Source organism: Modestobacter sp. SYSU DS0904 (genome assembly GCF_054051115.1).
In genome coordinates this window covers 1-55627 of sequence record NZ_JBJHAQ010000022.1, presented here as the reverse complement: position 1 = coordinate 55627, position 55627 = coordinate 1, and the positions used below count along the sequence as shown (strand labels likewise).

General features: G+C 73.3%; 53 protein-coding genes, 1 tRNA gene and 1 pseudogene (1 of these 55 cut by a window edge). 28 read left to right on the top strand and 27 right to left on the bottom strand.

The features are described from left to right. The 3 genes in view from ACI79U_RS14595 to ACI79U_RS14585 are tightly spaced (each overlapping or abutting the next) and all read right to left on the bottom strand, a layout consistent with a single transcriptional unit that may run on beyond the window. Positions 1 to 775: the beginning of a glycoside hydrolase family 3 C-terminal domain-containing protein gene (locus tag ACI79U_RS14595; protein WP_457069587.1), read on the bottom strand. Its footprint begins 1499 nt before the window's first position; 775 of the gene's 2274 nt are visible here — the first part of the coding sequence; it begins with the start codon at positions 773 to 775; its stop codon lies beyond the left edge, outside the window. Then, complete coding sequence (locus tag ACI79U_RS14590) at positions 772 to 2571, bottom strand: glycoside hydrolase family 3 protein (RefSeq protein WP_457069585.1); 1800 nt, start codon at positions 2569 to 2571, stop codon at positions 772 to 774. Before ACI79U_RS14590 ends, ACI79U_RS14595 begins: the two co-directional genes overlap by 4 nt. Continuing rightward, entirely contained in the window at positions 2568 to 3872 is a 1305-nt protein-coding gene (locus ACI79U_RS14585) for an MFS transporter (RefSeq protein WP_457069583.1), read from the bottom strand. The genes ACI79U_RS14590 and ACI79U_RS14585 overlap by 4 nt, the downstream gene beginning before the upstream one ends. 136 nt (positions 3873 to 4008) lie before the next feature. On the opposite strand from ACI79U_RS14585, the gene ACI79U_RS14580 reads away from it, so the two are divergent. Together ACI79U_RS14580 and ACI79U_RS14575 are read left to right on the top strand one after the other, a co-directional pair. Continuing rightward, positions 4009 to 4608, top strand: a complete 600-nt coding sequence (locus ACI79U_RS14580; protein ID WP_457069581.1) for a TetR/AcrR family transcriptional regulator — start codon at positions 4009 to 4011, stop codon at positions 4606 to 4608. Positions 4609 to 4684: 76 nt separating this feature from the next. Beyond that, positions 4685 to 5023, top strand: coding sequence for a hypothetical protein (locus tag ACI79U_RS14575; protein ID WP_457069579.1), 339 nt, complete (start codon positions 4685 to 4687; stop codon positions 5021 to 5023). A 7-nt stretch (positions 5024 to 5030) separates the two neighbouring features. Here ACI79U_RS14575 and ACI79U_RS14570 read toward each other — a convergent pair whose 3' ends face one another. Continuing rightward, positions 5031 to 5411 (bottom strand): hypothetical protein, encoded by a 381-nt coding sequence (locus ACI79U_RS14570; protein WP_457069577.1) that lies wholly within the window; start codon positions 5409 to 5411, stop codon positions 5031 to 5033. A gap of 179 nt (positions 5412 to 5590) precedes the next feature. Between ACI79U_RS14570 and ACI79U_RS14565 the strand changes: the two genes are divergently transcribed. Further along, positions 5591 to 5725, top strand: coding sequence for a hypothetical protein (locus tag ACI79U_RS14565; RefSeq protein WP_457069575.1), 135 nt, complete (start codon positions 5591 to 5593; stop codon positions 5723 to 5725). An 87-nt stretch (positions 5726 to 5812) separates the two neighbouring features. On the opposite strand, the gene ACI79U_RS14560 is transcribed toward ACI79U_RS14565, so the two are convergent. From ACI79U_RS14560 to ACI79U_RS14545, 4 genes are read right to left on the bottom strand one after another with little or no spacing between them, the layout of a single operon-like run. Further along, positions 5813 to 6778, bottom strand: a complete 966-nt coding sequence (locus ACI79U_RS14560) for a sugar kinase (protein WP_457069573.1) — start codon at positions 6776 to 6778, stop codon at positions 5813 to 5815. After that, positions 6775 to 7386, bottom strand: a complete 612-nt coding sequence (locus ACI79U_RS14555; protein ID WP_457069571.1) for a bifunctional 4-hydroxy-2-oxoglutarate aldolase/2-dehydro-3-deoxy-phosphogluconate aldolase — start codon at positions 7384 to 7386, stop codon at positions 6775 to 6777. Before ACI79U_RS14555 ends, ACI79U_RS14560 begins: the two co-directional genes overlap by 4 nt. After that, a complete protein-coding gene (locus ACI79U_RS14550) occupies positions 7383 to 8138 on the bottom strand; it encodes an SDR family oxidoreductase (protein ID WP_457069569.1) in 756 nt (251 codons plus the stop codon). Before ACI79U_RS14550 ends, ACI79U_RS14555 begins: the two co-directional genes overlap by 4 nt. Positions 8139 to 8174: 36 nt before the next feature. Then, entirely contained in the window at positions 8175 to 9218 is a 1044-nt protein-coding gene (locus ACI79U_RS14545) for a zinc-dependent alcohol dehydrogenase (RefSeq protein WP_457069567.1), read from the bottom strand. A 175-nt stretch (positions 9219 to 9393) separates the two neighbouring features. Between ACI79U_RS14545 and ACI79U_RS14540 the strand changes: the two genes are divergently transcribed. From ACI79U_RS14540 to ACI79U_RS14510, 7 genes are all read left to right on the top strand, one after another. Further along, positions 9394 to 10413 carry a TRAP transporter substrate-binding protein gene (locus ACI79U_RS14540; protein WP_457069565.1) on the top strand — a complete coding sequence of 340 codons (1020 nt, stop codon included), beginning with the start codon at positions 9394 to 9396 and terminating at the stop codon, positions 10411 to 10413. Positions 10414 to 10445: 32 nt separating this feature from the next. Continuing rightward, positions 10446 to 10961 (top strand): TRAP transporter small permease, encoded by a 516-nt coding sequence (locus tag ACI79U_RS14535; RefSeq protein WP_457069563.1) that lies wholly within the window; start codon positions 10446 to 10448, stop codon positions 10959 to 10961. Further along, positions 10958 to 12268 (top strand): TRAP transporter large permease, encoded by a 1311-nt coding sequence (locus tag ACI79U_RS14530; protein WP_457069561.1) that lies wholly within the window; start codon positions 10958 to 10960, stop codon positions 12266 to 12268. Before ACI79U_RS14535 ends, ACI79U_RS14530 begins: the two co-directional genes overlap by 4 nt. A gap of 41 nt (positions 12269 to 12309) precedes the next feature. Beyond that, positions 12310 to 13146, top strand: a complete 837-nt coding sequence (gene kduI, locus ACI79U_RS14525; protein WP_457069559.1) for a 5-dehydro-4-deoxy-D-glucuronate isomerase — start codon at positions 12310 to 12312, stop codon at positions 13144 to 13146. A gap of 44 nt (positions 13147 to 13190) precedes the next feature. Next, positions 13191 to 13964 (top strand): IclR family transcriptional regulator, encoded by a 774-nt coding sequence (locus ACI79U_RS14520; protein WP_457069557.1) that lies wholly within the window; start codon positions 13191 to 13193, stop codon positions 13962 to 13964. A gap of 228 nt (positions 13965 to 14192) precedes the next feature. Further along, positions 14193 to 14969 carry an LGFP repeat-containing protein gene (locus tag ACI79U_RS14515; RefSeq protein ID WP_457069555.1) on the top strand — a complete coding sequence of 259 codons (777 nt, stop codon included), beginning with the start codon at positions 14193 to 14195 and terminating at the stop codon, positions 14967 to 14969. Positions 14970 to 15035: 66 nt separating this feature from the next. Further along, positions 15036 to 15464 (top strand): hypothetical protein, encoded by a 429-nt coding sequence (locus ACI79U_RS14510; protein WP_457069553.1) that lies wholly within the window; start codon positions 15036 to 15038, stop codon positions 15462 to 15464. Between the two features lie 96 nt (positions 15465 to 15560). Here the strand turns inward: ACI79U_RS14510 and ACI79U_RS14505 are convergent, their stop codons facing one another. The 8 genes from ACI79U_RS14505 to coxB all read right to left on the bottom strand — a co-directional run bounded on the left by ACI79U_RS14505 (position 15561) and on the right by coxB (position 22771). Next, the gene (locus ACI79U_RS14505; protein ID WP_457069551.1) at positions 15561 to 16835 is read right to left on the bottom strand and encodes a cytochrome b N-terminal domain-containing protein; all 1275 of its coding nucleotides are present in this window, start codon (positions 16833 to 16835) and stop codon (positions 15561 to 15563) included. Next, positions 16832 to 17662: a QcrA and Rieske domain-containing protein gene (locus tag ACI79U_RS14500; protein ID WP_457069549.1), complete on the bottom strand. Its 831-nt coding sequence runs from the start codon at positions 17660 to 17662 to the stop codon at positions 16832 to 16834. Before ACI79U_RS14500 ends, ACI79U_RS14505 begins: the two co-directional genes overlap by 4 nt. Further along, entirely contained in the window at positions 17659 to 18489 is an 831-nt protein-coding gene (locus ACI79U_RS14495; RefSeq protein ID WP_457069547.1) for a c-type cytochrome, read from the bottom strand. The genes ACI79U_RS14500 and ACI79U_RS14495 overlap by 4 nt, the downstream gene beginning before the upstream one ends. Next, entirely contained in the window at positions 18486 to 18866 is a 381-nt protein-coding gene (locus tag ACI79U_RS14490) for a c-type cytochrome (RefSeq protein ID WP_457069545.1), read from the bottom strand. Before ACI79U_RS14490 ends, ACI79U_RS14495 begins: the two co-directional genes overlap by 4 nt. Beyond that, on the bottom strand, positions 18863 to 19333 hold the full coding sequence (locus ACI79U_RS14485; protein ID WP_457069543.1) for a hypothetical protein: 471 nt from the start codon (positions 19331 to 19333) through the stop codon (positions 18863 to 18865). The genes ACI79U_RS14490 and ACI79U_RS14485 overlap by 4 nt, the downstream gene beginning before the upstream one ends. Continuing rightward, on the bottom strand, positions 19330 to 19854 hold the full coding sequence (locus ACI79U_RS14480) for a cytochrome c oxidase subunit 3 (RefSeq protein WP_457069541.1): 525 nt from the start codon (positions 19852 to 19854) through the stop codon (positions 19330 to 19332). The genes ACI79U_RS14485 and ACI79U_RS14480 overlap by 4 nt, the downstream gene beginning before the upstream one ends. An 80-nt stretch (positions 19855 to 19934) precedes the next feature. Next, positions 19935 to 21839: a cytochrome c oxidase subunit I gene (gene ctaD, locus ACI79U_RS14475; protein ID WP_457069539.1), complete on the bottom strand. Its 1905-nt coding sequence runs from the start codon at positions 21837 to 21839 to the stop codon at positions 19935 to 19937. Next, positions 21836 to 22771, bottom strand: coding sequence for a cytochrome c oxidase subunit II (coxB, locus tag ACI79U_RS14470; protein WP_457069537.1), 936 nt, complete (start codon positions 22769 to 22771; stop codon positions 21836 to 21838). Before coxB ends, ctaD begins: the two co-directional genes overlap by 4 nt. A gap of 162 nt (positions 22772 to 22933) precedes the next feature. On the opposite strand from coxB, the gene ACI79U_RS14465 reads away from it, so the two are divergent. The 9 genes from ACI79U_RS14465 (at position 22934) to ACI79U_RS14425 (ending at position 30693) form a co-directional block, all read left to right on the top strand. Then, positions 22934 to 23635: an ABC transporter ATP-binding protein gene (locus tag ACI79U_RS14465; protein ID WP_457069535.1), complete on the top strand. Its 702-nt coding sequence runs from the start codon at positions 22934 to 22936 to the stop codon at positions 23633 to 23635. Continuing rightward, on the top strand, positions 23632 to 24315 hold the full coding sequence (locus tag ACI79U_RS14460; RefSeq protein WP_457069533.1) for a heme exporter protein CcmB: 684 nt from the start codon (positions 23632 to 23634) through the stop codon (positions 24313 to 24315). The genes ACI79U_RS14465 and ACI79U_RS14460 overlap by 4 nt, the downstream gene beginning before the upstream one ends. 76 nt (positions 24316 to 24391) lie before the next feature. Next, positions 24392 to 25144 carry a cytochrome c biogenesis protein CcsA gene (gene ccsA, locus ACI79U_RS14455; RefSeq protein WP_457069531.1) on the top strand — a complete coding sequence of 251 codons (753 nt, stop codon included), beginning with the start codon at positions 24392 to 24394 and terminating at the stop codon, positions 25142 to 25144. Between the two features lie 91 nt (positions 25145 to 25235). Next, positions 25236 to 25649, top strand: a complete 414-nt coding sequence (locus ACI79U_RS14450; RefSeq protein ID WP_457069529.1) for a cytochrome c maturation protein CcmE — start codon at positions 25236 to 25238, stop codon at positions 25647 to 25649. Continuing rightward, complete coding sequence (locus tag ACI79U_RS14445; RefSeq protein WP_457069527.1) at positions 25646 to 27640, top strand: heme lyase CcmF/NrfE family subunit; 1995 nt, start codon at positions 25646 to 25648, stop codon at positions 27638 to 27640. Before ACI79U_RS14450 ends, ACI79U_RS14445 begins: the two co-directional genes overlap by 4 nt. Continuing rightward, entirely contained in the window at positions 27637 to 28179 is a 543-nt protein-coding gene (locus ACI79U_RS14440; protein WP_457069525.1) for a TlpA family protein disulfide reductase, read from the top strand. Before ACI79U_RS14445 ends, ACI79U_RS14440 begins: the two co-directional genes overlap by 4 nt. Continuing rightward, a complete protein-coding gene (locus ACI79U_RS14435; protein WP_457069523.1) occupies positions 28176 to 29387 on the top strand; it encodes a cytochrome c-type biogenesis protein CcmH in 1212 nt (403 codons plus the stop codon). Before ACI79U_RS14440 ends, ACI79U_RS14435 begins: the two co-directional genes overlap by 4 nt. Beyond that, a complete protein-coding gene (locus ACI79U_RS14430) occupies positions 29384 to 29791 on the top strand; it encodes a hypothetical protein (protein ID WP_457069521.1) in 408 nt (135 codons plus the stop codon). Before ACI79U_RS14435 ends, ACI79U_RS14430 begins: the two co-directional genes overlap by 4 nt. Beyond that, on the top strand, positions 29788 to 30693 hold the full coding sequence (locus ACI79U_RS14425; RefSeq protein ID WP_457069519.1) for a cytochrome c oxidase assembly protein: 906 nt from the start codon (positions 29788 to 29790) through the stop codon (positions 30691 to 30693). Before ACI79U_RS14430 ends, ACI79U_RS14425 begins: the two co-directional genes overlap by 4 nt. A 15-nt stretch (positions 30694 to 30708) precedes the next feature. Here ACI79U_RS14425 and ACI79U_RS14420 read toward each other — a convergent pair whose 3' ends face one another. Then, positions 30709 to 31107, bottom strand: coding sequence for a phage holin family protein (locus ACI79U_RS14420; protein WP_457069517.1), 399 nt, complete (start codon positions 31105 to 31107; stop codon positions 30709 to 30711). A gap of 71 nt (positions 31108 to 31178) precedes the next feature. Then, on the bottom strand, positions 31179 to 32678 hold the full coding sequence (locus ACI79U_RS14415) for a phytoene desaturase family protein (RefSeq protein ID WP_457069515.1): 1500 nt from the start codon (positions 32676 to 32678) through the stop codon (positions 31179 to 31181). A 194-nt stretch (positions 32679 to 32872) separates the two neighbouring features. Between ACI79U_RS14415 and fdh the strand changes: the two are divergent. The 4 genes and pseudogenes from fdh to ACI79U_RS14395 all read left to right on the top strand — a co-directional run bounded on the left by fdh (position 32873) and on the right by ACI79U_RS14395 (position 39237). Then, positions 32873 to 36148: pseudogene (fdh, locus tag ACI79U_RS14410) on the top strand (formate dehydrogenase). Continuing rightward, positions 36145 to 37182 (top strand): 4Fe-4S dicluster domain-containing protein, encoded by a 1038-nt coding sequence (locus ACI79U_RS14405; RefSeq protein WP_457069513.1) that lies wholly within the window; start codon positions 36145 to 36147, stop codon positions 37180 to 37182. The pseudogene fdh and the gene ACI79U_RS14405 overlap by 4 nt, the downstream one beginning before the upstream one ends. Before the next feature lie 122 nt (positions 37183 to 37304). Beyond that, the gene (gene nrfD / locus ACI79U_RS14400; RefSeq protein WP_457069511.1) at positions 37305 to 38228 is read left to right on the top strand and encodes an NrfD/PsrC family molybdoenzyme membrane anchor subunit; all 924 of its coding nucleotides are present in this window, start codon (positions 37305 to 37307) and stop codon (positions 38226 to 38228) included. 820 nt (positions 38229 to 39048) lie between these two features. Beyond that, on the top strand, positions 39049 to 39237 hold the full coding sequence (locus ACI79U_RS14395) for a hypothetical protein (RefSeq protein WP_457069509.1): 189 nt from the start codon (positions 39049 to 39051) through the stop codon (positions 39235 to 39237). 445 nt (positions 39238 to 39682) lie between these two features. Here the strand turns inward: ACI79U_RS14395 and ACI79U_RS14390 are convergent. Further along, positions 39683 to 39756, bottom strand: a tRNA-Ile gene (locus tag ACI79U_RS14390). A 25-nt stretch (positions 39757 to 39781) separates the two neighbouring features. After that, positions 39782 to 41242 (bottom strand): arylsulfotransferase family protein, encoded by a 1461-nt coding sequence (locus ACI79U_RS14385; protein WP_457069507.1) that lies wholly within the window; start codon positions 41240 to 41242, stop codon positions 39782 to 39784. 174 nt (positions 41243 to 41416) lie between these two features. Between ACI79U_RS14385 and ACI79U_RS14380 the strand changes: the two genes are divergently transcribed. Together ACI79U_RS14380 and ACI79U_RS14375 are read left to right on the top strand one after the other, a co-directional pair. Continuing rightward, entirely contained in the window at positions 41417 to 42277 is an 861-nt protein-coding gene (locus ACI79U_RS14380; protein ID WP_457069505.1) for a DUF368 domain-containing protein, read from the top strand. A 299-nt stretch (positions 42278 to 42576) separates the two neighbouring features. Beyond that, the gene (locus ACI79U_RS14375) at positions 42577 to 43077 is read left to right on the top strand and encodes a DUF3145 domain-containing protein (protein WP_457069503.1); all 501 of its coding nucleotides are present in this window, start codon (positions 42577 to 42579) and stop codon (positions 43075 to 43077) included. Positions 43078 to 43191: 114 nt separating this feature from the next. On the opposite strand, the gene ACI79U_RS14370 is transcribed toward ACI79U_RS14375, so the two are convergent. The 6 genes from ACI79U_RS14370 to ACI79U_RS14345 all read right to left on the bottom strand — a co-directional run bounded on the left by ACI79U_RS14370 (position 43192) and on the right by ACI79U_RS14345 (position 49895). Next, complete coding sequence (locus ACI79U_RS14370) at positions 43192 to 44604, bottom strand: acyl-CoA carboxylase subunit beta (RefSeq protein ID WP_457069501.1); 1413 nt, start codon at positions 44602 to 44604, stop codon at positions 43192 to 43194. An 88-nt stretch (positions 44605 to 44692) separates the two neighbouring features. After that, positions 44693 to 45934 (bottom strand): beta-ketoacyl-[acyl-carrier-protein] synthase family protein, encoded by a 1242-nt coding sequence (locus ACI79U_RS14365; protein ID WP_457069499.1) that lies wholly within the window; start codon positions 45932 to 45934, stop codon positions 44693 to 44695. A 111-nt stretch (positions 45935 to 46045) separates the two neighbouring features. Further along, positions 46046 to 46288, bottom strand: coding sequence for an acyl carrier protein (locus ACI79U_RS14360; RefSeq protein WP_457069497.1), 243 nt, complete (start codon positions 46286 to 46288; stop codon positions 46046 to 46048). Positions 46289 to 46375: 87 nt separating this feature from the next. Further along, positions 46376 to 47344, bottom strand: a complete 969-nt coding sequence (locus ACI79U_RS14355; protein ID WP_457069495.1) for a beta-ketoacyl-ACP synthase III — start codon at positions 47342 to 47344, stop codon at positions 46376 to 46378. After that, positions 47341 to 48543 carry an acyltransferase domain-containing protein gene (locus ACI79U_RS14350; protein WP_457069493.1) on the bottom strand — a complete coding sequence of 401 codons (1203 nt, stop codon included), beginning with the start codon at positions 48541 to 48543 and terminating at the stop codon, positions 47341 to 47343. The genes ACI79U_RS14355 and ACI79U_RS14350 overlap by 4 nt, the downstream gene beginning before the upstream one ends. Before the next feature lie 149 nt (positions 48544 to 48692). Further along, positions 48693 to 49895 carry a PucR family transcriptional regulator gene (locus ACI79U_RS14345; RefSeq protein WP_457069491.1) on the bottom strand — a complete coding sequence of 401 codons (1203 nt, stop codon included), beginning with the start codon at positions 49893 to 49895 and terminating at the stop codon, positions 48693 to 48695. A gap of 78 nt (positions 49896 to 49973) precedes the next feature. Here ACI79U_RS14345 and ACI79U_RS14340 point away from each other — a divergent pair, with 78 nt between their 5' ends. Then, positions 49974 to 50504 carry a pirin family protein gene (locus tag ACI79U_RS14340; RefSeq protein WP_457069489.1) on the top strand — a complete coding sequence of 177 codons (531 nt, stop codon included), beginning with the start codon at positions 49974 to 49976 and terminating at the stop codon, positions 50502 to 50504. Positions 50505 to 50543: 39 nt separating this feature from the next. Next, positions 50544 to 51755, top strand: a complete 1212-nt coding sequence (locus ACI79U_RS14335) for a M20 metallopeptidase family protein (RefSeq protein ID WP_457069487.1) — start codon at positions 50544 to 50546, stop codon at positions 51753 to 51755. A gap of 142 nt (positions 51756 to 51897) precedes the next feature. Here the strand turns inward: ACI79U_RS14335 and aceE are convergent, their stop codons facing one another. After that, complete coding sequence (gene aceE / locus ACI79U_RS14330; protein ID WP_457069485.1) at positions 51898 to 54705, bottom strand: pyruvate dehydrogenase (acetyl-transferring), homodimeric type; 2808 nt, start codon at positions 54703 to 54705, stop codon at positions 51898 to 51900. A 266-nt stretch (positions 54706 to 54971) separates the two neighbouring features. Between aceE and ACI79U_RS14325 the strand changes: the two genes are divergently transcribed. Then, positions 54972 to 55400, top strand: a complete 429-nt coding sequence (locus ACI79U_RS14325; RefSeq protein WP_457069483.1) for a DUF3052 domain-containing protein — start codon at positions 54972 to 54974, stop codon at positions 55398 to 55400. Positions 55401 to 55627: the final 227 nt, after the last annotated feature.

Genomic DNA, 55627 nt, shown 5'->3' with positions numbered 1-55627 from the left:
CCGGCATCTCCAGCTCCAGGCCCGCGGCCAGGCCGGCGACCCGGTCGTTGACCGCGCCCCAGTCGGAGACGACGACGCCGTCGAAGCCCCACTCGTCGCGCAGCACCTCGGTGAGCAGCCACGGGTGCTCGGCGGCGTACGTGCCGTTGACCCGGTTGTAGGAGCACATCACCGTCCACGGCTGCGCCTCGGTGACCACCCGCTCGAACCCGGCCAGGTAGATCTCGCGCAGCGTGCGCTCGTCCACCTCCGCGGAGACCCGCAGCCGGTCGGTCTCCTGGTTGTTGGCCGCGTAGTGCTTCAGCGAGGTGCCCACGCCCTGGCTCTGGATGCCGCGGACCAGGGCGGCGCCGAGCACCCCGCTGATCAGCGGGTCCTCCGACAGGTACTCGAAGTTGCGGCCGCACAGCGGGGAGCGCTTGATGTTGATCCCCGGCCCGAGCAGGACGGCGACCTGCTCGGCGCGGGTCTCCGTCCCGAGGGCAGCCCCGACCCGCTGGAGCAGCTGCGGGTCCCAGGAGGAGCCGAGCGCGGCGGCTGTCGGGAAGCAGGTGGCCGGCACCGAGGCGTTCAGGCCCACATGATCGGCGGACCCGGCCTGCTTGCGCAGCCCGTGCGGGCCGTCGGTGACCATCACCGCTGGGATGCCCAGCCGCTCGACGGGCTGGGTGTGCCAGAAGTCCGACCCGGAGCAGAGCGACGCCTTTTCCTCCAAGGTCAGCTGGGCGAGCAGGGCGGGGACGTCGAGGCGGGTGGAGGGTGCTGCCAGGGTCATGCGGATGCGCCTCCAGAGGGCAGGTCGTAGGTGAGGCCGTGCCCGAAGCGGAACAGCGGGGCCTCGGTGTCGAAGGGGACGTCGGTGCGGCTGGCGAGCACCGCATCGGTCGAGGACGGCAGGTCGAAGGGGAGCCGGCCGCGGGGCGAGGCGGTCCCGGTGAGGACGTCGAGCAGGGCGGCGTCGCTGGAGCCGAAGCTGGCCAGCAGCGCGGCGGCGGCCGCGGCGATCTCGGGGATGACCGCGGGACGGTCCAGGTGCACGTCCACCACCGTCGGCACGGTCGCACAGAGGCGGACGACGCGCTCGCGCTCCTCGACCGGGTACTCCAGCGACCCGGCGTGGAAGAAGGCCTCGAAACCGCCGGGCCGCGGCTCGTAGGGACCCTCCAACCGGACAACCGCCACGTCGGCCTGCTCCGGTGCGTCGACCACGTCGCCGTACCGGGCGGCGACGGCGCGGTCGACGCCCTCGACGTACAGCCGAAGCCCCCGGGCGAACGGCAGCAGGGGCGCGTCGTCCCGGCCGTTGGTCAGCAGGGTGAGCGCGGCGCGCTGGGCGGCCTCGCCGGCGGCCCGGAATTCCGCCCGGCCGACGGTCGCCGCCGCGGTGTCCTCGTCGAGGAGCGGCTGGTCGAACAGCCCCAGCACGAACTTCTCCCGGAGCAGCCGGCGGACCGAGACGTCGATGCGGGCCTCTGGCACCCGGCCGGACTCCACGAGCTCGACGACGAGATCCGGGCAGGCCTCGCCGCCGAACTGGTCGACGCCGGCGGCCAGCGCACGTTCGGCCCGTTCCAGCGGGCTGAGGTGTTCCAGGCCCCAGGCGCGGGCCGGCATCTCCTGGCCCATGATCACCGCATCGGTGAGCAGGCCCCAGTCGGTACAGACGATCCCGTCGAAGCCGTACCGCTCGCGCAGCAGGCCGGTGATGACGCCGGAGTTGAAGCCGAAGCCGACCTCCTCGTACTGCGTGCCCACCGGCATCCCGTAGTAGGGCATCACCTGGGAGGCGCCCGCGGCGAACGCCGCCTCGAACGGGAGCAGGTGGTGCTCGAAGTTGTCCCCCGGGTAGACCTGCTCGCGGCCGTAGGCGAAGTGCGGATCCTCGCCGTCGCGCTGCGGGCCCCCGCCGGGGAAGTGCTTGACCATCGTCGCCACCGACGCCGTCCCCAGCTGCTCGCCCTGGAAGCCGCGGACGTAGGCCACGACGAGCCGGGAGGTCAGCTCGGCGTCCTCCCCGAAGGTGCCGTTGATCCGCGACCAGCGCGGCTCGGTGGCCAGGTCGATCTGCGGGTGCAGCGCCACCCGCAGGCCGACGGCCAGATACTCCTGCCGAACCGTGTCGGCGAAGTGCGCCACCGTCTCCGGGTCACCGATCGCGGCCAGGCCCAGGGGCTCCGGCCACTGCGCGAACGGGCCGGCCATCGCCGCCGTCCCAGGGTTGTCGGTGAACGCGCTGCGCGGGTCGGTGGAGACGGTGACCGGGATGCCCAGCTGGGTCGACGCCGCCAGCTCCTGCAGCCGGTTGTGCCAGCGGGCGAGCTCCCGGGCGGTGGGGGCGGCGCCGAGCAGGTTGAAGTGAGCCATCGAGCGGCCGACGACCATCTCCTGCGCGGAGGGCAGCCCGAACGCCGGGTTGCCTTCGGGCAGCGTGCCGTCCGGACCGACGGTCAGCATCGTGTGGAACATCAGGCCGGCCTTCTCCGCCAGCGTCATGCGGGCGAGCAGGTCCTCGACCCGGTCGGCGACCGGGGCCTGCGGGTCCCGGTAGATGGCCTCCTGGATCGCGGTCACCGGACCGACCGGACGCGGTAGACGGCGAGCGCACCGGCCAGCGCGACGAGCGCACCGAAGACGTACCAGGTCGGGTAGCCGCCCAGGGCCGTTCCGTCGCCGAGCGCGATCACCGCCGGTGCGATGAGGGGAGCCAGCGACTGGGGGAGGGCGTTGGCGATGTTGAGCACCCCGAGGTCCTTCGCGGTGTCCTCGGGGTCGGGCAGCACCTGGGTGGCCAGCGCCAGGTCGACCGACATGAACGAGCCGGCACCCAGCCCGATGATCCCCTGGGCGAGGACGACGACGCCGACGCTCGGCGCGAAGGCGAGCAGCAGGAGCCCCAGAACCATGATCACGCCCGCGGCGGCCACGAACGGACGGCGCTTGCCGGCGCGGTCGGACAGCCAGCCACCGGCCGCGCTGGACAGGATCATCGCCACGGCGCTGGCCGCGCTCGCCGCCAGCACGGTCGCCACCACCTGGGACTCATCCAGCCCGAACTGGCTCTGCAGGAAGTAGGGCAGGTAGGTGGCGATGCCGGCGTAGCCGAACATCACCAGGAACTTGGACAGCCAGGTCCAGCCGAAGTCCGGGTGCTTGCGCGGGTCGAAGACGAACGAACCGAGGAACTCCCGGGGGCCGAAGCGCTCGGTGGGCTTGCTCGCGCGCACCTTGTCCTTGAGCAGGGCGGCGAAGAGGAAGGACAACAGCAGGCCGAGGGCAGCCGGCGCGACGAAACGGGTGACGTCGGAGCTGAACAGGTTGGCGATCAGCGAACCGGTGAGGATCGCCAACGGGATGCCGATGCCCACCAGCCCGGAGGCCAGGCCGCGGCGGTGCTCGGGGACCTGGTCGGGCAGCGTTGCGTTGACCGCGGCCAGGGTGCCGTTGAGCAGCGCCTGGGCGATGCACCAGCCGACCAGCAGCATCCACACGCTGCTGGCGGTGCCGACGAGGAGCAGGCCGAGGAACCCGCCGATCGCTCCGCCGATGATCCAGGGCCGGCGCATGCCCATCCGTGAGGTGGTGCGGTCCGACAGCCGGCCGACCAGCGGGTTGCAGACCAGTGCGAAGAGCGCGCCGACGCCCAGGACGGTGCCGAGCACCGATGCCTGCCGCTCCTCACCGACCAGGTGCTGGACCTTCAGCGCCATGGTCAGCATGACCGGCGTCAGCAGCGCGATGTAGACGCCGAAGTTGGTCAGGGCGAGCGTCGGCAGGTAGGCCGCCGGCTCGCGGCCGGCCGGCTCCTTGACGGGGAGCGGGGTCGCCGCCTCGGCGGCGGCGGTGAGCACGGGCTCGTGCGGGGGGACGGTCATGACGACTCCCGGTCCGGTGCGACCTCCATTGGTCGCCGTGGCGGGGACGGTAGACCAATCTTTACCAGCTGGTAAAGATTCATCGCCTGAGAGGATCGTGTGGACCACGTCCCGACTGGATCTGGAGGAGGTCGGCATGACGGCTCCGGCCACCCGGGGGTACGCCAAGGGTCGCGCCCGCCGCGCCGAGATCCTCGACGTCGCGATGACGCTGTTCGGCGAGGTCGGCTACCGCTCGGCCTCGGTCCGGGAGATCGCGCAGCGGGTCGGCATCTCCCACGTCGCGCTGCTGCACCACTTCGGCGGCAAGGAGGAGCTGCTGGCCGCGGTCCTCGCGCACCGTGAGGAGCGGGACGTCGAGGAGTGGGGTTTCGAGTCGGCGCACGGCCTCGAGGTGCTCCGCCGGCTCATCGCGCTCGTCGCGGCGAACGCCGGGCGCCCCGGGATCATCGAGCTCTACTGCGTCCTGTCCGCGGAGGCGACGGCGGTCGGCCACCCGGCCCACGACTACTTCCGGGAGCGGTATGCGCGGGTGCGCGCCCTGCTGCAGGGGGCGTTCGAGGCCGTGGCGGTGGCCGGCGAGCTCCGGCCGGGGGTCGACCCCCGGGCTGCGGCGGTCGGGGTCATCGCGCTGACCGACGGGCTGCAGGTGCAGTGGCTGTTGGACCGCGACTCCACCGACATGGCCGCCGAGCTGCGCTACTGGGTGAACGGCATGCTCGTCGACCCGCTGTAGCGGAGCGCGCGTGCGCAGGTGTCCGTGCACGGCCCGGGACCTTGCACCGCGAGGTGGACCCGGCCAGGGTGTGCCCATGCTCGGGCTGACGGTGCGTGCGCCGTACCTGTGGTTCGTCGGTCTCTACGCTGCGGCGCTGCTGGTGGCGCAATTGCCCGGCGACCCGAGCGGGGAGTTCCCGCTGCCGTGGCTGGCCGTCGACGCGGTGCTCACCTTCCTGGCCTGGCGGGGGAGCCGGGGGGCGTGGGTGGTGCTGCTGACCCTGCACCTGCTCTTCCTGGCCAGCTTCTTCCTGCTCGTCTGGCCGATCGGCGGGCAGCTGGCCGCGTTCTACGGCCTGCTGGCGCTGGCCGTGGTGCCGCTGGTCAGCCGGGAGGCCCGCGGAGCGCGTCCGGCGGTGGCGGCCGCCGGCTGAGCCGGCCTCACCGCCGGTCGAAGTGGGTGACCTGGTCGGGGCTGGCGGTGAACGGGTTGGCCCACTCCGAGGCGGCGCCGGTGATCGGCTGGGCATCGGTGACGACGGTGAACGGCGACCCGGGGTAGATCGCCAGCACCCGGGAGGCCGACGTCAGCGTCTCGGTGTGCTCGAGCACCTCGCCGCGGCGCAGCAGTCGCGTCGTCCGCTCGCCGCGGAGCTCCTCGCCCACCTCGGCGGTCCACCGGGCGTCGTCGTGCGGGAAGGAGATCGCCCGGACCCGCTCGCCGGCCGGGGCCGGCTCGCAGCCGGCGAACTCCGCCAGCGCGTCGTAGAGCCGCTCGGACTGCTCGGCGTCGGCGGCGCGGGGGACGAAGAAGGCGACCATGCCCCCAGCCTGCCCGCCGCCACCGACGGTTCCGGTACCGCGCGGCACTTGCCGGCCCGGCGGGGGATGACGCCTGACCGGATGAACCCGGGGCGTCCCGCTACCGCGGGTGATCGGCGACCGACACGATCCGGGGTGTGACCCGAACCCGGCGACGACCCGCCGCATCGCAGTCGAGCGTGTGGGGCCGAGCGGCGGCGTCGGTGCTGACGCTGGCCGTCGCCGGGGGAGTCGTCGGGCTGGCGACCTTCGGCCAGTTCACCGACCAGGACGACGAGATCACCCGCTCGGTCACCGCACCGGCCGCCCGCTAGGCACACCGGGCCGCGTGCGCGGTGTCGTCTGCTCGGCGGGACGTCGCTCGCCGCACACGAAGTCGTGCTGGCGCCGGAGGGAGCTCCTCAACGCGAGACGGGGTCCACGTGGCTCGCGTCCAGCGAGGCGAGGTCGAGCCGCGTCGGGGCGGCTTCCCAGTCGCCCTCGGTCAGGCAGGCCAGCGCTCCGCAGCGGATGGCGGTGTCGAGCCGAGCGTCGAGGTCGCCGCCATCGACCAACGAGGCGAGCCAGCCCGCGACGAAGGCGTCGCCCGCGCCGACCGTGTCGACGGCTGACACCCGGAACGCGCCCTGGCGCAGGCGGTCGCCGTTCGCCGTCGCCGCGATCGCACCGTCTGCACCGAGCTTGACCACCGCCTGTTGAGCACCGAGCGCGAGCATCGCGTCGAGCTGCCGCTCCGGGTCGCGCTCCCCGGTGAGGAGCTCCGCCTCGTCGTTGCCGGCGAAGAGCAGATCGGCGCGTTCGGCGAGGGCGAGGTAGCCGCATCGCGCCTCCTCGATGTCGTCGACGAGCGTGGCGCGGTGGTTGACGTCGAACGACACGAGCGTGCCGCTCCCGCGGGCGAGATCAGCGGCGTGCGTCGCAGCATCGCGGGGCCCCGCCCCCAACGCCACCGAGATCCCGGTCAGGTGCAGCACCTTCGCCGAGGTCACCACGTCGGTCGGGATGTCGGCCGGAGACAGCCGACTGCCCGCCTGCCCGCGCCGGTAGTAGCTGATGCGGCTGGCGCCGGGGCGCACGCGCTCCTTGAGCATGAGCGCGGTCGCCGCTGCCGACTCGGTCGCCGCATGCACGGCGACGCCCTCGGCGCGCAGTTCACGCATGATCATCGCGCCGACCGCGTCGGCGCCCAGGCGACCGATCCATGCGGCCGAGCCGCCCAGTCGGGACACCCCGATCGCGACGTTGCTCTCCGCACCACCGAAGGTCAGCCGCATCCGCTCGCCGCGCGAGAGGCGCCCGGCCTGCTCGCCGACGAGCAGGCCGAGGCTCTCACCGACGACGACGACATCGGTGGGGGAGGTGCTCACGCGGCCGCCTCGACGGCCTCGCGGGCGCGTGCGGCGACAGCGTCGCCACCCTCGTCCGCGGCCTGCGTGATCCAGCTGCCGCTCACCGCGAAGACGCTGGCGCGCGAGAGGTAGTCGGTGAGGTTGCCGGGGGAGACGCCGCCGGACGGCATGAACCGGATGTCGCGGAACACCGATGCGTATGCGTCGATCAGCGACAGCCCGCCGAACACCCCGGCCGGGAACAGCTTCAGTCGCGTGAGCCCGGCGGCGCGGGCGCTCTGCACCTCGGTGGGCGTGATCACGCCGGGCACCATCGGCACGCCGGCCTCACGCGCGAAGCCGACGACCTCCAGGTCCAAGCCGGGACTCACGAGGAACTGCGCGCCCGCGTCGACGGCCGCCCGGGCCTGCTCGACCGAGAGCACCGTGCCAGCGCCGACGAGCAGGTCCTCGCGTTCGGCGAGGCGCCGCACCGCCGTCATGCCGAACTCACCCCGCAGTGCCACCTCGACCACGGGCAGCCCGCCGGCGACGAGCCCCTCGCCGATCGCATCGATCGTGTCCGGGTGCGAGACGGAGGCCAGCGGCACCACTCGGTGGGTGAACAGCGGGTGGTCTCCACTCATCGCCCGAGCCACCCGCCGTCGACCGGGAGGATCACGCCGGTGACGTAGTCCGAGGCGGCGGAGGCGAGGAACACGGTGGCGCCGCCGAGGTCGCTCGCCTGGCCCCAGCGGGCGGCGGGGATGCGAGCGAGGATCGCCTGCGAGCGGTCGGGGTCGCCGCGCAGCGCCTCGGTGTTGTCGGTGGAGATGTAGCCGGGGGCGATCGCGTTCACCGTCACGCCCATCGGTGCCCACTCGTTGGCGAGGGCCTTGGTGAGTCCGGAGATGCCCGACTTGGCCGCGGCGTAGCCGGGGACGTTGATGCCGCCCTGGAAGCTGAGCAGGCTCGCCGTGAAGATGACCTTGCCGCGCCCGCGCTCGATCATCGACGTGCCGATCTGCTGCGTGAGCACGAACTGGCTGTTGAGGTTCACGTCGAGCACCTCGTCCCACCACTCCATGGGGTGCTCGGCAGCGGGGGCGCGGCGGATGGTCCCCGCGTTGTTGACGAGGATGTCGGTGCGCCCGGCCACGTTCGCGCCGAAGGCGGTGACGGCCTCGCGGTCGCGGAAGTCGACGCGGTGTCCCTCGAACTCGCGGCCGAGCTCGCGCACGCGGCGGCCGATCGCGCCGCCGTCCTCCTCCTGGCCGGCGGAGGCCGCGATGATGTCGGCGCCCGCGACCGCGAGCGCCTCGGCCATGGCGAATCCGATGCCGCGGCGCGCTCCGGTGACGACGGCGGTGGTGCCGGTGAGGTCGAACATCGCGGTCATGCTGGTGCTCCCGTCTGAGGGTCGGTCGGTGCGAGGTCAGTGCTGCACATCGATGAGGACCTTCATCGACTCGGCGCGGGTGAGGCTCTCGAACGCTTCGGCAGTGCGCTCGAGCGGCACGGTCGCGCTGATGAGTTCGTCGGCGGGAATCGCGCCCCGCGCGATCAGGGCGATCGCGTGCTCGAAGTCCTCGCGCTCGTACACGCGTGCGCCGAGCAGCTCGAGCTCGCGCCAGAAGACCCGGTGCAGATCGATCGGCACGGGGCGTGGGTGGATCGCGACCATGACGACACGGCCCCGGGTGCGGGCGTGCGCCGTGGCCTCGAGTGCGGTCGCGGCGACGCCGGCGACCTCGAACACCACGTCGGCTCCCGCACCGGCTGTGAGCTCCTGCACGCGGGAGGCGAGGTCCTCGTTGATCGGGTCGACGACGGTCGCGCCGTGCCGGGCGGCGAAGGCGCGACGGTCGGCGTTGGGCTCGCTCAGGACGACGTGCGCGCCGGCCTGTGCGGCGACCAGGGCGATCAGCTGACCGATCGGCCCGCCGCCGATGATGAGCGCGGTCTCGCCCTCGGCCAGACGCGAGCGGCGCACGTCGTGCGAGGCGACCGCGAGCGGCTCGACCAGAGCGGCGTGCTTCAGCGACACCCCGCTGGGGAGCGGGACGACGACCGACTCGGGCACCGTCCACAGCTCCTGCATGGCGCCGGTGGTCTCGATGCCGACGAAGGTGAGGCGGTGGCAGATGTGCTGGTGGCCCGCGCGGCAGGCGGGGCAGTCGCCGCACCAGTCCAAGGGCATGACGGTGACGGAGTCACCCGGGCGCACGTTCTCGACCCCGTCGCCGACGGCCTCGACGGTGCCGCTCATCTCGTGACCGATCGCCTGTGGCGGGCTCACCCGGTGGTCCATGTCGCCGTGCAGGATGTGCAGGTCGGTGCCGCAGATGCCGCAGTACGCCACGCGGATCTGCACCTGGCCTGGCTGCGGTCCGGTGACGGCGTTGTGCAGGACCTCGATGCGACCCGCACCCGTGTAGGCGGCGGCTCGTCCTCCGCCCGTGTACTCGCCAGCTCCCACCAGGTCTCCTCTCCGAGTGCCGTCGACACACGTGCTGCACGCTGCCGCTCGTCGAAGTGGAACACAGTTCCGTCAAAAGTTCCATCTGGCGAAACCAGGTTCCGTCTGCGTATGGTGGCCCGAGGTCGAAGCGCCGGCGCGAAGGTGACCGGTGTCAACTCAAAGAGGAGTCCCCATGCTGGCGCACAAGCGCATCGCGAGCGTCGTCGCGACCGGAGCGGTCGTCACCCTCACCCTGACGGGCTGCGGCTCCGGGTCCGGCTCCGGTGAGGGCGGCGGCGGAGACACCCAGGTGTTCCGCGTCGCCTTCAACCAGAACGAGGCGCACCCCCAGGCCCAGGCCATCCTCGAGCTCTCCGACAAGCTCGAGGAGCAGACCGACGGTCGCTACCGGCTCGAGCTGTTCCCCGACGGCACGCTGGGTGCCCAGGAGGCCACCATCGAGCAGGTCCAGTCGGGCACCATCGACTTCGCCTTCGTGGCCGGCTCGCTGCTCGAGAGCCTCGAGCCCGACTTCTCGGTGGTCAACCTGCCCTACGTCTACGAGTCACCCGAGCACCAGCTCGAGGTGCTCAACGACCAGGAGATCGTCGGCGAGCTGTACGACTCGCTCGCGCAGGACAACATCGAGGTGCTCGCCGCCTACCACGGTGGTGTGCGCAACGTGTACACGGACAAGCCGGTCGAGACGCCCGACGACCTCGCCGGTCTCAAGATCCGGGTGATCGGCTCGGACACGAACGTCCGCATGATGGAGCTCATGGGCGGCGTCGGCACCCCGATGGCCCAGGACGAGGTGTACACCGCGATCCAGTCCGGCGTCATCGACGGCGGCGAGAACAACGAGCTCATCTACTCGTCGCTCTCGCACGACGAGATCGCGCCGTACTACTCCTACACCGAGCACCTGATGATGCCCGACTACCTCATCGCGAGCCCCAGCACGTGGAACTCGCTCGACGACGAGACCCGGGAGATCTTCGAAGAGCTGCTCGCCGAGTCGATCGACACCGAGCTCGCCGCCTTCGGCGAGGCGGTCGAGACCGCGAAGACCGAGGCCGAAGAGGCCGGCGCGACGTTCGTCGAGGCGGATGCCGACGCCTTCCGTGAAGCGGTGCTCCCGCTGCACGACGAGCTGGTGACGACCGAGCGTCAGCAGGGGATCTACGACGCCATCGAAGCCGCTCGCGGCTGATCCCGTCCGTTCCCTCGACCGGTAGGAAGTCCATGACCGTCGTCCGCCGCTGGCTCGATCGCACCCTGCGAGCCATCTGCGTCGTCCTGTTCGCGGTGCTCGTGCTGCTCGTGGTCTGGCAGGTCTTCACCCGCCTCGTCCTGGGCGCACCGAGTGCGTGGAGCGAGGAGGCCGCGCGCTACACCTTCGTCTGGGTCAGCCTGATCGGCATCTCCATCGCGATCGGCGAGAAGGCGGACGTCGTCATGGACTTCCTCGTCGAGAGGCTGCCGGTCCTCGGGCAGCGCATCGTCGACGTCCTCGCCTACCTCACGGTGCTCGCCTTCGTCGGCTACGTGATGCTCTTCGGCGGCATCGAGCAGTCGATGACCGCCTGGGCGCAGACGAACCCGCTGCTGCCCTTCACGCAGGGCCAGCTCTCGCTCGCGCTGCCCATCTCGGGAGCGCTGATCACCTTCTACCTGCTCCTGCACATCGCCCACGCCCTGTCTCGTGACTTCACGGGACGCGAGGGCTTCCACGAGGACCCGGGGGCAGCGACCGCATGACCGATCCACTCGTCATCGGGCTGATCCTCATCGTCGGCCTCGTCGTCCTCCTCGCCATCGGAGCCCCGGTCTCGATCGCGATCGGTCTGCCCTCGACCGTCTGCCTCATGCTGGTGGCGGGCTTCGACAACGGCGCCATCACCTCCGCCCAGCAGATGCTGCGCGGCGCGAACTCGTTCGCCCTGCTGGCCATCCCGTTCTTCGTGCTGGCCGGCGTCATCATGAACACCGGCGGGATAGCCGAGAGGCTCGTGAACCTCGCCCGCGTGCTCGTCGGGCGCGCACCGGCTTCCCTCATGCAGAGCAACGTGATCGCCAACACCATCTTCGGCACCGTGTCGGGTTCGGCGGTGGCCACCGCGGCCGCGGTCGGCTCGACCATGACGCCGATGCTCCGGCGCAGCGGCTACGACCCCGCGATGTCGGCCGCGACGAACGTCAGCTCCGCACCGGCGGGGATGCTGATCCCGCCCAGCAACACGCTCATCATCTACTCGCTGGCGGCCGGTGGTACCTCGGTGGGGGCGTTGTTCCTCGCCGGCTACATCCCCGGTGCCCTGTGGGCCCTGTCGTGCGCGGGCGTCGTCTACTTCCACGCGCGCCGGCACCCGGAGTTGAAGGGCCAGCCGTTCCCCGGCTGGGGCGTCTTCTTCACCACCGTGCTGCAGGCCCTGCCCTCGCTCGGGCTCATCGTGGTCGTCATCGGCGGTATCGTCGCCGGCTTCTTCACCCCCACCGAGGGTGCGGTCATCGCGGTCGTCTACGCGCTCGTGCTGTCGTTCATCTACCGCACCATCAGGGTGCGCGACCTCGACCGCATCCTGTACGACGCCTGCCGCACGAGCGCGATCGTGATCTTCCTGATCGCGGTCTCGTCGATCATGGGCTACATCCTCACGTACGCGCGGCTGCCGCAGCTGATCGCCGAGTCGCTGTTCGGATGGACCGACTCCAAGGTCGTCGTGCTGTTGATCATGATGCTCGTCCTCCTGGTCATCGGCATCCCGCTCGACCCGACGCCGGCGCTGCTGATCTTCGTGCCGATCTTCCTGCCGATCGCCGTCTCCTACGGCGTCGATCCCGTGCACTTCGGGATCATGATGGTCTTCAACCTGTCGATCGCCGTGATCTCGCCACCCTCCGCGCCGGTGCTGTTCGTGGGCACCCAGGTGGCCAAGACGAGGCTCGAGCCGGTCATCAGGCGGATGGTGCCGTTCCTCGTCGTGCTGATCGTCATGTTGTTCATCGTCGTCTTCGTGCCCGACGTGTCGCTGTGGCTGCCGCGCCTGGCCGGCCTCGTCGACTGACGCACCGTCCGTCCATCCGACACCCACCTCAAGGAGACGCAGTGCCTTCGTCCATGCGCGGCCCAGTCGCCGCAGAGCAGATCCCCGGGTTCTCGCAGCAGGACCTGCGCGACCGGTTCCTGATCGAGGACCTGCTGGTCGCCGGTCGCCAGGTCGCCATCCCCACGCACTACGACCGCGTGGTCGCCGTCGGCGTCGTGCCCACCGACGCCGAGATCGAGCTGACCCCCATCCCCGAGATCCGTTCGGAGTTCTTCCTCGAGCACCGCGAGATCGGCATCGTCAACGTCGGTGGGCCCGGCAGCATCCGTGCCGGCGGTGAGACCTACCCGATGGAGCGCGAGGCGGTGCTGTACCTCGGCCGCGGCACGCGCGACGTCGTCTTCGCCTCCGACTCCGCCGACGACCCGGCGAAGTACTACGGCTTCTCTGCGCCGGCGCACGCCGAGTACCCGTCCCAGTTGGGTCGCCCCGGCGAGGGCACGGTGCGCGAGCTCGGCGACCAGCTGACCTCCAACCGCCGGTCGCTGCGCCAGGTCATCCACGAGAACGGCATCCGCAGCTGCCAGATCGTCATGGGTGTCACCCGCCTGCACCCGGGCAACATGTGGAACACGATGCCCGCGCACACGCACGAGCGCCGTACCGAGTTCTACCTGTACTTCGACGTGCCCGAAGACGCCCGCGTGCTGCACTTGATGGGCGAGCCGAGCGAATCACGCCATATGCTCGTTGCCAACGAGCAGGCGATCATGTCGCCGAGCTGGTCGATCCACTCGGGCGTCGGCTCGCAGGCCTACGCCTTCGTCTGGGCCATGGCCGGCGAGAACCAGTCGTTCGACGACATGGACCACGTGCAGATCACCGAGCTGACCTGACGAGCGAGCGAGTGCATGAGATGAGCGCAAGCGGAGGGGCCAGGATGGAGCTGCTGACCGATCGGCGGGAGTCACCGTCGAACGCCTCGCAGAAGCTGCTCCAGGTGCTCGAGGCGGCGCTGGTGCAGGAGCGCTTCACCGACATCGTCGAGCACACGGGCCTTGCCAAGTCGACGGTGCATCGTCTCGTCGCGACCCTGGTGGAGGAGGGGTTCCTCTCCGGGGACGCGGAGCACGGATACCGGGCGGGCACGCGGTTCATGTCGTTGGCGGGCCGCGTGCTCACCGAGACCGACATCACCCGCGTTGCCCAGCCCGTGGTCGACCGCCTCGTCGCCGAGGTGGACTGCACGGTGCACGTCGGAGTGCGTGCGGGCGACGAGATGATCTACGTCATCCGTACCGACTCCTCGAAGCCCTACCGCATGCGCTCGCGCATCGGTCTGGCGATCCCCATGCACTCGACCGGCATGGGGAAAGCCGTGATGGCCACCTGGACCGACGACCAGGTGAACGACTACGCCGAGCGCACCGGGCTGCCGTCGCGCACGGCCGCGACGGTTCGGGATGTCGGCTCGCTCCGCAGCGTGCTCGACGTCGTGCGTGAGCGAGGCTTCGCGCTAGACCTGGGCGAGAACGAGGACGGCACCGTGTGCGTGGCGGCGGCGATCTACGACAGCACGGGCCGAGCCACGCACGGACTGTCGATCTCGTCGATCGCCCTCGAGCACCCCGGAACGTCCATCGAAGCGCTCGCCCCGCAAGCCAGAGCCGCCGCCGCCGAGATCTCGCGGCTGCTGGGTGCCCGCGGCGTCTGACGTGACGGGTGCGGGCCACCCGCTCCGTCGAGCACGAGATGGGCGGTCCTCGGGCGGGAGCTCCCAGCCCGGACGTCATGACCGGCTGAGCGATCACCCGTTCGGTGGTGCCATCGGCCGGCCGCAGGGCATCCGAGCCACGGAACCCGGATGGGCGTTTCATCGACGGCGGCGTTACGGTCGCCGCGTCGTGGACGGCCACGTCCGCGCTTCACGGGGGAGAACGTCATGCACGTGCTGGTGCGGGCTCGAATCGCCGCTGTCTTTGCCGCCGTTGTTCTCCTGGCCGCTCCCACCGCTGCGCAGGCGGCCGTGTATCCGGGGCCCAACGGGCCGCAGGACGTTCGCGGCGCGATCGAGGCGGAGTGGCTGCGGCTGGGCAAGGCCCCGGGCGAGCCGCTGACCAGTGAGGCGCCGCTGGCCAACCAGGGTGGGGCGTTCACCAACTTCACCCGCCAGGCGATCTACTGGTCACCCAACACCGGCGCCCACCCGGTCGGCGGGGCCTTCTACCAGTACTGGGCGGCCCGCGGCTGGGAGAACAGCTGGCTCGGTTATCCCGCATCCAATGAGATCCCACTCAATGGCGGAGTGCTTCAGCGTTTCCAGGGCGGCACCCTCTACTGGTCACCCAGCACCGGCGCCCACACGGTGGTCGGGGAGTTCTACACGCTCTGGGACTCCCTCAACTGGGAACGAGGGCCGCTTGGTTACCCCGCGTCGGCGCCGGCGCCCGCTGCGGCCGGTGGGACGTTCCAGCGGTTCCAGTACGGGGCGATCTACGAGCCGGACGTGTACCGGTCGATTCCGGATGAGCCGCACAGCGTCAGTGGTGCCTTCTACGGGTACTGGGCGGCCCGCGGCTACGAGCGTGGTCGGCTGGGTTACCCCACGTCGGAGGAGAACAGGTCCGGCGGGACGGTCTACCAGTTCTTCGACGGAGGGGTGCTGTACTTCTCGTTCTGCACCGGTCAGGTGACGGAGACGTACCCGGACTACTGCTGATCCGCGGCAACGGACGACACGAGTTCTCTGATGTGTTCGCGCCCGGCCTTCCTCGCTGTGCTCGCCGTGGCCCTGCTGGCCGGCTGCGGCACCGCTGCCGACGCGACGGCGCCAGCGGCCCCGACGTCACATGCGGCCGTCACCTGGGTCGGCCCCTCCGGATCGGAGGTCGAGTCCGAAGAGGCCGCGCGCATGGCGGTTGAGGCGGAGCGGGCCGAAGCCGAGAGGCTCGCGGCTCAGGCGGCGGCTGCACAGGCCGCCGCGGCGCTCCAGGCGGCTGCGGCGCAGCGGGCGGCCGAAGAGGCGGCCGCCGCACGGTCCGATGGGGCGGACGCAGCCGCCGACGGGGAGCTCGGAGGCTCCTACGCGGAGGACGATGGTCACGTCACCTCCGACCTCGAAGTCCGCTGCTCCGATGGGACCGCCACCGTCGAGGAGTGCTTCGGGCCGGGCTCTGACCTCGATGGCAACGGGATCGCCGACATCAACGAGTAGCTCGGGTCGCGTTGGCCAGGTCATCGTGGACCGCTGCCGCCTGGGTCTCTCGCTCCGCGCGGCCGACGTCGAGGACCTCCGGGTGGGCCGACCGGCTCAGGCCGTCAGCTGCCGGGAGCGCCGGCGGGCGTACCAGAACATGGCCGCGGCGAGCACCGGCGGAGCCGTCACGAAGGCGACCCGGAGGACGCGGATGACGTCGGCGACGGGCATCCCGGCCAGCTGGGCGATGACGTCGCTGGCCGCGCCGAGGGCGGTCACCACCGTGGGGACCACCAGCAGCGTCACGAAAGCCACCCGGGCGGGGGCGTGGAACGGGTGCTCGTGGAGGTCGAGCTCCGCGGGGCGGCGCCGGCGGAAGAGCAGCTCCAGCAGGGGGTAGAGGAGGGCCGCACCACCGAGGACCGCAGGCAGCAGCACCCCGCCGAGCAGCGGGTTGGTGATCGTCGCGCCGAGGACGGCGAACTCGACCGCGGGCAGGAGCAGGATCGCCCCCTCCATCGGGAACAGGTACCAGTCGGGGTACATGTCGTTGCCCGCGACGCCGGGCAGGAACGGGCCGATGTGCGTGACGTCGCCGAAGGGCACCAGCGTGCCGGCGAGCACCAGCAGGGCGCAGACCAGCGCCGCGAGCAGCCCCGCGCGCGACCGCAGCCCCACGCCGCTGGGCACGGCCACCACGAGCCGGCCGCCGGCCTCCCGCCGCCGGGGCAGGACGGTGTGCCGGTGGCGGACGACCAGCCAGAGGTGGACGGCCAGGCCCAGGACGAAGAGCACCGGCAGGATCAGGACGTGCAGCCAGAACAACCGGGGGACGACGTCGTCCACGTCGGGGCCGGCGAAGACCAGGTCGGCGAGCCCCCCGCCGACGTAGGGGATGCTCGCCGCGATCGAGTACCCGATCCGGACGCTGCTGCCGGTGACGACGTCGTAGACGAGGTTCTGACCGGTCCAGCCCAGCGCCAGGGCCAGGGCCAGCAGCACCAGACCGACCAGGTAGTTGGCGAACCGCCGTCCGCGGAAGGCACCGGCCAGCAGCACGCGCAGGAAGTGGAGCAGCAGGGTGGCCACGAACAGGTAGCTGGCCGCCCGGTGGACCCGGCGCAGCAGCAACCCCCCGGGCACGTCCTCGCTGATCGTGACCACGGACGAGAAGGCGGCGGGCAGCTCCCGGCCCGCGTACAGGGCGGCGGAGCCGTCGTACTCCACGAGCTCGGTGGACGGCTGGTAGAAGAACGTCAGGACCAGGCCGGTCAGGAGCAGCACCACGAAGCAGATGACGGCGACCGGGCCCAGCAGGAACGACCAGTGCGTCGGCACGAAGAGCTCGCGCACCCATCGGGGCCGGGTGGGGGTCTCCTGCACGCTCATCCACGCACCGGCCCGATCGGAGTGGTGAAACCGCTCGTCGCGATGAGGAAGCCGTCGCGGTCCACGCCGAGCGGCAGCTGGGGGAGCGGACGCGACGCGGGGCCGAAGGTGGGGACCGCTCCCCGCGCCGCGTCGAACGTGGCCTGGTGGCACGGGCAGAACAGCGAGTCGGTGTCCTCCTGGTACAGGCCGACGGGGCAGCCGGCGTGGGTGCAGATCTTGGAGTAGGCGACGAGGCGGTCCGCGACCACCCACTCCAGCACCGTGGGGGGCTCCGCATCCTGCGTCGCCAAGCGGGTCAGCACCACGGCCGCCAGGTCGGCACGGACCGCATCCTCGGGCCAGACGGTGCCGAAGCCACCCACCGGCACGTCCGCGGCGCGGATCCGCTGCCCCTCCGCGGTGACCAGGTGGACGCCGCGCCGCCAGGCCGTCCGCGGGCCGCTGTCGCGGCCGAGCCACCCGAGCAGCACCGCGCCGCCGAGAGCGACCAGGCCCAGCCCGCCGACGCCCCCGAGGACCCAGCGCCGGCGCACCGGGGTGCTCACGGCTGCCCTCGCCGCGGCCGCGACCGGGGCGTCACCCGCCCGGCGCTCGTCCGGCCAGACCAGCTCCCGGGCGACGGGCCCGCTGAGCCGGGCGACGAGGAACGCCGTGGCCAGGAGGGCGCCGGTCAGTGCGAGGCCCAGCGCCGCGGTCGGCCAGTCCAGGAACACCCCGGCGACGAAGGCCACGAGCAGGCCGGCGCCGACGGCGCCCACGCCCATCGGCACCGGGCGGCGCAGCCGGTTCCGGACGTCGGCGGGTGAGGACTCGGTCCCGGTCATCGCCGCGTGCCCTCCGTCTCCTCCGTCTCGTCCGCGGGCGGCCCCTCCGGGCGCACGGCCGGGCGCCGGCCTCGCCGGGCGACGACGAACAGCGTCCCGACCATGGCCAGGGCCAGCAGTCCGGTGAAGACGCCGCCGTACACCCGCCCGACGTCCGACAGGCCCAGCGGCGTCGTGTCCGCGGTCGAGAGGTCCTGCACGTAGGCGGCGATGTCGGCGGCGTCCTGATCGCTGAGCACCTCGTCGCCGAAGCGCGGCATCTCGAACGGGCCGACCCGCACGGCCTCCACGATCCCGGTGGCGTCGACGTCGGTGACCTCCGGCGCGATGGTCCCGTCGGCCGAGATCCCGCCGTTGCCCGCCGCGCTGTGGCAGGGTGCGCAGTTGGTCAGCCACAGCGGCTGCCCGCGGCCCGGGTCCCCGGCCCCCACCACAGGGATCCCGCCCTGCAGGTCGAACTCCCCGGCCATCCAGTCGACCACCGCTTCCCGCTCGGCGTCGGTGAGCTCGTCCTCCACGGCACCGACCGGCCGGTGCAGGATCGGCATCCGCCCGGTGCGGATGACCAGGTCGACGTAGGCGACCGGGAGGCCACGGAGGTCGGGCCCCGCTTCGACCCCGGTCCCCGGGATGCCGCTGCCGTCGTTGTTGTGGCAGATCCCGCAGTACCGCTGGTAGATCGTCCCGCCGGCCGCGACCTCCTCGGTCGGCGGCGCCGGCGCGGGTGCGGCCTCGACGGGAGCCGTCACCAGGGTGAGGCCCACGCAGGCCACGACCAGTGCCATGACCCGCAGCAGCCGTGCGGCGGTCGGTGTCCGGCGGCTCACGGTGACTCCAGCGAGTACAGGTAGGCGACGATGTCGTCGACGTCGTCGTCGGTGACCCCGACGTCGGGCATGAGGCTGCCGGGGTTGATCTCCTGGGGATCCTGGATCCAGCTCCGGAGGTTGTCGGGTGTGTTGGGGAGGGTGCCGGCGACGGTCCTCCGCTCCGCGATCGTGCCGAGCGGGGGCCCGACCCGTCCCTGGGGGCCGGCGACGCCGGGCACCTGGTGGCAGGCGACACAGCCGTACTGGCCGAGGAGGGCGCGGCCGGCCTCCACCGATCCCTCCGGCTCCCCGGTGGCGCTCGCGCACGCGCTCAGCGCGGCGACGGTCGCCGCCAGCACCCCGAGCCGCGCGCCCGGCAGCCGCCGCCCGGTCACCAGCACGGTCCGTACACGAGGACGGGGGGCAGCGCCAGTGCGATGAGACCGACCGCCAGCAGGTTCATGGTGAGCCCGATCAGCGCCAGCATCCGGTTGCGCGCGGGGCTGGGCACCGGGTCCCAGGCGCCGGCCGGGGGCGCGTCCTCCGGGTCGCGGCGGCGCCGCCACGGCAGCAGCGGCCGGACCTCGGGGCCGGGGACCGCGGTCGACTCCGACTGCGGCGGCAGGTGCCGCATCGCCCACCACGAGGCCCAGCTCGCGGCGGCAGCCACGACCCCGAGGACCACGGTGAGGACGACGAGGAAGACGGGGAGTGCCAGGCCCTCGGTGGGGCAGGCGGCCTCGATGAACCAGTAGCCGACGAGCAGGTGCAGCACCCAGGCCGCGGTGCCTCCGCCCACGCCGAACCAGAACAGGATCGGGCGCCCGGCGGGTCGCTTGGTCTCCGGGGTCGCGGCGGTCACCAGAACCTCGGCGTCAGGTAGAGGGTGGCGGCGACGACGATCCAGGACCAGACGACGAAGTACCAGTAGTGCGCGGCGGTCACCGTCATCTCCTGCTCACGCGGCCGCATGCCGCCGGACCGCACGCGCAGGAGCACGATGCCGAGGCCCAGCAGCGCCAGCGCGGCGTTGATGTGGTGGAAGCCGGCGAGGGCGAGGAAGAGGGATCCGTACAGGTCGCGTTGCGGGTCGATGTCGTTCGCGGAGTAGTCGGCGTACTGCACGAGGAGGAACGCCAGCCCCAGGGCGAGGGCGGCGGCCAGCGCCACGGGGACGTGGCCGGGGGCGCGCCCGGCCCGGGCGGACAGGTGGACCGCGGCCACCGGGACGGCGCTGAGGACCAGCAGCCCGGTGGCGACCGCCGTCAACCCCAGCGCGGGGGCGGGGGCCGGGTCGGGCGGCCAGGTGTCGAAACCGGCGCGCAGGTAGAAGTAGGCGAACAGCAGCGCCGCCAGCATCGACACCAGGACGAGCTGGAGCATCAGCATCCCCCACCACCCGGTGCCCCGGGCGATGTGCGGTGCCGGGCGGGGTGCGGTGTCCCCGGCGTGCCCGCTCGTCCTCACAGCTGGTCCTGCCTGTCCCAGATCCACGCCGCGCCGATGACGACGGCGGCCAGCACGCCGGTGAGGGCGACGGGGTAGACGTCGATCATCGTGCCGATCAGGGCCAGCGTGAGCGAGGAGGCCATCAGCAGTGGCCACCACGACTTCTGCGGCAGGGTGACCAGCTCTTCCGGCGCGGCGTCGAGGACGCTGGTGAGCGCCACCTGCCGCACGGGCGCGTGCGGTTCGCGCAGCTCGTCCTGCCAGGTGGCCGGGTCGTACTTCGGCCGGAACGGACGGGTGTCCCACAGCGGTGACCGGCTGGCGACCTCGGGGATGCCGCGGAAGTTGTAGGCGGGCGGAGGGGAGGTCGCGTACCAGTCCAGCGTCTCCCCGCCCCACGGATCGTCCCCGGCACGCTCCCCGTTGCGCGCCGACAGCACGACGTTCCCCAGCGTCATGAGCAGGCCGAGCGTGAGGATGACGGTGCCCCAGGTGGCGATGGCCTGGGTGAGCTCCCACCCCGTGTTCTCGGCGTAGGTGTAGAGGCGGCGCGGCATCCCCTGCAGACCGGTGATGTGCAGCGGGAAGAACGTGACGTTGAAGCCGATGAAGGTCAGCCAGAAGGCGACCTTGCCGATGCGCTCGTCGAGCAGGCGGCCGGTCATCTTCGGCATCCAGAAGTGGATGGCGGCCAGCACCGGGAAGAGGATGCCGCCGATGAGCACGTAGTGGAAGTGCGCGACGACGAAGTAGCTGTCGTGCGCCTGCTGGTCGAACGGCACGGAGGCGACCATCACCCCGGTGACCCCGCCGAGGACGAAGATCACGATGAAGCCGACCACGTACATCATGGGTGTCTTCCACACCGCCCGGCCCTGCCAGATGGTCGCGATCCACGCCGAGACCTGGATGGCGCTGGGGATCGGGATGAACAGGCTGGCCACGGAGAAGAAGGCCAACCCGAGCTGCGGGATCCCGGTGACGAACATGTGGTGCACCCACACGCCGAACGACAGGATGCCGATGGCCACGGTCGAGACGGCGATCAGGCTGTAGCCGACGATCCGGCTGCGGGCGAAGACGGGCACGATCGTGGAGATGATCCCCAGCCCCGGCAGCAGGATGATGTAGACCTCCGGGTGGCCGAAGAACCAGAAGAGGTGCTGCCACAGCAGCGATTCACCGCCGGCCGCCGGGTCGTAGAAGTGCGTGCCGACCTTGCGGTCCAGCTCGAGCAGCACGCTGGCGACCACCAGCGGCGGGAACGCGAAGATGACGGCGAGCCCCGTGACCAGCACGTTCCACGCCAGCAGGGGCATCTGGCTGATCTTCATGCCCGGGGCGCGGTTGCGGAGGATCAGCACCACCAGCTCGATCGCGCCCGCGATGGTGGAGATCTCCACGAACGTCACGCCCAGCAGCCAGAAGTCGATCGAGTTGCTCGGGGAGTACTCGGGCCCGGTGAGGGGGGTGTAGGCGAACCAGCCGCCGTCGGGGACCTGGCCGAAGAGGAAGCTGCTGTAGAGGAAGATCCCGCCGAGCACGTAGATGTACCAGCCGAACGCGGTCAACCGGGGGTAGGGCAGGTCGCGGGTGCCCAGCATCAGCGGCAGGAAGTACATGGCGAACGCCTCGCCGACCGGCACGGCGAACAGGAACATCATCGTCGTGCCGTGCATGGTGAACAGCTCGTTGTAGGTCTGGGCGTCGAGGAAGGTGCTCTCGGCGCTCCCGAGCTGCCAGCGCATCAGCACCGACTGGATGCCGCCCAGGCCGAAGAAGACGAATGCCGTGATCAGGAAGCGCTGGCCCACCTGCTTGTGGTTGAGCGCCGTGAACCAGCCCGCCGCCCCGGGCGGGGTGGCCCACGTCGCGGCCAGCCGGTCCTCGGTGGCGGCGGGATCCTGGAGTGCGGTCATTCCAGACTCTCCAGGTAGGCGAGCAGTGCCTGCAGATCCTCGCCCGCGAGGTTGTTCGGCGGCATGCGGACGCCCGACTTGAGGCCCTGCGGATCGAGGATCCAGCCCGCCAGGTTGCCCCGGTTGTTCTCGAGCATCCCGGCCGCGATGGTGTCGCGCGAGGCGAGGTGGGTGAGGTCGGGCGCGAAGTCGTCCCCCTCGCTCACGTCCTCGATCCGGTGGCACTGGCCGCAGCCCGCGGCCAGGTACACCTCGCGACCGGCCTCCTCCAGGTCGCTGTCCGGTTCGGCGGTGGCCTCCTGCAGCGCGAGCAGGTGGTCGGTGAACTCCTCCTCCGGTTGGGCGACGAGGACGAACTGCATGCGGGCGTGCTGGATGCCGCAGAACTCGGCGCACTCGCCGAGGTAGGTGCCGGCCTCGTCGACCTGGAAGGAGAGCGTGTTGGTCTGGCCCGGGAGCAGGTCCAGCTTGCCGGCGACCGGCGGGATCCAGAGGCTGTGGATCACGTCTGCCGACGTCATCTCCAGCCGGACGGGCCGGCCGACCGGGACGTGCACCTCGTTGGCCGTGACGACGTCGGCGTCGGGATAGTTCACCTCCCACCAGAACTGGTGCCCGACCACCTCGATGGTGAGCGCCTCCGGCGGCGCCGGTCGTGAGATGTCGACGCCCACGACCAGGCTGTAGGCGAAGACGGCGGGCAGGACGACGATCGGGACGATCACGCCCCACACGGCGATGAAGGCCTTGGCACCCCGGTTCGCGGCCCGCGGCGCGCGGCGCGCGCGGTGGCGGAGGGCGAACACCAGGAACACGACCGTGGCCAGCCAGAGCAGCCCGCCGAGAGCGATCATGAACCAGGTGAGACCGGCGATCTGCGCCGCTTCGGGACCCACCGGGTCGAGCACCGAGCCCGGTGCCGGTGCTGCCACGGGCACGAGTTCGGTAGGCACGCTCGCAACCCCCGTGGCGGATGGAACGGGCGCCCCCTGCGGCTTCCCGCGGTCCCTGCCGACCCTAGCGCCTGCGTCGCACGGCACAACCGCAGGCGGAGCGGCCCGGGTCGACGGCGCGGTGGCACGATCCTGTCCACGATGACCCCCTCCAGCAGCGCGTCCGACCGCCCCGGCGGCGTGGCCCCGCCCGCGTTGCACCTGGACCGGGTCGCGCACCGCTACGGGCACGAGACGGCGCTCGCGCCGCTGACGCTGCGCCTCGCGGCGGGTGCGGTCTGCGCCGTGAGCGGCGGGAACGGCGCGGGCAAGACGACGCTGCTGCGGATCGCGGCCGGGCTGATCGAGCCGACGTCGGGTTCCCGGTCGGCGGTCGGCCCCGCGCTGTACCTGCGCCCGGGGGCGGGGGCGCGCCGTGCCCAGCGGGTGGTCGACGCCGTGGCCTTCGCCGGAGCCCTGGCCGGACGCCGGGACCCGGCGTCCGACGCCGCCGAGGCGCTGGCCGCCTGCGACCTCCCGGCGGACCTGTGGGGGCGCGAGGCCGGACGGCTCTCCGCCGGCCAGCGCGCACGGGTGACCCTCGCCGTGGCGCGGGTGGTCTCCCCGGCGGTGCTGTGCCTGGACGAGCCGCTCGAGCACCTCGATGCCCCCGGCCGGTCGGCGGTCTGGCGGACCGTCGGGGACCTGACCGCCGGCGGCACCGCGGTCCTCGTGGCCGGGTCGGACGTGGGCGGGTCGGACGTGGGCGGGTCGGACGTGGGCGGGTCGGACGTGGGCGGCCACCTCGCCCCGGTGGACGCCCGCCTCGTCATGGTCTCCGGTGCGGCGACGGTGACCGGATGACCCACTCGTCCCGTGCGGTGCGGTCGCCGTCCGCCGGGAGCGCCCTGGGCGCGGTGGCCGTGCTGGTCCGGCGCGACGTCCGCATCGCGCTGGGCGGCGTCGACGCGCTGGCGTCCGTGCTGCCGTTCGTGGCCGCCGGCGTGGTCCTCGGTGGACTCGTGCTCGGCCCCGATCCCGCCGATCTCCGGAGGACGGCGCCGGGCCTGGTCTGGCTGCTGGTGCTCACCGCCGCCGTGCCGCTGGCCCGGCTGGTCGCGGCCGCCGAGCGCGACGACGACTGCTGGGACCTGATCCGCGGGCTCGTGCCACCGGGAGCCGTCTTCCTCGCGAAGGCCACCGTGCTCTGGATCGCGCTGGCGGCCACGTGGGTGACCGGGAGCGTGCTGGCGTTCCTCCTCCTGGACGGGCCGGTGACGATCGCCGGGTGCGCCGCGGCCGTCCTGGGGCTGGTGGGCGTCGCGGCGGGCACGACGGTGTTCGGAGCGCTGCTGGCGGCCTCCACCCGCGGGGCGGGCCTGCTGGCCGCGCTGGTGCTGCCCGCGGGGTTGCCCGCCCTCCTCGCCGGGACCCAGGCCACCGTCGCCGGATCGCCGCTGCCCTGGCTGCTGCTGCTGGTCGCGTACGACCTGGTCGCGGTGGCGGCCGCATGGGCCGTCTTTCCCTCGCTCGTGGAGGAGTGAGAGACTGGCCGGGTCCCGTTGAGCCACTGTTCCCGAGCCTGCCCGGTCGGGTGCCGGTCGACAGGAGGTGGAGCGCGTGCCGAGCACGTCGCTGCGCGGGGGCAGGATGCTCTCCGCCGCGGCCCTCCTGGCTGCCGTGGGAGCGCTCGTCCTCGGTCTGGTCGTGGCTCCGGAGGACGCCGTCCAGGGCAGCGCGCAGCGGCTGATGTACGTGCACGTGCCGGCCGCGTGGGTCGCCTACCTGGCGTTCGCGACGGTGCTGGTGTGCAGCGTCGCGTACCTCCTGCGCCGCGACCTGCGCTGGGACCGGTACGCGCAGGCGGCGGCGGAGCTCGGCGTCGGGCTGACCGCCCTGGCGATCGGGCTGGGCATGCTGTGGGGGCGCCCGGTCTGGGGTGTCTGGTGGACCTGGGACGCCCGTCTGGTCACCACCGCGGTGCTCCTGCTGGTGTACCTCGCCTACCTCGGCGTCCGGCGGCTGCACGATGACCCGCACGTCGCGGCCCGTCGCTCGGCGGCGATCGGCATCGTGGCCTTCCTCAACGTCCCGCTCGTGCACTTCTCCGTCGTGTGGTGGCGGACCCTGCACCAGCCGCCCACCGTGCTCGGCCCCGAGGGGAGCCCGCCGATCGACGCGACCATGGCCGCCGCACTGGCGACCGGCGTCGTGGCCTTCACCCTCGCCGCGCTGCTCGTCGTCCGCCGCCGTGTCGCGCAGTTGCGCCTCGATCCGTCGCACCCGGCCCCGTCGCCCGCCGCCGCACCCGCCGGGCCGTCGGGTGGCGAGGCCGCACCGGTCATCACCGTGGTGCCGAGGGCGGGCCGGTGAGCGCGGAACTGGCCGTCGCCCTCGGGTACCTGCTGACGCTGCTGGTGTGGTCGGGCTACGTGTGGGCCACCCGGCCCGGACGGACCGGCCGATGAGCCGGCCGGCGACGCGGCGGCGCGCCCTGTCGCTGCGCCTGCTGGTGGTCGTCGGTGCGGTGGCCGGCGCGCTGGCACTGCTCGGCGTCGGCGGGCTGGCCGACACGCTGGTCTACTACCGCACGCCCACGGAGCTGGTGGCGCAGCCGCCGGTCGAGGGGGAGCGGTTGCGGCTCGGCGGGCTGGTCCTCGCGGGGTCGCTGGAGCGCGTGGGCACGGAGGCGCGATTCACCGTCACCGACGGCGTCCAGGACGTCCCCGTGGTCTACGTCGGGGCGCTGCCGGCGGTCTTCGCGGAGGGCCAGGGCGCGGTGGTGGAGGGACGGCTGCGGCCGGACGGCGTCTTCGCCGGGGACCTCCTCCTGGTCAAGCACTCCAACGAGTACCGGCCGGTGGGGGAGGCCGGGTGACGTCGGTGCTGGGGACGGCCGCGCTGGCATCCGGACTGGTCCTGGCGGTCACGGCGGCGGCGGTCTGGGCCGCGGTCGCGCTCGGCCGCGGGACGCCCGAGTCGGCCAGGCGGCTGACCTACGCCGCGCTGGCGGCGGCGGTCGCCGCGGCCGTCGTCCTGGAGTGGGCACTGGTCACCCACGACTTCAGCGTCCGCTACGTCGCGGAGAACGGCGGACGCGCCGTGCCGCTGTACTACACGGTCACCAGCCTGTGGTCGGCCCTCGAGGGCTCGCTGCTGCTGTGGCTCGTCGTGCTCTGCGGGTACGCCGTCGCGGTCGCCCACCGCCCCGACGCGCGCGCCGCCGGGCAGCACCCCTGGGTGCTGGTCACGATCTCGGTGGTCGCCGCCTTCTTCTTCGCGCTGGCCCTGTTGGGCGGCAACGCGTTCGAACGCGTCTTCCCGGTCCCGGGGGACGGGCCCGGGCCCAATCCGCTGCTGCAGGACAACCCGCTGATGGGGGTGCACCCCCCGCTGCTCTACCTGGGCTACGTCGGCCTGGTGGTGCCCTTCGCCTACGCGGTCGCGGCGCTCGTCACCGGGGACACCGGGCGCGGCTGGCTGCTCGCCGTCCGCCGCTGGACGCTGGTGGCCTGGATCTTCCTGACCGTGGGCATCGTGCTCGGCGCGTGGTGGTCCTACGCGGTCCTGGGCTGGGGCGGGTACTGGGCCTGGGACCCGGTGGAGAACGCCTCCCTGCTGCCGTGGCTGACCGCCACCGCCCTGCTGCACTCGGCCATGGTGCAGGAGCGCCGGGCGACCCTGCGGGTGTGGAACGTCTGCCTGGCGGTGGCCGGTTTCGTGCTCGTGCTGGTCGGCACCTTCCTCACCCGCAGCGGCGTCGTGGACAGCGTCCACGCGTTCAGCCGGTCGTCGCTCGGGGCCCTGATCCTGGGCTTCCTCGCCGTCGTGCTGGTCACCGTCGCGGTGCTGCTGGTGTGGCGCGCCGACCGGCTCGGCCCGGACGGCACCCTGCACGCCGGCCTGTCGCGCGAGACGGTGTTCCTGGGCAACAACGTGCTGCTGGTGGGGCTGGCGTTCACCGTCCTCCTCGGCACCCTCTTCCCGGTGTTCGCCCAGCTGGCCGACGGCCGGCAGGTGTCCGTGGGACCGCCCTACTTCAATCAGATGGCGGTGCCGGTCGCGCTCGCCGTGCTGCTGCTGATGGCCGTCGGCCCCCTGGTGTCCTGGGGCGGCGACTCGATGCCGTCGCTCGCCCGGCGGGTGGCGGTCCCGGCCGCGGTCGCGCTCTCCCTGGTGACGGTGCTCGTCCTCCTCGGTGTGCACGGGGCGGCACCGCTGGCCGCCTTCGGCCTGGCCTGCTTCGTGCTCGCCACCTCGCTGCGGCTGGTCGGCCAGGGCGCCCGGGTCGTCCGGCGGGCCACCGGCCGGTCGTGGCCGCGGGCGCTCGTGGAGGCCGGGCGCCGGAGGCGGCGGCTGTACGGCGGCCTCGTGGTGCACGTCGGGGTGGCGGTGGCCGCGGTCGCCATCGCGGCGTCCTCCTCATTCGCGACGGCGACCGAGCAGCGCGTCGCGGTGGGCGAACGGGTCGAGGCAGCCGACTGGGCGGCGCGGCTGGAGTCGGTGGACCGTGGACGGACGGCGCAGGAGATGCGCGTGGCCGCCCGGCTGACGCTGACGGAGTCCGGGGACGAACGGGGCACGGCCACGCCCGAGCTGCGGACCTTTCCCGCCCACGGCATCACGGTGGCGTCCCCGGCGATCCGCTCCACCCCGCTGGGCGACGTGTACCTGACCGTCACCGAGGTCGACCCGGACGGCGGCTGGGCCCTGATCCGGATCGCGGTGAACCCGCTCGTGTCCTGGCTCTGGCTCGCCGGGGGCATCATGGCCGCCGGCGCCGTCCTCGCTGGCTGGCCCGGCCGACGCCGTGCGCCCCGGGAGGACGCGGCGGGGGACCGCCCGGCACTCGCCGCGGGGCAGCCATGAGCCGGCGCGGGCGCCGCTGGTGGCTGCTCGTGCCGGCGCTGCTGGCGGCCCTGGCGCTGACCGTGCCGCTGGCCCTGGCGCTGGGCCGGCCCGGCGCGGCGGCGCCCGCGGCGATCCTGGACCGGCCGGCGCCCGCGCTGTCCGGGCCCACGCTCGACGGTGGCCACGTCGACCTGGCCGACCTCCGCGGATCGGTGGTCCTGGTCAACGTCTGGGCCTCCTGGTGCGCCCCGTGCCGCGAGGAGATGCCCCTGCTGGACCAGGTGGCGCGGGAATGGGAGCCGCAGGGCCTGCGGATCGTGGGCATCGACGTGAACGACGACGACGACGCGGCCCGGCGTTTCCTCGCCGGGCTCGGTGGGACGTCGTTCCCCAGCATCGCCGACGCCGACGGCCGGCTGGCCCTGGAGTGGGGGACGGCCGGAGTGCCCGAGACCTTCGTCGTCGACCGCGACGGCACCGTCGTCGCCAAGCGGTTCGGGGCGGTCACCGCCGCGTGGCTCGCCGAGGAAGTGCTCCCGCGATTGGGGCAGGGATGAGCGGCCGGCTGCGGATCCTCGCCGTCGTCCTGGCGGTGGTCGCGCTCGTCGCCGCGCTCTGGTGGCGGCAGGACACGATCGACCGGGCCGACCCGGCGGCGACCGCCCGTGAGGTCGCCGCGGGCCTGCGCTGCCCCACCTGCGCCGGTGAGTCGGCGGCCGACTCGGCGGCACCGGCGGCGCGGGCGATGCGCGCGGTCATCGCCGAGCGCGCTGCGGCCGGGGAGGGGCCCGACGAGATCCGCGGCTACTTCGTCGAGCGGTACGGGGAGTGGATCCTGCTGGACCCGCCACGTCGGGGCGTGGGATGGGCGCTGGTCGTCCTGCCGGGAGTGGCGCTCCTGGGCGGCGCGCTCGCGGTGGGGGTCCTGGTCGCGCGCCGCCGGCCGGCCGGGCGTCCGTCGCTGACCGACGCCGAGCGGGGCAGGGCGGAGGCTGCGGTCGCCGCGGCGCGGGAGCGTCCCGGCGGGCTGACCGGCTCCGGGGACGAGGAGCGGCTGGAGGCGGCTCTGCAGCTGCTGGACGACGTCCGTTCCGATCCGGGGCGCACCGCGCCGGCTCCGGGGATCGAGGACGAGCTGCTGGCCGAGATCCTGCGGCTCTCCTCCGCCCGGCCGGAGGGCACGCCCGCGACGACGACCGGGGACCCTGGCGGCGCGTCGACCCCCACGGCCACCCGGGCGGGGCCGGCCGCCCGGGGGCCGCGGCCGGCCGTCGTCGTGCCGGTGGTCGTGGTCGCCGCGGCGTGCGTCGTCGCGCTGGTCGCCGTCCCCCGGGCACTGGAGTCACCCGGCGCCCGGGCCGGGGACGCGGCGGCTGCGCAGTCCGCCACGGCCGCCGGAGGGGCAGGGGGATCCGAGGCCGCCGACGAACTGCTCCGGCAGGCGCGGGCCCTCGACGACGCCGGCCGCTTCGCCGAGGCGGTCACCGCCTACCGCGCGGTCCTGGAGGAGCGGCCGCAGGACCCGGGCGTGGTGCTCGCCCTCGGGTTCGCCCTGGTCCGCGACGACCGTCCGGCAGAGGCGGTGCCTCTCCTGGAGTCGGTCCTCGCGGACGCCCCCGAGCACCCGGAGGCCCTGCTGATCCTGGGGACGGCGGAGCACGCGCTGGGGGACGACCGGGCGGGGACGACCCTGCGGCGCTTCCTGGAGCTCGCCCCGGACCACCCCGCCGCCGCGGCCGTCCGGACGTTGCTGGACGTGCCGTGACCGGGCGCGTCCCGCGCCCCGCACGGGCGCTGGCCTCCGTGGCCGTCGTGCTGGCCCTCGGCGGCTGTGCCGACGACCCACCGCAGCCCGCGGCGGGGCCGCCGGCCGCCGAGCAGCGCGTCGGGCTGACCGAGTGGGAGATCGTCACCGAGGGACGCCCGTTGAGTCCGGGCAGCGTCCGTCTGCTCGTCACCAACGCCGGGGCCGCGCCGCACGACCTGGCCGTGCGCGTGGACGCCGACGACCGGGCCGTCACGCCGGTGCTCGACCCCGGCGAGACCCACGAGCTCAGCTTCACCGCGGCCACCGGCGAGCGGATCGAACTCTGGTGCACGGTGACCGGCCACCACGCCGCGGGCATGCACACCGTCCTCGACGTGGCCGCCGGGGGGAACGGGCCATGAGCAGCCCGGGACCGCCGGCGGAGTTCCTCGCGCACCCGGCCGGTGCGTCGGGGACCGGGCAGTACCTGACGATCGCCGTCCTCGGGCTGGCCGCGTTCGGCTACCTGTACCTGCTCGCCTGGTCGGCACCACGCCGCCGCACGCCCTGGACGGCGGTCGGGCCCGGCGCGGCCTGGCTGCTCGGGCTGGTCGCCCTCGGCGTCGCGCTGGCGTCGCCGCTCGAGCGCCTCGCCGAGGACTCCCTCCTCGCGCACATGCTCCAGCACCTGCTGCTCACCATCGTCGCGGCCCCGTTGCTCGTGCTCGCCGACCCGGTGCCCCGCGTCCTCGCCGTGCTCCCGGCTGCCGCGCGGTCCGCGGTCGTGCCGCCCTGGTCGGCGATCGTCCGGCGGGCCCGCCATCCTGCCGTCGTCCTCGGGACGGCGGTGGGCTACCTGGCCGTGGTGCTCCTCTGGCACCTGCCCGGCGCCTACGAGGCGGCGGTGCGCTCGGAGGCGGTGCACGTGGTCGAGCACCTCACCTTCCTGGCCGCCGCGGCGGTCTTCTGGTGGTGCGTCCTGCGGGTTCCGCGCCGGCGCCTCGGGCAGCTGGTCGCCGGCCTGGTCGCCGTGCTGATCCCGGCGTTTGGGGAGGCCGCGCTCGGAGGCGTCATGATGCTGTCGTCCACCCCCTGGTACGGGGTGTACGTCGAGACGGCGGCCACCCACGGTTTCGACCCCGTGGCCGACCAGCAGGTCGCCGGTGCCGTCCTGTGGGCCGCCGGCACCCCGGTCTACCTGCTGGCCGCCGTGCTGCTGGTCCTGCGGCTGGTCCGCTCGATGCCCGCGGACGAGGCCCTCCCCCCGGTACCGCCCATGCCCGACGACGCCGGAGCCTCGACCGCGCTCGCGCGGGGTCGGTGATCCCTGCGGTCGGTCTCAGGGCGCCGGTCGCGGATGGGATGCCGTCGCGACCTGGACGTCGCGCTGCAGTCCGGCGACCGCCTGTTCGGGCACCGGCGGCCAGGCCCGGCGCAGTTCGGCCCTCGCGCCGGCGGCCAGGGCGCCCGCACCACCGGCGTACAGCGCGGTCGCGACCGCCGCCGCCGCAGGCGGCGACAGCCGGCGTTCCAGCAGTCGCAGGAGCAGGCCGGCCGAGCTGCCGATCGCCAGCGCGCCGAGCGCGCCTGCTCCACCCAGCATGGCCCCGGCCCGCCCCGCCGAGCGCGCCTTCGCCGCCAGTTCGTCCTGGGCCTGCCGGAACTCCTGCCGCACCAGCGCGGTGAGGTCGGCGCTCAGGGATTGCAGCAGGTCGGCGGGCGAGTTGCTCTCGGTCATCGCGATCCTCCCGGGTCGACGGTGCGCGGGAAAGCGTGTGCGTCGTCGCGCCGTACCCCTCGTCGGGCCGGTCAACCGGCCCGGGGGGAGGGCCTCCCCTCGGCAGGGGTGGCCGCGATCAGCGGGGGCGCCTCCCGGACACCGAACACGTCCCGCAGCGCGACGCGGGCGGCGTTGTCGCCGCACATGCCGTGGACGGCCGGCCCCGGCGGTGTGGCCGCCGAGGCGAGGTAGGTGCCGGGCACCGGGGTCCGGTAGGGGTTCCAGCGGGGTACGGGGCGGGCCAGCATCTGCCACATGGAGGCCTCGCCGTTGGAGATCTCCCCGCCCACGTCGTTGGGGTTGTACACCTCCAGCTGCCGCGCGTCGGTGGTGCGCCGCTCCACGACGACGTCGCGGAAGCCGGGCGCGAAGCGCTCGATCTGCGCCTCGATCCGCCGGCTCATGTCGACGTCGGAACCGTGCGGGACGTGGGCGTAGGCCCACAGCACGTGCCCGCCCTCCGGGGCGCGGGTGCGGTCGACGACGGTCGGCTGGACGGCGATGACGAACGGCCGGTCGGGATCGCGGCCCTTCGCCGGAGCGGACTCCGCCTCGACCGTCTCCTCCAGCGTCCCGGACAGGTGCACGGTGCCGGCCCGGCGGACGTCGGGGTTGGTCCACGGCACCGGGTCGGACAGCACCCAGTCCATCTTGAACACCCCGGGCCCGTGCCGGTACCGGGCCACCCACCGCCGGTAGCCCTCGTGCACGCGAGGGCCCGCCATGCGCACGAAGGCCTCCGGGGTGGTGTCCAGCAGGACCGCCGGCACGTCGTCGAGCTCGCCGAGATCGGTGACGTCGTGCCCGGTGACCACCTCACCGCCCTGCTCCTGGAGGGCGAGGACCATCGCATCGGCCATCCGCTGCGACCCGCCCTCCACCACCGGCCAGCCACGGTGGTGGGCGAGCATGCCCTGCAGGAGCCCCAGGCCGCCGGTGATCGCGCGGGTCAGGTCCAGCGTGCCGTGCGCTGCCGCGCCGGCCAGGAGCGCGCGGGGCTCCTCGGTGCCGAACCAGCGGCGGGTGAGCCAGCGGACGTTCGGCACGCCGTTGACCGCGAAGCTCGCCATCGCCGGGAGGCCGCGGGTGGGCACCCGGCGCATCGCGCTGGAGAGCAGGTAGTCGACCAGCGCGTCCCCGTGCTCCGTCAGCGGACCCAGGAGACGGCGGTAGGCGGCTGCGTCGGTGCCGAAGCCTGCGGCGGTCTCCTCGACCGACGGCCTGGCCACCGCCGCCCGGCCCCCGTCGAGGGGGTGGGCGTACGGGATCTCGGGATGGAGGAGACGGACGCCGCGGGAGGCCAGGTGGAACTCCCGGAAGAACGGGGACGCGGCGGCCATGGGGTGCACGGCGGCGCAGATGTCGTGGACGTAGCCGGGCCGGATGGACTCGGCCGACCGGATGCCCCCGCCCGGGGTCGCGGCGCACTCGAGCACCTGGACCCGGAGGCCGGCGGCGGTCAGCCGCAGCGCTGCGGCCAGTCCGTTCGGGCCCGAACCGACGACGACGGCGTCCGGCTTCCCGTTCATCCCCCCATGCTCGACGAGGACTGCTCGGCGGGCCATCCGGCTCCGGTGCGGCGAGGAGGTGCGTGGGCGTCCTGCCCTGGTTATGGTCGGAAGCGGCAGCTGAACCGGGGCCGAACCGTGCGACCGAGACCGCGCCTGCACGCCTCGTGCCCCCGTCCGTCCCCTGCTGGGGACGGGGCTCCCGGGGAGGGCTCATGAAGACCTGGCTCGACGCGTGGCCGGTGGTCCGGCAGCTCACAGGAACCGATCCGCTCGGCCGCGGGAACGCCGTCCGGAGCGAGCGGACCAACTCCCTCGTGCCCCGCACGGCCACCGCCGACCGGGTCGTGCAGAGCATCTGCCCCTACTGCGCCGTGGGGTGCAGCCAGCGGGTGTTCGTGCAGGACGAGAAGGTCACCCAGATCGAGGGCGACCCCGACTCGCCGATCAGCCGCGGCCGGCTCTGCCCCAAGGGCGCCGCCAGCAAGAGCCTCGTCACCAGCCCCACCCGCCAGACGAAGGTCCGCTACCGCAGGCCCCACGGCACCGAGTGGGAGGACCTCGACCTCGACACGGCGATGGACATGATCGCCGACCGGGTGATCCGCACCCGCCGCGAGACCTGGCAGGAGGAGGTCGACGGCAAGCGGGTCAACCGGACCATGGGGATCGCCAGCCTCGGAGGGGCCACCCTCGACAACGAGGAGAACTACCTCATGAAGAAGATCTACACCGCGCTCGGGGCGGTGCAGGTCGAGAACCAGGCGCGGATATAGCACTCCTCGACGGTCCCCGGGCTGGGGACCACGTTCGGTCGCGGCGGCGCCACGATGTTCCAGCAGGACCTCTCGAACTCCGACTGCATCGTCATCCAGGGTTCCAACATGGCCGAGGCCCACCCGGTGGGCTTCCAGTGGGTGATGGAGGCCAAGGCCCGCGGGGCCACGGTGATCCACGTCGACCCGCGGTTCACGCGGACCAGCGCCCTGGCCGACCTGCACGTGCCGCTGCGCGCCGGCAGCGACATCGCCTTCCTGGGTGGGCTGATCAACCACGTCCTGCAGAACGGGCTGGAGTTCCGCGAGTACGTGGCCGCCTACACCAACGCGGCGGCGATCCTGCGGGAGGACTTCCAGGACACCGAGGACCTCGACGGGCTGTTCTCCGGCTACGACCCGGAGAAGGGGCAGTACGACGAGACGACGTGGCAGTACGAGGGCACCCAGGTGACCGCGGCGGCGGGGCAGCGGCAGGCACCCAAGCCGGGGGCGTCGGGGAGCGGGCCCGCACCGGACGCGGAGGAGCACTCCGAGGGTGGCTCGGAGCAGGCCGGCAGCGGTGGGATGCCCGTGGCCGGCAAGCCGCAGCGCGACGAGACGCTCCAGCACCCGCGGTGCGTGTTCCAGGTGCTGAAGCGGCACTACGCGCGCTACACCCCGGAGCTGGTCCACGAGGTCTGCGGCATCGAGCCGGCGGTCTTCCGCAAGGTCGCCGAGGCGCTGACCAGCAACTCCGGCCGGGAGCGCACCAGTGCCTTCGTGTACTCGGTGGGCTGGACCCAGCACACCGTCGGTGTCCAGTACATCCGCGCCGCGAGCGTGCTGCAGGCGCTGCTGGGCAACATGGGCCGCCCCGGCGGCGGCATCCTGGCGCTGCGCGGGCACGCCAGCATCCAGGGGTCGACCGACATCCCCACCCTCTACAACATCCTCCCGGGCTACATCCCGATGCCGCACGCACGCGAGGACCGCGACCTGGACGACTTCGTCGCCGAGGCGGCCGGCACCGTCGGCTACTGGGGCAACATGCGGACGTACGCGGTCAGCCTGCTGAAGGCCTGGTGGGGGGACGCCGCGCAGCCGGAGAACGACTTCTGCTTCGACCACCTGCCGCGGCTGACCGGGGACCACAGCAACTACCAGACGGTCGCGCAGCAGATCCAGGGCACCGTGCCCGGGTACTTCCTGGTCGGGGAGAACCCGGTGGTGGGCAACGCCAACGGCAGGATGTCCCGGCTGGGTCTGGCCAACCTCGAGTGGCTGGTCGTCCGCGACCTGCAGATGACCGAGTCGGCGACGTTCTGGGAGAACGGGCCGGAGATCGAGACCGGCGAGCTGGTGACCGAGGAGATCCCCACCGAGGTGTTCTTCCTGCCCGCCGCGGCGCACGTGGAGAAGGACGGCTCGTTCACCAACACCCAGCGGCTGCTGCAGTGGCACTCGCAGGCCGTGGAGCCCCCGGGCGACTGCCGCAGCGATCTGTGGTTCTACTTCCACCTCGGCCGGATCATCCGCGAGAAGCTGGCCGGTTCTCCCGATCCCCGGGACCGGGCGATCCTGGACCTCACCTGGGACTACCCCACCCACGGCCCCGTGGCGGAGCCGAGCGCGCACGCGGTGCTCCGCGAGATCAGCGGGACCGGTGCGGACGGCACGGCGGTCGACGGCTACACCGCGCTGAAGGACGACGGATCCACCAGCTGCGGCTGCTGGATCTACTCGGGCGTCTTCGCCGAGGAGGTCAATCAGGCCAACCGCAAGAAGCCGCACACCGAGCAGGACCTGGTGGCCGCGGAGTGGGGCTGGGCCTGGCCGATGAACCGCCGCACCCTCTACAACCGCGCCTCCGCCGACCCCGAGGGCCGGCCGTGGAGCGAGCGGAAGAAGTACGTGTACTGGGACGACGATCAGGAGAAGTGGACCGGCCCGGACGTGCCGGACTTCCAGCCGACCAAGCGGCCCGACTACGTGCCCCCCGAGGGAGCCACGGCCGAGGATGCGCTGGCCGGCACGGACCCGTTCATCATGCAGGGCGACGGCAAGGCGTGGCTGTTCGTGCCGGCGGGCCTGGCCGACGGGCCGATGCCGAGCCACTACGAGCCGGCGGAGTCACCGGTGGCCAACCCGCTGTACTCGCGGCAGGCCAACCCGGCGCGCCTGGAGATCCGGGGTGCGTGGAACCGGGCCAACCCGGCGATGAACGACGTCTTCCCCTTCGCGGTCACCACCTACCGGCTGACCGAGCACCACACCGCCGGGGGCATGAGTCGCACCCTCGAGTACCTGTCCGAGCTGCAGCCGGAGTTCTTCTGCGAGGTGAGCCCGGAGCTGGCCGCCGAGCGCGGGCTGGAACACATGGGCTGGGCGACGCTGGTGAGTGCCCGCGCCGCCATCGAGGCGCGGGTGCTGATCACCGAACGGATGCGGCCGCTGCGGGTCGCCGGGCGGGAGCTGCACCAGGTCGGCATCCCGTACCACTGGGGGCAGAACGGCATCACGACCGGCGACTCGGCCAACGACCTGCTCGGCGTGGTGATGGATCCCAACGTGCACATCCAGGAGTCCAAGGTGGCCACCTGCGACATCCGGCCCGGCCGGCGTCCGCGCGGCCCGGCCCTCGTCGAGTTCGTCGAGGACCACCGCCGCCGGGCGGGCGTCGCCAGCGGACGGCTGGGCCCCAACGGACGAGCCCCGATCGAGGAGCGGTCATGACGACGATCAGCTCGGCGACCACCGCCTTCTCCGGGGACGATCCGCACAACCGGCTGTTCGGTCCGGTCCCGGACGTCGCCGGCGACCGCGGCTACGACGGGGATCACCCGCCGCGGGTCGGCTTCTTCACCGACACGTCCGTCTGCATCGGCTGCAAGGCCTGCGAGGTCGCGTGCAAGGAGTGGAACACGCTGCCTATGGACGACGCCCGGGGCAACCGCAGCGTGCTTGGGCTGACCGGGGAGTCCTACGACAACACCGGGATGCTCGGCGCGAACAGCTGGCGGCACGTGGCCTTCGTCGAGCAGAGCCGTACGGTGGACCTGCCCATGCCCACCGTGGGGCGACCGGACGCCGTCGGCAGCCCGCGTCCGCTGGAAGACCCGCCCGTCGTCCACGAGCGCGTCCCCGCGTCCGCGACGACGGCGGAGCAGAGCCCGCCGCAGCAGGCCTCCGCCCAGGATCGCGAGGTCCGGTGGCTGATGAGCTCGGACGTGTGCAAGCACTGCACCCACGCCGCGTGCCTGGACGTCTGCCCGACCGGGTCGCTGTTCCGGACCGAGTTCGGCAGCGTGGTGGTGCAGGAGGACATCTGCAACGGCTGCGGCTACTGCGTCCCCGCGTGCCCGTACGGGGTCATCGACCAGCGGGAGGACGACGGGCGGGTGTTCAAGTGCACCCTCTGCTACGACCGGCTGACCGACGGGCTGCAACCGGCGTGCGCCAGCGCGTGCCCCACCGAGTCGATCCAGTTCGGCGACCTCGACGCGCTGCAGGCCCGGGCGGATGCCCGCCTCGCGGCCCTGCAGGAGAAGGGGGTCGAGGGAGCGCGGCTCTACGGCCGGGACGAGCGCGACGGCGTCGGGGGAGCGGGGGCGTTCTTCCTCCTGCTCGACGAACCGGAGGTCTACGGCCTGCCGCCGGACCCGGTCGTCACCACCCGAGACCTGCCGTCGATGTGGCGCCACGTCGCCACGGGCGCGGCGATGGTCGTCGGTCTGGTCGCATCGGCATTCGTGGGGCGACGCCGGTGACAGTGGGGGAGGCCGGACCCGGGACGCCGGCCGCCGGGTGGCGACGGGCGGACGGGGCGCCTGCCGCGGACCGGGAGCTGGTCCGGCGGGAGCGGCGGCGCGCGCCGCGTCCGGGTGAGTCGGTGGTGGGGGAGGCGGAGTTCGCCTCCTACTACGGGCGGCCCATGGTCAAGCCGCCGGTGTGGAAGACCCTCGACGTGCCGCTGTACCTCTTCCTCGGCGGAGCCGCCGGGACGTCGGCGCTGCTGGGCAGCGCCGCCGAGCTGACCGGCCGACCTGCGCTGGCCCGGGCAGGTCACCTGACCGCGGGCGGGAGTGCGCTGGTCTCGGTGGCCTTCCTCATCCACGACCTGGGCCGGCCCGCGCGCTTCCTCTACATGCTGCGGGTGTTCAAGCCGACGTCGCCGCTGTCGGTGGGCTCCTGGATCCTCGCGCCGTTCAGCGCGCTGGCCACCGCCACCGCCGGCGCGCACGTGCTGAACCGGTTCCCGCAGCTACGACGGCTGTCCGGGGTTGGGGCGGCGGTCCTCGGTGGACCCATGACCACCTACACCGCGGCGCTCCTCGCCGACACCGCGGTGCCGTCGTGGCACGAGGCGCACCGGCAGCTGCCGTTCGTCTTCGCGGGTTCGGCCATGGCCGCGGGAGGCGGCATCACGAGCGCCCTCACCCCCGTGGACCAGGCGTCGCCGGCCCGGAAGGTGGCGGCGGTGGGTGCCGCGATCGAGCTGGGGATGATGCACCGGGTCGAGCGCGACCACGGGCTGGTCAGCGAGCCCTACCGGATCGGTCGCGCCGGGAAGCTCCTGAAGGCTGCCCGCGCCTGCACGGTCGCCGGTGCGGCACTGCTGCTCGCCGGCGGCCGGTACCGCGCGCCGGCCACCGCCGGCGGGGTGCTCGTGGCGGCGGGCTCGGCGCTCACCCGCTTCGGGATCTTCGACGCCGGCATGGCCAGTGCGAGGGATCCCCGGTACACGGTCGAGCCGCAGCGGGCCCGCGCGGCCGAGCGGGACGCCGCGGAGGCCGGAGGGCGCACGTCGTCCTGACTGCTGCACGCCGACGCCCGATCCTGGTGCTGCTTGGTGGCCAGCAGGGACACCAGCAGGACGACCACCACCCCGAGGACCATGATCGGCGGGCCACCCGCCGGATCGGCCGGCTCGTAGCTCAGGACGCCGTACTCCCGCTCACCCTGACCATCCCCGAAGCGGCAGAGGCCCTCGGCATCTGAGCGCGCTCGATACGAGCTGATCGCGACGATGTTGCCCACGCGGAGCACGACCGGTCGGTCAGCTCCGCCAGCTCGCGCAGCGACCGGCCGGCGGCGTACTGCCCGAGCGCGAACCACTCCGCCAGGGCCTGTCCTGCCGGGTCCGGGCCGGCAGTGTGGCGCCCCGCCGTCGGCGCTGCCCCCTTGGGGGGAAGCCGGCCGCGCTCCACGCTTCGGTGACGACGCCGCCGGACACCTTCGGCCCATGATGTTCAGGGCAACGGCGCCGCTGCCGTGGGATGAGCTGCACATCCAGGCGTGTGGTGATGACGGGGAGCCGGACTGGTCCACGATGGTGGTCACCGGCCCGACCAGGCAGCGTGACGCCCGGGGACTCACCACCCTGCAGTGGAGCGTGTCGGTGCAGTGCGAACCACCCGCCGAAGACGCCGCCGCAGCGGACTGACCCTCAGTCGCGTGCTGCTGGGGCGGTGCGGCCCGGGAGCCCGTCACCGTGGCGATCAGGGCAACGCCGGTCATGGTGGGGGTCGATGGCGATCCACGCCGTAGCAGTGAGCTCCGGCAGCGTGGCGACCCGCACCCGGGGATCGTGCGCGACGGCGTGAAGCGGTCCCGATGCGTGCCACGATGCGGACATGAAGACCGTCCTCGCGGTCGTCGCCGTCCTCGCCATGCTTGCCGCGGGCATCGTCGGCATGGTGCTGGGGGAGGGCGATGACTCGCCCGGCCTCCAGGGACTGGGCGGTCTGCTGACTCTGGGTGCCGTCGCGCTCGGCATCCGCGCCACGCGACGGGGCAAGCCACAGGCGAGCCAGGGCCACTGACCCACGTGCGGCGGCCGATGGCCGGGTGTGCGCTGGTCTCGATGATCAGGTGAAGGGCCTCCGCCGGCCACGGGGGTAACCGGCGGAGGCAGCGGCGACGATACATGCGGAACCCGGCGTTTCCGCAAGGCGTCGCTGTAGCTCCAGTCATCCTCGGGTTGACCGGGAGACGTGCCGGCGCCGCAGCTCCGAGCCTGGCTCCTCGCCCTCGAAGGCGGCACGGGGGTGCGGCCGTCGCAGCCGATGGTGGACCCCGCAGCAGGCTGGCGCGTTCCTCGACTCAGCCGCCAACGACGACCCGCACGCCCTCTGGCACCTGGTCGCGTTCCGCGGCCTGGTGTTCTCCAAGGCCGACGGCGCCGCCTGGTGCCCGACAGCGTGTCCCAGCGGTTCGACCGGCTGGTCATCCGCACCGGACAGCCGCGAACATGCAGGTCAGACTGAGTGGGGCGGGTGGGGCTCGAACCCACGACCCAGGGATTATGAGTCCCATGCTCTGACCGGCTGAGCTACCGCCCCAGGGCGTTCACGCTAGCGGTCGCCCTCAGCCGGCCAGCACGGTGCTGCCCAGCACCCGCCCGTCGGCGTCCAGCGCCTCGACGGCCAGGTACGCCGGGTCGCCGTCCACCGGGACCGCCGTCTCGAACCCGGTGCGCCGCACCGGGTCGCCGGCCACCGCGCGCTCCTCGTCGTCCCCGCTGACGAGCCGCCACGAGACCACCTCGGTGGCGCCGTTCCAGCTGACGTGCACTGCGCCGGCCGCCAGCACCGCGTCCGGTGGTCCGGTGGGCCGCCCGACCCACTGGTCCCGGTACGCCCGGTAGTTGTCACCGGCGCCGAGCGCCACGTCGGAGAGCAGCGTGCCGTCGGCGGCGAACTCCGAGTAGAACGGCCGCGAACCCCACCCGATGAACACGGTCCCGTCCGGCAGTTGCTGGAAGCTGCCCTGGCTGCCGGCCAGCCGGTCGGGGTCGGGCGGCAGGTACTCGGTGACCACGGTGGCCGTCATCGCCTGCTCGTCGAGTGCCAGTCGCAGCCCCCGTGAGGTGGGGCCGATGTCCGGCTCGGACTGGTTGTCGAACAACGTGAGCGTGCCGTCGGCCTGCCGCTCGGCGTCGTGCTGCCAGGCGAACTCCGCGCCCGCACCGAGGTCGAAGTCGCTCGCCTCGCCGCCGAGGGTCCACTCGACGGCCCCGGTCGCCCGGTCGAGGTCGTACACCGCCCAGGTGTTGCGCGCGGAGACCAGCAGCGACCCGTCGGCGTCCTCGGCGACCGAGTTGACGTGGAACCAGTCGAACGGCTTCTCCTCGATGCCGCCGTCGTCGGGCAGTTCGCTCTTCGTCTGCTCCAGCGGCACGTGGTCCAGGGCGCTCCACTCGAACACCACCTCGCCGGTGGCGACGTCCACCTCCTGGATGACGCCGTCCCAGACCCAGCCGTCCTCGGGGCCGCCCACCGGCCTGAGGTCGTGCTCCTGCTTGACGTAGGCGGTCAGCAGCATCGTCCCGTCGGCGGTCAGCCGGCCCTCGTGGAAGTCGGCCTGGCCCGCGTCCAGGTCGCCGCCGGTGGTGACCGTGCCGATCTCCGCGTAGGACTCGTCGACGAGCACGAACTCCCCGGCGCCCAGGCCGACGACGGGGCTCTCGCCGCGCCACCAGGTGAGCACCGGTTCGCCCCGGAACTCCTGCACCCGGACGTCGTAGGCGCGCCCGTCGGTGGGCTGGACCCAGACCGGCTCCCCGGCGTCGTCGACGATCAGCACCCCGGTGAGCGGTGCGCCCTCGCTCTTGGGTCCCAGGAACACCAGGGACCCGTCGGGCGCGCGGGCCGGGCCGCGGGCCTCGATCTCCAGGTCGGGGGCCACCAGGTCGGGCCGGCTGACGAAGGCCAGCGCCGGCCCGGTGCTCGCCGCCGCGGCGGGGGCCGCCTCGTCACCGCTGCAGGAGGTCAGCAGCAGTCCGAGGCACGCCGCCGCCGCGATCGGCCGGGGTCGTCCGCGGTGCATTCCTGGAGAGTCTCAGGACCGCGCAACTCGAGCGCTCACCCGCAGTCCCCATCGGGCTGCTGGACCGCCGCTAGCCTCGACCGGGTGCGCGCAGAGGAATCAGGCAGTTCAACGGTCCCCGTCCCCGATGGTGGCCTCCGCACCTCACCCGGCCACGTGGTCCGCGGTCTGGCGATGGGCGCCGCGGAGGTGGTGCCCGGGGTCAGCGGCGGCACCGTCGCGCTGGTGCTCGGGGTCTACGAGCGGCTGATCGACGGAGCCGGGCACGTCGTCACGAGCCTGCGGTACGCGGTGACCGGCCGGTTCGCCGAGGCGCGTGCGGAGTTCGGCCGGGCCCACTGGTGGACGATCCTCCCGCTGCTGGCCGGCATGGTGGTCGCCGTCGTCGCCGGCGCCCGGCTGCTGGAGCCGCTCATCGAGGACCACCCCGTCGGGGCCCGGGCGGTCTTCTTCGGGATGGTGCTCTTCTCCATCGTCGCGCCTGCCCGCATGGTCGGGCGCTGGTCGACCCGCGACGTCGTCGTCGCGGTGCTCGCGGCGGTCGCCGCCTTCCTGCTCACCGGGCTGCCGCCGGGCGGCGACGCGAACCCCCCGCTGCCGGTGGTGGTGCTCGCCGCCGCGGTGGCGATCTGCGCGCTCGTGCTGCCCGGCATCTCCGGGTCGTTCATCCTGCTCACCCTCGGCCTGTACGGCCCCACGCTCGCGGCGGTCAACTCCCGCGACCTCGCCTACGTCGGGGCCTTCGCGCTGGGCGCCGCCCTCGGCCTCGGGTTGTTCGTCAAGGTGCTCCAAGCGGCCCTGCGCTCCCACCACGCGCTGACGCTGGCGCTGATGACCGGCCTGATGGTCGGCTCGCTGCGCGCGCTGTGGCCGTGGCAGACCGAGGAGCGCGCGTTGCTCCCCCCGGACGACAGCGGGCTGCCGATGTTCGCCCTCGCGCTCGGTGCCGGCCTCGTGGTGGCCGCCGCCCTCGCGCTGCAGATCCGGCTGGACCGGCGCGCCGCAGCCGAGGCTCTGGCCGAACGGGCCGGCTGACCCGCAGACTGGACGACGACCGGGCGGGCCAGCAGTCCACATCGTGAGATGGACATTTACTGCCTTGATCGTCCACTTCTCGGCACAAAAGCCGTGGTCGCGGCGCGCCTCACTCGTCCCACTGGTCACATCGGGCCCCGGGCGTCTCGTCCGTTCCAGATCGCACTGGCGCGCTGAGCAACCGGTCGGGCAGACTGACGACCGGTTGCTCCTGGAGCCGCCGTAGTGCGAACGCAGCACCACCGAACACGACAGGTCCGTTGGGGAAGACGAACCAGTCGAGTCGATGGAGGTGCGCCGTGCAGCGACGGTCAACCCAGGGTGTCGTCTTCGTGCACGCGTGCCCGAAGGCGTTGTGCCAGCACGTCGAATGGGCGCTCGAGCGCGTCGTCGGCGCGCCGGTGTCTTTGACGTGGGCTGACCAGCCCGTGGCGCACGGCTCCTACCGTGCCGAGATCGCCTGGACGGGCGCCCCCGGCACCGGGGCCAAGCTCGTCGCTGCCCTCAAGCAGTGGCCGATGCTGCGCTTCGAGGTGACCGAGGAGGCCAGCCACGGCAACGACGGTGAGCGCATGTCCTACGTGCCCGGCCACGGGGTGCACCGCGCGCCGGTCAGCGCCAACGGCGACCTGGTCATCAGCGAGCAGCAGCTGCGGCACCTCGCCGCCACCGCCACCTCGGTGGAGGCCTTCCGGCACGGCGTCGACATGCTGCTCGGCGCTGCCTGGGACGCCGACCTGGAGGCCTACCGGTACGCCGGCGACGCCGCCCCGGTCACCTGGCTGCACCAGGTCGTCTAGTGCTTCGATCTTCGGCCCCGTCCGGAGGCTCGCCCCGAGCTCGCGAGGGGTGAGACGGACGGGGTCCTTCGTGGCCCGGCGCCCCTCCACGGGGTGCCGGGCCGTTCGTCGTCCTCAGAGCGGGATGTTGCCGTGCGCGCCCCGGCCGGCCGGGGTCTCCGCCAGCGCGGCCACCAGCCGGCGCTTGGTCTCGGCCGGGTCGACGACGTCGTCCACGACGCCGATCTCCCGGGCCCGGTTCACCCCGCCGGCGATTCGCTCGTGCTCCTCGGCCAGCTGGGCGTGCAGTGCCTCTCGCTCCCCGGGCGGGGCGGCGGCGAGCTTCTTGCGGTGCAGGATGCCGACCGCGGCCTTGGCGCCCATGACGGCGACCTCCGCCCCCGGCCACGCGAAGACCGCGTTGGCGCCCAGGGAGCGGGCGTTCATCGCGATGTAGGCGCCGCCGTAGGACTTGCGGGTCACCAGCGTCACCCGTGGCACCACGGCCTCGGCGAAGGCGTGCAGCAGCTTCGCGCCGCGGCGCACGACGCCGTCCCACTCCTGGCCGACGCCGGGCAGGTAGCCGGGGACGTCGACCAGCACGACCAGCGGCACCCCGAAGGCGTCGCACATCCGCACGAACCGGGCCGCCTTCTCCGCCGACGCGGAGTCCAGGCAGCCGCCCAGCCGCAGCGGGTTGTTCGCGATCACCCCGACGGTGCGCCCGGCCAGCCGGCCCAGCGTGGTCACGATGTTCGGCGCGAACCGCGGGTGCAGCTCCAGGCCGGGGCCGTCCAGCAGCGCGGCGACCAGCGGCTTCACGTCGTAGGCGCGGTTGCGCTGCTCGGGCAGCAGTGCCATCAGGTCGACGGCAGGCTCGTCCTGGGCGGGGGCGAAGCTGCCCTGCGCGGCCAGCAGGTCGACGGCGGTGCGGGCGGTCTCCAGCGCCTCGGGCTCGGTGTCGGTGACCACGTGCACGACGCCGGAGCGCCGTCCGTGGGTGTCCGGGCCACCCAGCTGCTCCTGGTCGACGACCTCACCGGTGACCGACCGCACGACGTCCGGGCCGGTGACGAACACCCGCCCGGCCGGACCCATGATCACCAGGTCGGTGAGCGCCGGACCGTAGGCGGCGCCGCCGGCGGCGGGGCCGAGGACGACGGAGATCTGCGGCACCCGCCCCGAGGCCCGCACCATCGCGGCGAACACCTCGCCGACCGCGTGCAGGGCGGTGACGCCCTCGGCGAGCCGGGCGCCGCCGGAGTGCCAGATGCCGACGACCGGCACCCGCTCGCGCAGCGCGGTGTCGATGGCGTCGACGATGTGCCGGCACCCGTCGAGGCCCATCGCCCCGCCCATGATCGTGGCGTCGGTGCAGTAGGCGATCGTCGGGGAGCCGGCGACGGTGCCCCGCCCGGCCAGCACCCCGGAGGTGTCGCGGGCGGCCAGCAGCTGCAGCGAGCCCGGGTCGAAGAACCGGGCGAGCCGGCCCTCGGGGTCCCGGGGGTCGACGGTGGCGACCGGCGGCGCGGGGGTGGCGGTGGTCATGAGCAGCTCCTCAGAGCGAGTGAGGTCCGGCCCCCTTGCAGGGGCCCGCCACGAGCTGGCGAGTGGTGGGGGGCAAGGGGGTCCTTCGTCATGCCGTGGTGAAGACCAGGGCCATGTTGTGGCCGCCGAACCCGAAGGAGTCGTTGAGCGCCGCGGAGAACGTGGCCTTGCGCGCCTCGTGCCGGACGATGTCCAGCGCCTGGACCGAGGCGTCGTCGTCGAGGTCGTCCAGGTTCGCCGTCGCCGGCACCAGCTGGTCGCGCAGCGCCAGGATGGTGAAGACCGACTCCAGCGCGCCGGCCGCGCCGAGCAGGTGCCCGGTCTGGCTCTTGGTGGCGGTGACCAGCGGGTGGTCGCCGATGGCGTTGCGGATCGCGGAGGCCTCGGCGGTGTCGCCGATCGGGGTGGAGGTGGCGTGCGCGTTGACGTGGCCGATGTCGCCGGGGGTGAGCCCGGCGTCGCGGATCGCCGCGGCGATCGCCCGGCCGGCGCCCTCACCCTCCGGGTGGGGGGCCACCAGGTCGTAGCCGTCGGCGGTCGCGCCGGCGCCGGCGAGGCGGCCGTGGATCCGCGCGCCCCGGGCCCGGGCGGCGTCGCCCCGCTCCAGGACGAGGGCGCCGGCGCCCTCGCCGAGGACGAAGCCGTCGCGGCCCTTGTCGAAAGGCCGGGAGGCGCGCTCGGGCTCGTCGTTGCGGGTGCTCATGGCCCGCATCGCGGCGAAGCCGGCCATCGGCAGCGGGTGCACGCAGGCCTCGGTGCCACCGACGACGACCATGTCGGCGCGGTCGAAGCGCAGCAGGTCCAGGCCCCAGCGGATCGCCTCGGCGCCCGAGGCGCAGGCGCTCACCGGGGCGTGCACGCCGGCCTTGGCGCCCACGGCCAGGCCGACCGCGGCGGCCGGGCCGTTGGGCATGAGCATCGGGATGGTGAAGGGGGAGACGCGCTTGGGGCCCTTGGCCTCCAGGACGTCGTCCTGGTCGAGCAGGGTGACCGCGCCGCCGATGCCGGTGCCGAAGACGACGGCGATCCGCTCGGGGTCGACGCCGGAGTCGGCGCCGGCGGCGTCGCGCCAGGCCTCCTCGGCGGCGATCACGGCGACCTGCTGGCTGCGGTCCAGCCGCCGGATGCGCACCCGGTCGAGGACGTCGGCCGGTTCGACGGCCAGCCGGGCGACGAGCTGGGCCGGGAACTCCTTGACCCAGTCGTCGGTGATGCGGCTGACCCCGGACCGGCCGGCCAGCAGCGCTTCCCAGGTGGAGACGACGTCACCACCGAGGGGCGTGGTGGCCCCGAGCCCGGTGACGACGACGTCGGCGGTGGGCGTGCTCATGACTTCCTCCTGGAACTGGCTGGCCGGACGGCCGGGGGGAGAGCGAATGGAAAGGCCACCCTTCAGGGGCCCGCGCCGAGCCTGCGAGGCGTGGGGGGAAGGGTGGTCCTCTTACTGGTTCTTCTCGATGTAGGACATGGCGTCCCCGACGGTCTTGATGTTGCCGAGCTCGTCGTCGGGGATGGCCACACCGAACTTGTCCTCGACGGCGGTGGCGATCTCCACCATCGACAGCGAGTCGACGTCGAGGTCCTCGGTGAAGGACTTCTCGGGGGTGGCGTCGGCCGGCGCGACACCGGCCACCTCCTCCAGGATCTCGGCGAGGCCGGCCTGGATCTCTGCGGTGCTGGGCACGCGGGGTCCTCTCTCTGGCTGGGGTGTGGCGGGGCCGGGTGGCCCTGCCGTCGACCGGGACGGCGTCCCGGCGGGTCTGTTGATCGGTCAGGGCAGGCGGAGCACCTGGCCGGCGACGGTCAGCCCGGCGCCGTAGCCGAGCACCAGCGCCAGGTCGCCGCTCTTGGCCTCGCCGGACTCCATCAGCGCGGTGAGCGCGAGCGGGACCGATGCCGCGGAGGTGTTGCCCGACTGCACGACGTCCCGGGCGATGACGGTGTCCTCGCCGAAGCCGAGCTTCTTGGACATCGACTCGATGATCCGGAGGTTGGCCTGGTGCGGGGCGAACACGTCGATGTCGGCGGCGGTGACGCCGGCGGACTCCATGGCCTCGACGAGCGTGCTGGTCAGCTTGGTGGTGGCCCAGCGGTACACGGCCTGGCCGGCCATCGCCATCGTCGAGGTGCCGGGGGCGATCTCGATGGCGGTGTACTGGTCGCCGTCGCTGCCCCAGGCCACCGGGCCGATGCCGGGCTCGTCGGAGGGGCCGATCACCGCCGCGCCCGCGCCGTCGGCGAAGATCACCGCGGTCGAGCGGTCGGTGAGGTCGGTGACGTCGGTGAGCCGCTCGACGCCGACGACGAGCACGTGCCGGGCGTCGCCGGTGCGGATGGCGTTCGAGGCCACCCCCAGCGCGTAGCAGAACCCGGCGCAGCCGGCGTTGAGGTCGAAGGCGCCCGGGCGGGGGATGCCCAGCCGGTGGGCGACCTGCGGGCCGATGCCCGGGATCGGGGCGGTCAGGCTCGCGCTGGCGACGATCACCAGGTCGACCTGGTCGGGGGCCAGCCCGCCGGCGGCCAGCGCCTTGCCGCCCGCGGCGACGGCCATGTCGACCAGCGTCTCGTCCTCGGAGGCCCAGCGGCGCTCGGCGATGCCGACCCGGGACTGGATCCACTCGTCGTTGGTGTCCATCACCTGGGCGAGCTCGTCGTTGGTCACCCGGCGGCGCGGGCGGTAGGCGCCCAGGCCGAGGATGCTCGCGCCAGGGGCCCCTTCCCGCAGCTTGATGGCGGTCACGCGGACACCTCCGGGTAGAGACGGGCGATCGGGTCACCGGCGTCGACGAGGTCGCCGTCGGCCACGAGCCACTCGGCGAGGACGCCGTCGTAGCCGGCGGAGACGTTGACCTCCTCGCGGCGGCTGCGGATGCAGCCGAGCGGGGTGCCGGCCGGCAGGTGGGTGCCCTCGGCCACGTCGGCCGGGTTGACCGTGCCGCGGGCGGGGGCGACGACGACCCGCCAGTCGGGGGAGTGCTCGGCCTCCGCGCGCCCGCGCTCGGCGGCGATGAGCTCCCGCGCGCGGTCGAGGTCGGCGGGCTTGGTCAGCGCCAGCACCTCGATGTCGCTGCCCTTCCACTCCCGCTTGGCCAGGCCGGCGAGCGCACCCGCCGGGGGCAGCTCCAGGACGGCGGTGACGCCGAGGTCGCGCAGCGTGCCCAGGCACGCGTCGAACCGGACCGGGCTGGTGACCTGGCTGACCAGCCGGGAGAGCACCTCGGCGCCGCTGTCGACCGCGGCCCCGTCGGCGTTGGACAGCAGCAGCCGGCTCGGGGCGGCCGGGCTCAGCCCACCGATCAGGCCCTCGAGCTCCTCGCGGGCGCTCGCCATGAACGAGGTGTGGAACGCGCCGGCGACCGACAGCGGCATGATCCGCGCCTTCTCCGGCGGGTCGGCCTTGAGCGCGGCGAGACCCTCCAGCGACCCGGCGGCGACCACCTGGCCACCACCGTTCAGGTTCGCCGGGGTCAGCCCGTGGCGCTCGATCGCGGCGAGCACCTGCTCGGGGTCGCCGCCCAGCACGGCGGACATCCCGGTCGGCGTCTGCGCGCAGGCCCGCGCCATCGCCCGGCCGCGCACCGCGGTCAGCGCGATCGCGGCCTCGACCGACAGCACGCCGGCCAGCGCGGCGGCGGTCAGCTCGCCCACCGAGTGACCGGTGATGACGACGTCCCGGCCGGCGGCGGGGGCGTGCACCACCGGACCCGGCATCCCGCCGAGCTCGCGGGCGATGAACAGGCTCATCGCCACGACGAGCGGCTGGGTGACCGCGGTGTCCTTGATGGCCTCGGCGTCACCGGTGGTGCCGAGCTCCAGGAGGTCGGCGTCGGCGATCGCCCCGGCCCAGCGGAAGAACGACTCCGCGCCGGGGAGGTCGAGCCAGTCGGTGAGCATCCCGGGCTTCTGGGCACCCTGTCCGGGGGCGAGAACGGCCAACACGCCACAACCCTGGCAGGTGTCGGGCCGTCGCGGAGCCGGAAGATCCACGAATTACTGCGGGCGGTCTTTGGAGGAACCCTCTAAAAGACCGGTCTCAAACGGCTCCAGGTGACGCGTTGTGGTGGGGGACGCCACAATGGCCGACCCGTTCAGTGCCAGAGCGACCGGGCGCCCTCGAGCCGGTTCAGCGCCAGCGCCAGCTGCAGGGTCCACGCCCCGCGGGGGTCGGTGATCGAGCAGCCGGTCAGCTCGGTGGCCCGCTTGAGCCGGTACCGCACGGTGTTCGGGTGGACGAACAGCGCCCGCGCCGTCCCCTCCAGGTTGCCCCCGTGCGCGAGCACCGCGCGGACGGTCTCCAGCACCTCCCCGCCGGCGGCCTCCAGCGGACCGGCCACCCGCTCGGCCAGCGCCGTCCGGGCCATCGGGTCGCCGTCGAGGGCGCGCTCGGGCAGCAGGGCCTCGGCGTCCACCGGGCGGGGCGCGTCCGGCCAGGCCGACGCGGCGCGCAGCCCGGCGAGCGCCGCGGCCGCGGACTCGCCCGCCCGGGCGAGCGAGTCGACCTGCGGGCCGACGACGACCGGGCCGGGGCCGAACTCCCGGCACACCCGCTCGGCGACGGCGGTCAGCCCGCCCGGATCCGCCACGCCGCCGAGCACCACGACCAGCTTGTCCGCGTGCACCCCCACGAGCACCTCGCTGCGCAGCGAGCGCGCCGCCCGCCGGACGCCGGCGCGGGAGTCCCGCTCGGCCGGCGGCGCCGCACCCACCAGCACCAGCACCGGGCCGGTGGTGGCCCAGCCCAGTGCCGCGGCCCGCCCGGGCAGCTCCTCGGAGCGGTCGCCGCGGACCAGGGCGTCGACGACGAGGGCCTCCAGCCGCGCGTCCCACGCCCCGCGGTTCTCCGCGAAGCTGGCGTAGACGTGCGCGGTGGCGAAGGCGACCTCCCGGCTGAACTGCAGCACGGCCAGCCGCAGCGGTTCGGCCTCGCCGGGCTCGGCGACCTGGCCCACCCGGGCCTCGACCACCTCGACGGTGACCTTGATCAGGTCGACGGTCTGCTTGAGCGGAACCGCGCGGGCCAGCTCCCGGGGTGCGGCGCCGAAGACCTCGCCGGTCAGCCGGGGCGGGCGGCCGGGGTTGCGGCACCACTCGACCAGCGAGGCGATGCCCGCCTGGGCGACCAGGGTGACCCAGGACCGCTGGTCGGCCGGCATCGCCCGGAACCAGGCGAGCTCCTCGTCCATCCGGGCGACCGCCTGGGTGGCCAGCGACCCGGAGGCGCGCTCCAGCCGGCGCAACGTCGCCTCCGACGGGCGCACGCGCGCAGGTCGCGCCGGGGTGGTGTCCTCCACGGCGGTCAGGGTGTCACGGCGGCGTCGGTCGGGGACCCTGGTGTCCGTGCACACACCTCATGCGGATCAGGTTGCGACGTGAGCGGGCTGGACTCGCGGGTGCTGCTCGACCCGGCGGACGGGTCGCTGGGCCCGCTGCTGCGGCTGGCCGACGACCGGCTGCCCGGGGGAGCGGGCTACGGCCGGCACGCCCATCGGGACGTCGACGTCGTCGCGGTGGTGCTGCGGGGCTCGGTGCGGCACGCCTGGGGCCGGGAGGCGGTGGTCGGCCCGGGCGACGTCGCGGTGCTGCGGGCCGGCCGCGGGCTGGAGCACGACGAGGTCGCCGGTGCCGACGGCGCGCACGTCGTCCAGACCCACCTGCGGGCCGCGGCGCCCGGGGCGCAGCCGGCGCACGACGTCCTGCTGCGCCCGTCCGGCTGGATCGACCTCGACCGGTCCGACGCCCGGCTGTGGCTGGGGACGGCGGGCCCCGACGTGCCGCCGGGGTTGCGGGTGGTCGCCGGCGACGACGGTGTGACGGCGACGGTCGGGGAGGGGCCGGTGCCCGGGGACGGCGTCGTCCTGGTCTGGCAGCTGGACACCGCCCGGCCCGCCTGGGCCGACTGACCCTCACGGGATCCTGAGCGTTGCTACAGACTGGCCCGCATGCCTGCCGATGCACCCGCCGCTGACCTGTTCGCCGCCGCCCGGGCCGACGCCGACCGCACCCTGGACCTGCGTCGCCGGCTGCACCGCCGGCCGGAGATCGGGCTGCACCTGCCGGAGACGCAGGCCGCCGTCGTCGAGGCCTTCGTCGACCTGCCCGTCGAGCTGACCACCGGCACCACCACCAGCTCGGTGGTCGGGGTGCTCCGCGGCGCCCGCCCCGGGCCGACGCAGCTGCTGCGCGCCGACATGGACGCGCTGCCGGTGCAGGAGGACACCGGGCTGCCCTTCGCCTCCGAGGTGCCCGGGGTGATGCACGCCTGCGGCCACGACACCCACGTGGCGATGCTGCTGGGCGCGGCCCGGCTGCTCGCCGAGCGCCGGGACCAGCTGGCCGGGCAGGTCGTGTTCATGGTGCAGCCGGGGGAGGAGGGCTTCCACGGCGCGCGCGCCATGCTCGAGGAGGGGCTGCTGGACGCCGTCCCCGAGGCGCCGGTGAGCGGCGCGTTCGCGCTGCACATCTCCACGATGTTCCCGACCGGCACGATCAACGTGCGGCCCGGGCCGATGATGGCCTCGGCCGACCAGTGGACGATCACCGTCCACGGCCGGGGCGGGCACGCCTCCACCCCGCACCTGGGCGCCGACCCGGTGCCGGTCGCCGCGGAGATCGTGCTCGCGCTGCAGTCGATGGTGACCCGCACCGTCGACGTGTTCGACCCGGCGGTGGTCACCGTCGGCCACCTGGAGGCCGGCACCACCGACAACGTCATCCCCGACTCGGCGCTGCTGCACGGCACCATCCGCACCCTGTCGGCGGAGCGCCGCGCGCAGGTGCTCGCCGCGGTGCAGCGGGTCGGCGAGCACGTTGCCGCCGCCCACGGGCTGACCGCGGTGTTCGAGCGGATCGAGGGCTACCCGGTCACCGTCAACGACGCCGGCGTCGCCGCGGCGGTCACCGGGGCGGCCGCCGCGGTGCTCGGGGCGGACGCCAGCCGGGTGATGCCGGTGCCGCTGATGGGCGCGGAGGACTTCTCCTACGTGCTGGAGCGGGTGCCCGGCGCGATGGCCTTCCTCGGCGCCTGCCCGCCCGAGCTCGACCCGGCCACCGCGCCGGGCAACCACTCGAACCTGGTGGTCTTCGACGAGGACGCGCTGCCCGCGGGTGTCGCCCTCTACGCCCGGATCGCGCTCGACGCCCTGGCGGGTTGAGCCGCCCCACCTGACGTGGAGCCGTGCCGTGACCCGGCTCCACGTCAGGTGCAGAGGGTCCAGCCGGGTCGGCGACGGCCCCGGAACGCGGAACGGCCCGCCTCCCCGAGGGGAGGCGGGCCGTTGCCGTGGAGCCGGTGGGTCAGGTGGCCGGGTGGTCGTCCGAGCGCTGCTCGGCCGGGGCCTTCTCCTCGTCGCCCACCTGGTACTTCTCGACCGCCTGCCGGACGACGTCGCGCTCGATCTCGCCGCGCTGCGCCAGCGAGGCCAGCGTGCGGACGACGATCGACTCGGCGTCGACCTGGAAGTGCCGGCGCAGCGCCGGGCGGGTGTCGGACAGACCGAACCCGTCGGTGCCGAGCGAGGCCAGGCCACCGGGGACGAACGGCGCGATGAGGTCGGGCACCGCCTTCATCCAGTCCGAGACCGCCACGACCGGGCCGGGGGCGTCGGTCAGCTGCCGGGTCACGAACGGCACCTTGGGCTCCTCGGCCGGGTGCAGCAGGTTCCACTCGTCGGCCTCGACGGCATCCCGCCGCAGCTCGGTCCAGGAGGTCACCGACCAGACGTCGGCGGACACCCCCCAGTCGTCGGCCAGCAGCTGCTGCGCCCGCAGCGCCCACGGCACGGCCACCCCGGAGGCGAGCACCTGGGCCTTGGTGCCGTCCTCCAGCTGCGGGCCCTCGGCGTAGCGGTACATGCCGGCCAGCAGGCCGGTGACGTCCAGGCCCTCGGGCTCGGCCGGCTGCTGGTAGGGCTCGTTGTAGATCGTCAGGTAGTACATGACGTTCGGGTCGCGGTGCCCACCCAGCGGCGCGCCCGGGTCGTTGCCGAACATCCGGGCCAGGGCGTCCTTGGTGATGTGCCCGACCTCGAAGGAGAACGCGGGGTCGTAGGTGACGACGGCGGGGTTGGTCGCGGCCAGCAGCAGCGAGTGCCCGTCCTCGTGCTGGAGCCCCTCGCCGTTCAGCGTCGTCCGCCCGGCGGTGGCACCGAGCAGGAACCCGCGGGTCATCTGGTCACCGGCGGCCCAGATCGAGTCGCCGGTGCGCTGGAACCCGAACATCGAGTAGAAGATGTAGATCGGGATCATCGCCTCGCCGTGCGTGGCGTACGAGGTGCCGGCGGCGGTGAACGACGCCGCGGAGCCGGCCTCGTTGATCCCCTCGTGCAGGATCTGGCCCTGCTCGGACTCCTTGTAGGCCAGCATCAGCTCGCGGTCGACCGACGTGTAGTTCTGCCCGTGCGGGTTGTAGATCTTCTGCGTCGGGAAGAGGGAGTCCATCCCGAAGGTGCGCGCCTCGTCGGGGATGATCGGCACGAACCGCGGGCCGAGCTCCTTGTCCTTGATCAGCTCCTTGAGCAGCCGGACGAAGGCCATGGTGGTGGCCACCTCCTGCTTGCCCGAGCCGCGCTTGAGGACGTCGAACGCCTTGTCGTCGGGGGTCTTCAGCGGCTTGTGCTCCGACCGGCGCCGGGGCATCGACCCACCGAGCTGCCGGCGCCGCTCGAGCATGTACTGCATCTCGGGGGAGTCCGGGTCGGGCTTGTAGTAGGGCGGCAGCGTCTTGTCCAGCTGCTCGTCCGGGATCGGGATCTCCAGCCGGTCGCGGAAGCCCACGAGGTCCTCGGCGGTCAGCTTCTTCATCTGGTGCGTGGAGTTGCGGCCCTCGAAGTGGCTGCCCAGCGACCAGCCCTTGATGGTCTTGGCGAGGATGACCGTCGGCTGGCCCTTGTGGTCCGTCGCGGCCTTGTAGGCGGCGTAGACCTTGCGGTAGTCGTGCCCGCCGCGGGCGAGCTGCCAGACCTCGTCGTCGGTCATGCCCTCGACCAGCTTGCGCGTGCGCGGGTCGCGGCCGAAGAAGTGCTCGCGGACGAAGGCGCCGTCCTCGGACTTGTAGGTCTGGTAGTCGCCGTCCGGCGTGGAGTTCATCAGGTTGACCAGCGCACCGTCGCGGTCGGCGGCCAGCAGCTTGTCCCAGCCGTGGCCCCAGATCACCTTGATGACGTTCCAGCCGGCGCCGCGGAAGAAGGACTCCAGCTCCTGGATGACCTTGCCGTTGCCGCGGACCGGGCCGTCGAGGCGCTGCAGGTTGCAGTTGATGACGAACGTGAGGTTGTCCAGCTCCTCACGGGCGGCCAGCCCGATCGGGCCGAGCGACTCCGGCTCGTCGGTCTCGCCGTCGCCCAGGAACGCCCACACGTGCTGGTCGGCGGTGTCGGCGATGCCGCGGTTGTGCAGGTAGCGGTTGAACCGCGCCTGGTAGATCGCGTTCAGCGGGCCCAGGCCCATGGAGACGGTGGGGAACTCCCAGAAGTCCGGCATCAGCCGGGGGTGCGGGTAGGACGACAGCCCACCCCCGGGGTGGCTGACCTCCTGGCGGAACCCGTCGAGCTGGTGCTCGGTCAGCCGGCCCTCGAGGAAGGCACGGGCGTAGATGCCCGGGGAGGCGTGGCCCTGGAAGTAGATCTGGTCGCCGCCGCCGGGGTGGTCCTTGCCGCGGAAGAAGTGGTTGAAGCCGACCTCGTAGAGCATCGCGGACGACGCGTAGGAGGAGATGTGGCCGCCGACGCCGATCCCCGGCCGCTGCGCCCGGTGCACCATGATCGCGGCGTTCCAGCGGATGGCGTGGCGGATCTTCCGCTCGGCCTCCAGGTCACCGGGGAACCACGGCTCCTGCTCCGGCGGGATCGTGTTGATGTAGTCGGTGCTGCGGAGCGCGGGGACGCCGACCTGCTGCTCACGGCTGCGCTCGAGCATGCGGAGCATCAGGTACCGCGCGCGGTTGCGGCCGGCGTGGTCGACGACCGCGTCCAGGGACTCCAGCCACTCCTGGGTCTCGTCCGGGTCGGTGTCGGGCAGTTGGCTGGCCCGCCCGTCGGTGATGACCGCGCGGGGGGTGCCGGTGGTGCGGGCGGGGTCTCCGTCCGACTGCTGCGGTGCGCTCATGCGCACATCGTCCCCTGTCGGGGCGGCGCGCGTCACGCGGCCCGCCCGGAGCGTCCCCCAGGAGTCGTCCGGCGGGCTCCGGAGGCCTCGCGCAGCGGGGTGCGGAACCGGCCGGCAGCGGGTCGGCCGACACCCGATGAGCCGGTCGGGTATCGCTGAGGGGCTCCGAACCAGCAGACTGTCGGTCCACCGGCACCCGCGGGCCGCGTGATCGTGCGCAGGACCGGCGGAACCGATCTACTGGGACACATGGAGGACGAGCAGGGATGAGCGTCGACTCGGGCAGCACCAGCATGGCTGCCCGGCTGGGGATCAAGCCGGGCATGGTCGTGCAAGAGCTCGGCTGGGACGAGGACGTCGACGAGCAACTGCGCGACTCCGTCGAGGAGCTGTCGGGCAGCGAGATGGTCGACGAGGACTCCGACGAGGTGGCCGACGTCGTCCTGCTGTGGTGGCGGGAGGAGGACGGCGACCTGATCGACGCCCTCGTCGACTCCATCGCCGCGCTCGCCGACGACGGGGTGGTGTGGCTGTTGGTGCCCAAGTCCGGACGCCCCGGCCACGTGGAGCCCGGTGACGTCACCGAGGCCGCTCCGACGGCCGGCCTGCAGCAGACCTCGAGCATCTCGGCGGCGAAGGAGTGGTCGGGCATCCGGCTGGTCACGCCGAAGGCGGCACGCCAGCCCCGCCGCTGACGAAGGACCCCGTCCTCCTCATCCCTCGCAAGCTCGGGACGAGCCTCTGGACGGGGCCGACGGCGGGACCCTGCGAGGGGGCCGTTCCAGCACGTCACCGAGCTCGGGACGAGCCTCTGGACGGGGCCGACGGCGGGACCCTGCGAGGGGGCCGTTCCAGCACGTCACCGAGCTCGGGACGAGCCTCTGGACGGGGCCGACGGCGGGACCCTGCGAGGGGGCCGTTC

What these genes read in the sequence shown, in the direction of transcription:
- ACI79U_RS14380 (WP_457069505.1), top strand. Translation starts at nt 41,417, where the DNA reads ATGGGCGCCGCGGAGGTGGTGCCCGGGGTCAGCGGCGGCACCGTCGCG.
- ACI79U_RS14405 (WP_457069513.1), top strand. Translation starts at nt 36,145, where the DNA reads ATGACGACGATCAGCTCGGCGACCACCGCCTTCTCCGGGGACGATCCG.
- ACI79U_RS14420 (WP_457069517.1), bottom strand. Translation starts at nt 31,107, where the DNA reads ATGACCGAGAGCAACTCGCCCGCCGACCTGCTGCAATCCCTGAGCGCC.
- ACI79U_RS14480 (WP_457069541.1), bottom strand. Translation starts at nt 19,854, where the DNA reads ATGCTCCAGCTCGTCCTGGTGTCGATGCTGGCGGCGCTGCTGTTCGCC.
- ctaD (WP_457069539.1), bottom strand. Translation starts at nt 21,839, where the DNA reads ATGACCGCACTCCAGGATCCCGCCGCCACCGAGGACCGGCTGGCCGCG.
- ACI79U_RS14335 (WP_457069487.1), top strand. Translation starts at nt 50,544, where the DNA reads ATGCCTGCCGATGCACCCGCCGCTGACCTGTTCGCCGCCGCCCGGGCC.
- ACI79U_RS14465 (WP_457069535.1), top strand. Translation starts at nt 22,934, where the DNA reads ATGACCCCCTCCAGCAGCGCGTCCGACCGCCCCGGCGGCGTGGCCCCG.
- ACI79U_RS14325 (WP_457069483.1), top strand. Translation starts at nt 54,972, where the DNA reads ATGAGCGTCGACTCGGGCAGCACCAGCATGGCTGCCCGGCTGGGGATC.
- ACI79U_RS14555 (WP_457069571.1), bottom strand. Translation starts at nt 7,386, where the DNA reads ATGAGTGGAGACCACCCGCTGTTCACCCACCGAGTGGTGCCGCTGGCC.
- ACI79U_RS14385 (WP_457069507.1), bottom strand. Translation starts at nt 41,242, where the DNA reads ATGCACCGCGGACGACCCCGGCCGATCGCGGCGGCGGCGTGCCTCGGA.
- ACI79U_RS14535 (WP_457069563.1), top strand. Translation starts at nt 10,446, where the DNA reads ATGACCGTCGTCCGCCGCTGGCTCGATCGCACCCTGCGAGCCATCTGC.
- ACI79U_RS14435 (WP_457069523.1), top strand. Translation starts at nt 28,176, where the DNA reads ATGAGCGGCCGGCTGCGGATCCTCGCCGTCGTCCTGGCGGTGGTCGCG.
- ACI79U_RS14505 (WP_457069551.1), bottom strand. Translation starts at nt 16,835, where the DNA reads ATGAGCGTGCAGGAGACCCCCACCCGGCCCCGATGGGTGCGCGAGCTC.
- ACI79U_RS14540 (WP_457069565.1), top strand. Translation starts at nt 9,394, where the DNA reads ATGCTGGCGCACAAGCGCATCGCGAGCGTCGTCGCGACCGGAGCGGTC.
- ACI79U_RS14570 (WP_457069577.1), bottom strand. Translation starts at nt 5,411, where the DNA reads ATGGTCGCCTTCTTCGTCCCCCGCGCCGCCGACGCCGAGCAGTCCGAG.
- ACI79U_RS14515 (WP_457069555.1), top strand. Translation starts at nt 14,193, where the DNA reads ATGCACGTGCTGGTGCGGGCTCGAATCGCCGCTGTCTTTGCCGCCGTT.
- ACI79U_RS14530 (WP_457069561.1), top strand. Translation starts at nt 10,958, where the DNA reads ATGACCGATCCACTCGTCATCGGGCTGATCCTCATCGTCGGCCTCGTC.
- ACI79U_RS14370 (WP_457069501.1), bottom strand. Translation starts at nt 44,604, where the DNA reads ATGACCACCGCCACCCCCGCGCCGCCGGTCGCCACCGTCGACCCCCGG.
- ACI79U_RS14460 (WP_457069533.1), top strand. Translation starts at nt 23,632, where the DNA reads ATGACCCACTCGTCCCGTGCGGTGCGGTCGCCGTCCGCCGGGAGCGCC.
- aceE (WP_457069485.1), bottom strand. Translation starts at nt 54,705, where the DNA reads ATGAGCGCACCGCAGCAGTCGGACGGAGACCCCGCCCGCACCACCGGC.
- ACI79U_RS14415 (WP_457069515.1), bottom strand. Translation starts at nt 32,678, where the DNA reads ATGAACGGGAAGCCGGACGCCGTCGTCGTCGGTTCGGGCCCGAACGGA.
- ACI79U_RS14575 (WP_457069579.1), top strand. Translation starts at nt 4,685, where the DNA reads ATGCTCGGGCTGACGGTGCGTGCGCCGTACCTGTGGTTCGTCGGTCTC.
- ACI79U_RS14425 (WP_457069519.1), top strand. Translation starts at nt 29,788, where the DNA reads ATGAGCAGCCCGGGACCGCCGGCGGAGTTCCTCGCGCACCCGGCCGGT.
- ACI79U_RS14500 (WP_457069549.1), bottom strand. Translation starts at nt 17,662, where the DNA reads ATGACCGGGACCGAGTCCTCACCCGCCGACGTCCGGAACCGGCTGCGC.
- ACI79U_RS14450 (WP_457069529.1), top strand. Translation starts at nt 25,236, where the DNA reads ATGAGCCGGCCGGCGACGCGGCGGCGCGCCCTGTCGCTGCGCCTGCTG.
- ACI79U_RS14585 (WP_457069583.1), bottom strand. Translation starts at nt 3,872, where the DNA reads ATGACCGTCCCCCCGCACGAGCCCGTGCTCACCGCCGCCGCCGAGGCG.
- ACI79U_RS14440 (WP_457069525.1), top strand. Translation starts at nt 27,637, where the DNA reads ATGAGCCGGCGCGGGCGCCGCTGGTGGCTGCTCGTGCCGGCGCTGCTG.
- ACI79U_RS14580 (WP_457069581.1), top strand. Translation starts at nt 4,009, where the DNA reads ATGACGGCTCCGGCCACCCGGGGGTACGCCAAGGGTCGCGCCCGCCGC.
- ACI79U_RS14365 (WP_457069499.1), bottom strand. Translation starts at nt 45,934, where the DNA reads ATGAGCACGCCCACCGCCGACGTCGTCGTCACCGGGCTCGGGGCCACC.
- ACI79U_RS14395 (WP_457069509.1), top strand. Translation starts at nt 39,049, where the DNA reads ATGAAGACCGTCCTCGCGGTCGTCGCCGTCCTCGCCATGCTTGCCGCG.
- ACI79U_RS14520 (WP_457069557.1), top strand. Translation starts at nt 13,191, where the DNA reads ATGGAGCTGCTGACCGATCGGCGGGAGTCACCGTCGAACGCCTCGCAG.
- ACI79U_RS14550 (WP_457069569.1), bottom strand. Translation starts at nt 8,138, where the DNA reads ATGACCGCGATGTTCGACCTCACCGGCACCACCGCCGTCGTCACCGGA.